Origin of the sequence: Rickettsia massiliae MTU5 (assembly GCF_000016625.1) — a bacterium.
GTDB lineage: Bacteria > Pseudomonadota > Alphaproteobacteria > Rickettsiales > Rickettsiaceae > Rickettsia > Rickettsia rickettsii.
This window is the reverse complement of the sequence record NC_009900.1, coordinates 1,200,481-1,258,151: the sequence shown is the minus strand read 5'-3', so window position 1 is coordinate 1,258,151 and position 57,671 is coordinate 1,200,481. Positions and strand designations below refer to the sequence as shown.

The window sequence follows — 57,671 nt, the reverse complement described above, 5'->3', positions numbered from 1 at the left end:
GATAAATCATATTAAAACCGCAGATATAAGATTAATCCGAAGTTGGCTTGCAAAACGTCACTGTGATAATTTTACCACTTCTTCAATTTCACGTGGTTTATCTGCAGTAAAAAATTTTTATAGGTTTTTAGAGAAAACAACACAATTAAATAGTCATATAATTTTTTCTATAAAATCTCCTAAAAAGACTAAATTGTTACCAAAAGCTTTATCGGAAGATGATGTAGTAATATCACTTGAACATATTGAAGAATACGGGAATGTTAAGTGGGTAGAACTTAGAAATAAAGCCCTACTTGTTCTTATATATGCTTCAGGTCTACGTATATCGGAAGCATTATCAATTACGAAACTTCATCTACAAAATCTAGAATTTATAAGAATAATAGGTAAAGGTAGTAAAGAAAGAATAATTCCGTGGTTACCGATTGCTAAAAATTTAATTACCCAATATTTAGAAATATTGCCGTATAAGTTAGGTGATAATGAACCCATATTTAGAGGAAAGCAGGGTAAGAAATTGCAGCCACCGGTATTTAATCGTGAATTAATTAAATTAAAGCATTTTTATGGTTTACCGCAGCATTTAACTGCTCATTCATTTAGACATAGTTTTGCTTCACATTTGCTTGAGCATGGTGCAGATTTACGCTCTATTCAAGAGCTATTAGGTCATAAAAGTCTATCTACTACACAAAACTATACTAAAACAAGTATAAAGCATTTAGAAGCTGTATATACTACCGCATATCCAATTAAAAAATAAAATATATTAATATTCATAATCTTCTTGCGTTAATTTTAAGTGATATATTATATTATTTTAAAAACCTTATTAACTAATATATTAAAGCTAATATTGAGATATTAATATGCTAGAAACACCTAAATTACCTATGGGATATAAACCTTCTAACGATGAAGAATATATGTGTCCTAATCACCTAGAATATTTTAGACAAAAACTTTTAAGATGGAAAGAGGATTTATTAAAGGAATCTCAAGAGACTTTAAATCATTTAAAGGAAGAAAATTTAAAAGAATCCGATCTTAACGATTGTGCTACTCATGAAACAGAAAGAGCTTTTGAGCTTCGTAGTAGAAATAGATATTGTAAATTAATGAGTAAAATAGAAGAAGCATTATCACGTATTAAAAATGGGGAATACGGTTACTGTGAAGAAACAGGCGAGCCAATAGGTATAAAAAGATTAGAAGCACGACCTATTGCTGCATTATGTATTGAAGCTCAAGAGCGTCATGAAAATTATGAGAGAAGTCATTTGGATGAGTCTGGGAATTAAGTAGTTAGGTAATTTATGTGCGTGGATCGCAGGAATCCAAAAACATTTAATGTCACCCCGTGGCTTGACCACGGGGTCTAGAAAAACAAATATTATATTAATAATTTTAGTATTTTTAACTAGATTCCGCGATCAAGTCACGGAATGACAATAATTCATTTTTGCAGGAATGACACTTGAACATCTAAAACCTAAAGAAGTTAGAGCATTTACTGTTTCAAATAAAGGTAATCCCATAACATTTGAATATGAGCCGGAAATAAATGAGATAAAAGCTTCTGCATAACCGGCAATTTTACATCCACCGGCTTTATCTATGCCCTCATCCAAAGAACAATAAAAATTAATCTCTTCATCACTTAATTTTTTGAACTTAACAATAGTCTGAACTATTTTTTGTCTAACTGTAAGCTGATCATTCTCTTTTTTGATAATACATAAACCTGTATAGACACGATGACGACGCCCGGATAACATCTTAATACAATTCTTGACTTCTTCATAAGTAGTAGCTTTCGGCAATATTCTTCTACCTACTGCCGCTACGGTATCGGCAGCTATAATTATAGCTGATTCCTCTATTTGAGATGCAATTTTTATAGCTTTTTCGTAAGCAAGTCTTATGGCTAAGGGAGCAGGTAATTCACGCAAATTAGGTGTTTCGTCTATATCTGCTGGAATAACTTGTGAAGGGATAATTTTGATTCTGTTTAGTAACTCAATTCTTGCAGGAGAGCTTGATACTAATATAATCGGTAGGTTTTTTTTGTTCTGCTTCATACTTATAAAGACTAGTGACGATGAATCACACGCCCCTTAGTTAAATCATAAGGAGTCATTTCTACCATAACTTTATCTCCTAGTAATATTCTGATACGATTTTTACGCATCCTACCGGCAGTATGAGCAATAATTACATGATCATTCTCAAGCTTTACTCTGAAAGTAGCATTAGGTAAAAGTTCAAGTACTGTACCTGTAAACTGAATGAGGTCGTCTTTTGACATTATAATTTATGTTTTTATGGTCGGGGCGGAGAGATTCGAACTCCCGACCCTCTGGTCCCAAACCAGATGCGCTACCAGGCTGCGCTACGCCCCGATAATTAATTATGTCTATACTATATACTCTATTATTCTTAGCAAATCAATTTGTTTATGTAAAAATTTATAGATTTTACCTAGAAAAAGTGGTGTTGTTAGGTTCTAAGCGTCATTGTATTCAGTCCTGTGGCTTTGTTGTATGGCCCTTATGTTTATACCCGCGGAAGCAGGAATCCAGTAATCTTTAATGTCATCCCGCAACTTGATTGCGGGATCTCAGGACACAGTCTGTTATACAAGATCGGGGTCAAGTCACGGTATGACAGCAAAAAAGACTGGATTCCTGCTTCCGCAGGAATGACATAAGAGATACAAAAATTAATAAAGTTTTGCGGTTTTCACTAAGAAGCTAAAATAGATAGGTTTTACCCTTGTGTTGCTTAAGTTTTATATACGATTTACCGAATTTCTATAAAAAGTACATAAAGTTTAATTTATTTTGAACAAGAAAAAGTAATCATACTTTTTCTATATAGAAAATACCTTATTTATAAGTATTTTTATAGATATTTTAGTATTTAATTAATGTTTTTCAAATCATAAGTTAGAAAAATTAAGCCCAAATTTAGGAGATATTATGTCAAGTCAACGATAAAAAATTTAATAAAAAAGGCATGTTTGCATCAACTGCGGCATTGATGCTTGCTAGCACTAGTGCCCTTGGTACTGCTAACCGAATCGTAACAGTAGGGGGTGGCTCAGTAGCTGATGGTAGTGCTTTTGGCAGAGGAGCATATGTACCAGGTTCATTTGTAACCTTTGGCGAAGTAAATAATTTTACTTCAGATGTGTCAGCAATTCCTGCCATATATTTAGATACCTTTAATAATGCAACAATGACTGTGCCAAATAACATAACTCTTGGACCGGTTATACCTGTTGATCTTACTAAAGAAAATGTCAGGCTCGTTGTAGATGTCCCTAACGCTATAAACATCACTTTAACAGGTACGCCAGTTACAAATGCACAAGCACTTGCAGCGGTTTCTCCTTTTGCTCCAGGACCAGGAGAAGCACCAGGGAATACTTACTATTTTAACAGCTTTAATTTTAACGATTTAGCTAGTACTTTGATTTTTCAGGCTACATCACTTTTGCCTCCTACTGGTGATAATAGAATCGCCTTTATCTCTCAGGTCCAGGTAGTATAGTAACTTCTGTTCAAGGCCAGGCAGATCTTACATTACAGATTGACACTGACTTTTAATTTAAACATCCAAGTTGGATTAAGGCAAAAACTTTTCATATTGCAAATAATCAGCTACTTAATTTTGCTACTGATACTTCACCAGCCGTAGGTCTTTTACGTTAATGAAGTTATGGATATACAACCTATAGAAAATAGTATCAAGTTCGGCGGCCAAAATGCTACTTATGACGTAAGTAATGAATCGCCAAATGCTGCAGAATTTGTGGCTAGTTTCAACCTAGTTCCAGCAAATGATGTAGATGGTCAATTAAGAGTACACGTGGTTTCCGGTAGCCGAGAAATTGCACTTAATGCAGGTAGCGGTAATGGAACAGGAGGGACAATAAGGCTTAACAAATTTTTTACCGATGGGATAGGAGCTCCTCTAAATCAAAATCCAGCTACAATTACAGGAACCATCTTTGCCCAAACTATTCAGATAGGGAACCAGTATCAGCCTATTAATATAGGAGTAGACACGCCGTATGGTTTGGATACCGGCGCGGGCGGATTAGTACGATTTCAGCAAGATGTAATTTCTGATATAGATTTTAACGGTACGGCTGCACAAATAACAATCGCTGATGGTAAGAATGTTGGTGGGGCTACCGGTGGTAATATAGATAATAAATTAGGAGGAAGTGCGAATATATTAAATTTTGTCGGTAAAATAGTACGGTTATCGGTAATGTAGGAGCTACAAATCCGGTTAATATATTAAATGTTCAGGGCAATAATGCTGGTACAATAAACCTTGCTGCGGGCGGTAATTTAGCGGCAGTAACCAGTAGCGGAGGTGTTAAAGGCATTGTTAATGTTTTAGGAGCCGGTACGTTTGGACCTGTAACAGGTATTGCAGTTTTGAATCTTAACAGAGCAGGAAATGTTGTGATAGTCGGAGCATCTAGTGCAACTACTCTTACCATAAATAATGCAGGTGTGGTAGCTACAGCTGCGGGTGGTTTTACCAGTAATGCTGCGGTCGGAGCAGGCCAACTTACAACAAATACTACGGGTAATGTTACTGTCGGAACAGGAACATATGCAGGAAATATTACCGGTAATGCAACTTTTGGCGGGGCCGGAACTATTAACACAACAGTTATTACAGGATAGACTGATTTTAAAGGGTCTGCAGGTACGGTTAACGTTAATGATACCGGTACTTTAGTAGCAGTGACAAGTAGTGCAGCAACTAACACGGTAATTTAGTATTTTTAGGAGGCGGTAACGTTACCGGAGTCATAAATAATATTGGAACAATTACTGTTAATGTAGCAGGTAATAAAACGGTTATCTTTCAAAAAAGTGTATCCGCTACTTCTTTAACACTTGGTAACAATGCTGTGGCGAATTTACAAGACTCGCTTACAACAAGCGGTAGCGTGGATTTTACCAATGGCGGTGTTTTAGAGTTTTCGGGAGCAAATCCTGCAGGTGATTTACTTAAACAGCCAAATCAAAAACGGGAACACAGGAACATTACCGGCACTACTTTAACGGCTACTGATTCAAGTATAGGTACGGTAAACACAATTAATATCGGGCAGGGAAATGCAGCTGCAGCATTTACGATAGATGTATCTAACAAGGCTTTAACTCTAGGAAGTGCTATTAATTTGAATAATACTAAAGCCGTATTTGGTTTAACTACTAGCAAAAATCGACAAGTTACCTTTATGAATAGTGTCGATGGTTTTGCCGGTGGAGGCGGTAGCGTCAATTTAAGTAGTACTTCTAGTACTTATACCTAATAACAATGTGTTAACTTTGCAGGGTAATTTGGGTAATGAAACTCTTAGCACAAAGGCAAAGCCCCTTACTGTTATAAATGTTAGTGGTAATGTCGGCGTTGTTGGTACTAATGCTACGTTAGGTACAAATGAACTTGATATGAGTAATACTGCAGTGCTTAATATTGCTGTTGGCGGGGTTTTTGCCTATGCATCACTTACCTCGGCTAAGATTGCCAAAATTAATATCGGTGAGGTTAATGCTGGACCAGCCGTTTATGCCCTTGATGCATTAAACGGTGATTTTCCATTAGATGCACCAGGTGTTACATTCGTGAATACCGCATCTGTTTTAAAGTTAATGACTACCGTAGCTAGCGGCAAGAACAGTACTATAGAGTTAACAGGTAATATAGAGCCAGTTGTTCCAAATACCGGTGTAGTGGAGATAAATGCAAGAAATGCTAATACCAAGTTAACAATAGATGGTACGGCTAATAAGTATGCTATCGGAACAAAAGCAAATCCGGTGAGTAAAGTACAACTTACAGGGCACAGAACACTGGGTAATAACTGCTCTTAATACCCCAAATATCGACGTATCCGTTGCAAAAGTTGCTATATGATAGTTGGATCAAATGTTTTTTTCTCCACTCCTTCCGGTCCTATTAATAGCGAGCTTGGGGCTGTAAAGATTGACGGTAATATGAATTTCCAAAATAATGCCGGTACCGCAATATTTGCTAGTGATATAGCAAATAATATAACATCAGCTATTACCGGTAATATAACAAGTACCGGAGGTACTAACGGTACTATAGATACAGTTGACGGTAACAGAAACTCAACGAATACAATTACGAACCTTGCAATGTTAAAAGTGGGTGCTGACAACAGTACTGTTACGATTGATGCCGGCGGTAATATGTCAATTGCTGAAATCCAAGGAACCGGCACGGGTAATATAGTGTTTACTCAAGCAACTAATTTAACCGGTGGTATTAACATCACAGGCGGTAAAGCTGTGGATTTAATGTTTACCGGTCCAAGCAGCGTTAGTGGAGCTATAGGTAGCAGTACTTCAAAAGTTGGTGATATAACTATTAGCGGTGATGTATTAAATTGTACCGGAGGTATTAATGCAGGATATGTAATATTTAAGGGAACAACTAATAGTTTAGATATTTCTGAAGGATCAAGCTTTCCTCCTTTTGCTTTAGCTATAAATCCTGAGGATAGCATGGTAATTTTTGATGAATCTACTGCTATTACTTATTCCGGTAGTATAATAGGTACTAAAGGAATGGTCGATATAGTTCAAATAGACGGGGGTGATGTTACAATTCAAGGTACCGTGAAAAACAGGCTCGATTTCATTTACTACTGCTCAGTCTGCAACTTTAAGCCTTAATAATACAAGTATAATAAATGAATCAATTACGACCACAGGTAATAAAATCCATACTCTTGCAATATCAAATGATTTAACAACTGGATCTAGCGGTAGTGGTTCGGTAGGTTCAGACTCAAATCACCTTAAAACCGTTCAGTTCAACGGTGTAGACAGTAAAATCACAATCGATAGCGAAGATTTTTACTCGAGTATAACAACCAAGACTAATAATCAAGGTACGGCAATATTTAACGATTTAACGCTAATAATGGTTTTACCGATTATTTAGGCGGTGAGAATTTAAACCTTAAACTAGTTCAGTAGTAATAAAGGCATGGTAAAAAGGGATACCTATGCTAAAGATATTACTATTGATGCCGGTAAATCAGCGGTATTTACCGGTTATAACAGTAGAAGTTTAGACATTCCGTCAGCCACGGTCGGCGGTGTTAAAGTGCCAAGAGCAACAACAAAATTTAATTACAAAACAAAAATCGTTTCAGAGAACTTCAAAAAAGGGAGCAGCAGCAACTCTTCAGCGGAATACACTAATGCTGCACTTGTACAAGCACCGATTAACGGCGGTAGTCATAAATTCGATGATGATGTATGGTTACAAAAAGCGGTAACAGGTACTAATGCTATTACTTTTGCACCGAAGAAAACCGCTTTTATTGCATAGGATTTAGGAGCAAATACTATAGTTGCCGATCAAGCAACAATGATGTTTACCTGTGATAATACTAGCGTAAATGTCAGGGGCAATATCTCAGGAAGTAATATAACTTTCGATCTTGGTAATAATAAAGTTACTTATACAGGCTCTGCTACTCCTACCGGTGAGCTTATTATAAATGTCTTCTATGATACTATAAATGCAGGGCAAACAGGCAACGCTAATAGCGGTAATATAGTACTCGCAAGCGGTAGTACCTTTGATTTATCAAATGTTTCTTCAATTATAAGTATTTTTAACTGCACAAAATAATCCGTCTGCTATTGGGTAGGGTAGTGCTTATCCTATCATCACCACGGTAGGAGGTAATATCATAGTCGGTAATGCTTGCAAGCTTACCGTTTAATGTAACCGCTAATGAAGGTAGTTTTGTCAGATGGCAAATTACAGGTAATTCCTTTGTACTTTTACCGATAGAACCAACAGGAGATGTAACAATAGATAATATCATCAAAATTTTAATAAATACCCCTGTAGGGCAAAGACGAGAAGTAGTTGAACATCTATTACCTATAATTCAAAGACCTTCAAATGAAATACATAGAATAACTACTCCGCTTATTACCCCAATAGGGTCCTTCCGTCGGTCCGAGTGTTGGAGGTTTTAGCCCTCTATAGCCGCCACCAACTAGCGGTAGTGTAGTTAACAGTAGTTAACAATATATATTTTTGTTCCGCCTATCACTCCGGGCGGCTACGACGTAACACCTAGCAATTCGGCAGGATATAATACTCCGACTACTCCGGTTACAGGCACAGGCGGATTTAGTCCTAACGGTCCTGCTAATGTCGGAGGCAATCCTGATGGTCCGAATGCTTCGGTCGTAACGACTCCAACCTCAAACGTAGGCGCTAACCAGTTATCAACCGGAGGAGGCGGTAGTTTTGGAGGTACTACGGGCTATAACAGTCCGTCAACAGGTGGCTCAAGCTACAATAGTCCAGTTTCCGGTTCGGATGTATGTATACAGTCCATCAACGGCTTCTAGTGGTCAGAGTGGTGCCGGTGGCTCAAGTTATAATAGTCCTGCTGCAACCGATATTGCTCCTGCTAATAGCGGTAACTCTTCAGCACAAGGGAGCAGTTTTAGTTTGGGAGGTACAACTAAAGGCGGTGTAACCAACAGCGGAAGTAGTCCATACGGTAATAGCGGTAATCCTAAAGCAACAGGTGTTTCTTCCGCTCTAATAATAGTAACGGCATGGGAAGTAGTTCCGGTAGCGATATGTCTGCTATAGGTAGTAGCCGAGATAATTCTGCAGGTACAAGTAGCGGTGGAAGCTCAGGTAGCGGAATAAGTCGTGCTAAAGCGAACGACGGCTTTAATGCTGCACAAGATAATACTAGTATCGGTAATCAAAAAGCTACGAATCCTGCAGCAGAAGATACTACATCACGTAAGAGAGGTGCAGCTGTCGGAGGCGGTGATTGTGAACTTGATGAAAGTAAAGCTAATAATTCCATTTACGGGGTATGGGCTAGCCTATATTACGGTAAGGCAGTACAAAAAAGCCTTTAACGGACTTAACTTAGCGGTTATAAAGCTAAATCTACCGGTGGCTCAATCGGGGTTGATACCGTTATAAACGATATATAGTTCTCTTGGTGCTGCTTATACTAGAGTCGATACGAAGTTACGTTACCAAAATGCTAAAGCCGGCCTAAGGTCGGAACTAATATGGGCTCTCTATATACGGTTTATATAACTTTATAAATAACCTATTTATAGAAGACGTAACCACCTATGCACGAAGTGATATTAAAACTAATGAACTACGTAATATTATAGGCGGTTGTGAAACAGCGCACGGTAAGTATCATTCAACTTCTTATAGCGGTCAAGTAGTTGGGGGTTATAAATTATCTATGGAAAGAAACTTCATTTGCACCGATGGCAGGAATCAGGCTTACTAAGGATTAAAGATTCTGGTTATCAGGAATACGGTACTTCTTTCCAAAACCTAACTATTCAGAAACGTCAATATAACAAGGTTGAAGGTATACTCAGCGGTGAAATTAAGACAACCTCCTATAAGGATGAATTCATAATTAGACCGCAAATTCATGTCTTTATTACTTAACGCGAGTTTTGTATTAATAAAGGCGTTTTATAGCTGATAATCACTAGGTTACGAGTGTATTAATAATACTGTTTTTGTTATAAAATTAGTGAGAAAACACACGTTTTGAATTAAGGTAGTGTCTTTACAGTATTAGAAAAAAGTTTATAGGTTATTGAAAAATAATATAAAGAGCAATAACCTATGAGCATAGATTTTATAGAAATATTTTGCTACGTCGATTTGCAAGAATTAGATAAGCATACAAATTCAATGACTCAAAATAACAACAAATCTGGTCCAAAAAGTAGACTGCATAGAAGTGAGGTAATAACGATTATAATAGGTTACTGACAGTCATCTTATGATTGTTTTAAAAACTATTTTATCTGAAACAGATATGAATTCATCATCAAAGAGATTTTCAGTTAGTAAGCTTATAGCCAATTTATAAAAATAATAGGTCCACATTTACCACTATTAGTATTAATATTAAATTCTATTTTGGATCAGTGTGACGGACTATCTTTTGTAGATTCAAGTAGTATAGAGGTATGCAAGAAATATCGTATTTCAATGAATAAAGTGTTTGCTGGTATAAGCAGCACGTGGTGCAACAACAAAAGGTTGGTTCTATGGACTCAAACTACATTTAATAATTAATAGAGCTGGTGGTATAAGTTAAAGCATCTTTTAGTCCTGGTAATAAGGATGATAGAAAACAGCTAGAATTGATGATAAAAAATCTTTTTGGTAAAATATTTGGAGATCGTGATTATATTTCACAAAAATTATTTCAACAACTTTTAGAGCAAGGAGTTTTTATAGTAACTAGAGTAAAGAAAAATATGAAAAATAAGCTTATGTCTATGTTGGATAAAATATTATTGCTTAAAAGATCATTGCTAGAATCTATTTTTAGCAAAATTAAACTATTGAGTAAGTTTGAGCATTCAAGGCATAGATCAGTTACAAATGCCTTTGTTCATATGGTTGCAGCACTGATAAAAATTATCAAATGTCTGATAATAAACCTTCTATTACATCTCTCTTGATAGTCTAAATTCTATGCTCTGTTAATTCGAAACTCGCGTTAATTACGACTTTAAAGGTAAAACACCGGCAATCGTTGCAGATCTTAACGGTCTTAATAAGCCTCTACCGGTACCAGCACCTAAACCTACTAAAATGCTATATGATTTAGGGGCAGGTGCAGTAAAGTAATTAAGAAGGGTAGAATGGAGTACGGAGTGCAGCATTACAGTCTGAACTTAGCTAAAAAATACCATGTCCAGTCCGGTTAAAGCAAACTTCTAAAAACCTGCATCAATTAAGAATAAGGATTATTAATATCTGTAATTATTTTTCGGGAACTGCGATAGTTTTTATGGTAATTGCATGTAGTTTTTTATTTAATATTTCAGACAGGGCGTTTTTTACTAATTTATGTTGATTAATTAAAGAAAGTCCATTAAATTGAACGTCTGATATTTCTAAGGCATAATGGTCTTGATCTCCTACTAAATCAGTAATTTTCATTGTACTGTTCGGAAATGATTCTTTAAGTATTTTTTCTAACTCTTCTATAGATATTGCCATTATTTTATCAGTATTAATTTAAGTATTAATTAAAGTTTTTTTGCTTAAAGTAAAGCTTTATATGAATTTTTATTATAGAATTTTAAACATTCATTGATAAAATCGACTCTTATGCATATAATAATTAATATTATTATGTCATTTATTAATTATTATGAAAAAAGAAACTGAAGAATTAAAATTATTTATCTTAGAATGTTTAAGTGAGAAAAAAGCAGAAGATATTGAGGTAATTGATTTAACAGGAAAACATAAATTAGCCGATTATATTATATTTGCTAGCGGTCGTTCGACTAAAAATGTTAGAGCAATTGCTGAATATGTAGCTTTAGAATTAAAAAATAATGCTGGTATAAATAGTAATATTGAGGGACTTGGTAAATCAGAATGGGTACTAATAGATGCAGGTACTATTTTAATTAATATTTTTTATCCTGAAGTACGGGAGCATTTTAAGTTAGAAGAAATTTGGAAAAGATGAACGATCATATTCTTATTAACGTTATAATTTTACTCGGTACTGCGGTTTTTATTGTGGCTATACTTAAGCGTCTTAGATTAAGTCCGGTACTTGGTTACTTAATTGCCGGAGCTGCAATAGGTGATCACGGTTTAAAAATCGTAACATATGACCAAACTAAGTTATTAGGTGAACTTGGTGTAGTATTTCTATTATTTGCGATAGGACTTGAGTTATCCTTTGAGCGATTAAAAGCTATGAGACGATATGTATTTGGTCTCGGTAGTTTGCAAGTTTTAACAACCGCTATAGTAATTGCCGGTGCAATGGTGCTTATAGACGGCAATAGTAGTGCGGCTATTATTACCGGTGGTGGTCTGGCCCTTTCATCTACGGCACTTGTTATGCAGGTTATTGAGGAAAATCGTAGTCAATCAACGCAAATAGGAAGAGTTTCTTTAGCTATTCTGTTACTACAAGATTTGGCCGTAGTGCCATTGCTTGTAATAGTTCCGTTACTTGCCGGTAACAATAAAGCCTCGCTTGCAGCGGCTCTTGGTATTGCACTCTTAAAAGCCGTAACGGCCTTACTGACAATATTTATTGTCGGTCGTGTTTTTCTTCGTCCTGTATTTTCATTCATTTCATCAGAAAGTAATAATGCAAGCGAGTTACCTATTTCGATGACTTTGTTAATAGTACTTTCTGCTGCTTGGGCTACCGAAACATTTGGTTTATCTTTAGCTCTAGGAGCATTTGTTGCCGGAGTATTAGTTGCGGAAACTGAATTTAGATTGCAGGCAGAGGAAAGTATTTATCCTTTCAAAAGTTTATTTTTAGGATTGTTTTTCATGACCGTGGGTATGAATATCGATGCCCTAGAAATGTATGAAAAAATATCTCATATTCTTACTTTATCGATTGCTTTAATAGGTATAAAAACCTTAATCATAACGGCTTTTTGTATTTTATTCGGTTTTAATAAAGGAGTGGCTTTTTATTCAGGCTTATTATTATCGCAAGGCGGAGAGTTTGGTTTTATATTATTCAGTTTAGGTAAAGATAGCGGAGTATTAGAAGAAAGTACTGCCGATATATTATTACTCGTAGTTACTTTTACTATGGCACTTACTCCATTACTCGCAGCTTTAGGGCAAAAGATTGCCGAGAAAGTTGATAAAGGACTTGGTAAAACTCCGACTCAAATGATTGAGCTTGGGGCAAGAGATTTAACAAACCATATTATTATTGCCGGACTCGGTAATACCGGTAAAATGGTAGCAAGAGTTTTGGAAGCGGAAGGTATAAGTTACGTAATACTTGATTTAGATGATGATAGAGTAAAAGAAGAGCTATCAAACGGTTTGCCGGTTTTTAAAGGTGATGTATCGCAAGCCGATACTCTAAAGGCATTAGGTACAGAAAGAGCATTCGCTATAATACTTACTATGAATAATCAAGTAACTATCAAGAAATCGCTTAAAACAATTAGTGGTAATTATCAGGATATACCGGTTGTCGTTAAGTTAAAAAATTTAAAAAATGCTAGAGAGTTTTATGATTTAGGTGCCACAACTATTATTCCGGAAAGTTATGAGACTGGATTACAAATAGGTGGAACAGTCCTAAAAAATATAGGTATTAGCGAGCAGGAAATTAATAGAATAAAAGTACAATTTAGGCTTGGTAATTATATAATAGCAAAAAAAGAGGATGCTTTATCTGAAGCGGAATATAATGATTAAAATTCAAATTCTTATTACTTTAATTATTGTAATATTATCAACAACAATTAATGCCGATAATAAAAAATTGCCTATTCCGAGATTTGTTTCAATAAAATCTAATGAAGTAAATGCAAGGAGCGGACCAACTACTAAATCTGCCGTAGAATGGGTTTTTGTTAAAAAAGGCGAACCGGTAGAAATAATTGCAGAGTACAAGCAATGGCGACAAGTACGTGACATTAACGGCGAAGGTGGTTGGATACATTCAAGCGTTTTATCAGGTAAAAGATCAGTAGTTATTACTTCTGATAAGGAAATAGAACTTACCAAATCCGCAGACCCTAAAAGCCGAGTTATAGCAAAATTAATGCCAAAAGTTCGTTGTAGTTTAAAAAAATGTAAAGAACAATTCTGCCAAATTACATGTAAGGATTACACAGGTTGGATTTCCAAGAAAGTAATTTGGGGAGTGTATGATGATAATGATAGGTATTACTAGGCTTCTTGCATAACCTCCTTCTAAAGGTAATTTGTAAGTCAATCCGGTACTCGCATCCTCACGTACTTTTATGTACGCTGCAGTGCTGTGTTTCGTGTTTCCTTCAAGTTCCTCTTTATAAGATAGGTTATGCAAGAAGCCTAGTACCGATAATAAATTGTAAAAGTAATTTACTACCTGAAGTTAATTTACTATATATAAAAATTTACCAAAGATATAATTATTTATGCAAAGATATTTAGACGGTACAAATGATATCGCATTTAAAAAATTATTTAGCGATAAAGTAAAATTAATAAATTTATTGAACTCTCTTCTTAGATTATCGAAAGGGGATAGAATCATAGATTTAAGCTATATAACTACTGAACAGTTGCCTTTATTTCTTGAAGGGCGAAGAAGTTTGTTCGATCTAAAAGTTAAAGATGAAACCGGTAGATGGTATATAATCGAGATGCAGCGTAAAATGGAGAAAGATTATCTTAATAGAACGCAGCTTTACGGTTGTTATACCTACGTTAGTCAAATTAAGAAGGGTATGAAACATAAGGATTTATTGCCGGTAGTAATAATTTCTATCATAAGAGCAAAAGCTTTGCCTGATGAATTACCGTATATTAGCTATCATCATATAAAAGAAAGCAATATCCATAAACAATATTTGTTTTCATTAACTTATGTATTTATTGAACTAGGGAAGTTTAAAAAAAATGATCTTAAAGATGATACCGATGAATGGTTGTATTTATTAAAATATGCTTCGCAAGAACAAGAACCGCCAAAAGAGATTAAAAATGAAATTGTGTTATCGGCATATGCAAGTTTAGAGCAATATAAATGGACAGAACAGGAGCATGATGATTATTTTAGAGCTGAAATGGCTATACAACAAGAAATAGACAAGTTTGAAGAAAAGTTTAATGCCGGGATGGAGAAGGGTATAGAGAAAGAGAAAATTGAAACTGCCAAAGAAATGTTAATAGAGAACGGACCTATAGAGCAAATAGCACGATATACTAAGCTTACAATAGAAGAAATAAAAAAGCTAAAAGCAGAAAAATATAAAGTATAGATATTTAAATGAAAACCACCTTACCCGAACGTTCTCTTAAAATTAGAGCAAGGCTTAATTTTATAGTGCAACAGATTTTAGATATTGCACAGGAAAAATCTCTATGATTATCTTGTACGGCTCTTTTGCTAGAGGTGATTGGGTACGTGATCTAACCTCACGGCTATCATAGCGATACTGATATTTTGATAATTCTGAAAAAAGGTAAATATAAAGGATACACTGCTTTAAGATTAAAAGATAATATATATATAATATAAGATTAGAAAAAACAGGAATAATAAACCCTAAGCAAATTATTCCGTATGATTCAAGAATATCGATAATTCTAGAGTCAATAGAGGAAATAAATAGGCAGTTAGAAAAGGACGTTATTTTTATACCGATATAAAAAAAGAAGGTATTCTTTTATATGATAGCAGTGAATTTATACTTAGCGAGGCTAAAGATTTACCTTGGAGCGAGATGAAAGACATCGCTAAAGATTATTATGAATATTGGTTTGGTAGAGGTAAAGGTTTTTTAAAAGGGGCAACTACTTATTTAAACGATTTGGAGTATGCTTGCTTTATCAGCCTTTGCCCTTCTCATCAAGCTACAGAAAGTCTTTACAGTACTATTTTTTATTAGTTTTCTCAAACTACAAACCTAAATTACATAATGTACAAGAACTAGGTAGCATGGCAGGAAATTATGATAATGAATTATGGAGTGTATTTCTTCAATTAACCGAAGAACAAAAAAAGTGTTTTGAGCTTCTTGAAAAAGCTTATGTTGATGCAAGATATGATAAAAACTATAAAATTACTAAAGAATAGCTGCTTTGTCTTATTGAAAGAAGAGAAAAATTAAAAGAAATCACCGAAAGAATCTGCACAGCAAGAATTAATCAGTAAGGATTGAGTGTCATTCCTAACTCAGCATTGCCTGCGTGGATACCGGAGTCGTCATTGCGAGCGGGCATTGTTACGTGGACACCTAATCGTCATTGCGAGCGACTGCAAGGAGCGTGGCAATCTAGCAAAAATAATAAAAATCTAAATATTAGCATTTTTAACTGGATTGCTTCGTCAATACTTCGTATTTCCTCGCAATGATGGGGGCTTTTAAAGATATCTCTAGTTATTGAGCAATGCCCATCAAGGTTTTAGTTTAAAGATTGATAAAGTTAATTAAATATAGTATATTCGATGAACTGCAAAAGTTGGCTGAGTCGTTCTACAAGAGCTTCGGTTCTCACGTATTACGTTATACGCAGCTCATCTTGCCTTGTGAACTCCTCGTTCTTTTTGAATTTGATCTTCGTATACTAGGCTTTTAGTTTAAAGATATATATAAAAAATTATGAGTAAGAAGCTTTATATTAAGACCTACGGATGTCAGATGAATGTTTATGACTCCGTTAAGATGCAGGATTTGCTTTATCCCTTTGGCTATGAACCTACTGAAAATATTGAAGAAGCAGCTGTTATTATTCTAAATACTTGTCATATCAGAGAGAAAGCAGCCGAGAAAACTTATTCTGAACTTGGTCGTATTAAGAAACTACAAGATACCAGAACAAAACAAGGTTTAAGTTCTGCAATAATAGTTGTAGCCGGTTGTGTTGCACAGGCGGAAGGGGAGGAGATTTTTACAAGAACTCCTTATGTTGATATTGTTGTCGGTCCGCAATCTTATTATAACCTACCGGAATTAATCTCAAAAGTCGTTAGACACGAAAAGCACTTAATCGATCTTGATTTTGTTGAAGAAGCAAAATTTGATCAGCTACCTGAGCAATTATATCCGCAAGGAACAAGTGCCTTTATATCGGTACAGGAAGGGTGCGATAAATTTTGTACTTTCTGCGTAGTACCTTATACTAGAGGTGCTGAATTTTCAAGAAATGTAGAGCAGGTTTACAGAGAAGCACTAAAAGTAGTTAGTAGCGGTGCTAAAGAAATTATGTTACTTGGACAAAATGTCAATGCATATCACGGTAAAGGTCCTGCAGATAAAATATTTAGTCTAGCCGATTTACTCAAACATCTAGCACAAATTCCCAATTTAGAGAGATTACGTTATATCACCTCACACCCGATAGATATGAATGATGATCTAATAAAACTGCACGGCACCGAACCTAAATTAATGCCGTTTCTACATCTACCGGTGCAGTCAGGTTCAAATAAAATATTAAAAGCCATGAACCGCAAACATGATCGGGAATATTATTTTGATATAATTAATCGCTTAAGAGAAGCAAGGCCCGCTATAGTTTTATCCTCTGATTTTATTGTCGGGTTTCCCGGTGAAACAGATGAAGATTTTGAGGATACGTTAGATTTGGTCCGCAGAGTAAAATATGGTCAGTGCTATTCGTTTAAATATAGCCCACGTCCCGGCACACCTGGTGCAACTAAAACCGACCAAATACCTGAACATATAAAATCAGAGAGATTAACTATATTACAACAAGAACTCATGGCTCAGCAACTAGCTTTTAATGAAAGTTGTGTTGGTAGTACTATGAAAGTTCTATTTGATCGCAATGGTAAATGCGATGATCAGATAATAGGTAAAACTCCATACATGCAGTCCGTATATATCCAAAACCCTAATAAATCTTTACTTGGTAAAATCGTTGATATAAAAATTACTAAGGCTTCACTTAATAGTTTAACCGGCGAAATATTAGTAAGTCATGTATAAATCTCTTCTTTTTTGTTTAAAAATTTTTGCCTTCCTTATTTTAGTAGGTTGCGGGATTACTGCTTATATAATATACCACTATTCACGTGATTTGCCTGATTACTCACAGCTTGCACGTTATTATCCACCGTCGGTAACGCGTATTTATTCCCGTGACGGCAAATTAATGGAGGAGTACGCTTTTGAACGTCGTGTATTTGTACCGATTAATAGCGTACCGAGTTCGCTAATAGAAAGTTTTATTGCAGCTGAGGATAAGAATTTCTATAACCATCCAGGCGTTGATTTGCTTGGAATAGTTAGAGCGGCATTTTTAAACATATCTAATTATTTACATCATAGGCGTATGGAAGGAGCGTCTACCATTACTCAGCAAGTGGTTAAAAATTTTCTGCTAACTAACGAAGTTTCTCTTGAACGTAAGATTAAAGAAGCGATTCTTTCTTATATGATTTCAAGAGTATTTACTAAGGATCAAATTTTAGAATTATATCTTAATCAAACATTTTTTGGTCGTGGTGCATACGGTGTTGCGGCAGCTGCACAAAATTATTTTAATAAATCCGTAGAGGAACTTACTATTGCAGAATCAGCTTTTATTGCGGCACTGCCTAAAGCTCCTTCCGAACTTAATCCTGAGAGAAACTATGCTAGAGTAAAAGCTCGTCGTGATTACGTAATAGCACGTATGTTTGAAGATGGTTATATAACAAGAGACGCTGCGAAAGAAGCTATGAATAGCCCGATAGTTTTACGTAAACGAGCTAAAGAAGAAACTGTTACGGCAGATTATTATGCTGCACAGGTCAGAGAAGAAGTAATTAGGATGTTAAATAGTAAGGAAGAATTTTATACCGGAGGTCTTACTATCATTACTTCTTTAGATGCAAAGATGCAGCAATTAGCTGAAAACTCTCTAAGAAAAGGTCTAAGGGAGTTTGATAGAAAGCGTGGTTTTAGAAAACCTATAGCTAATATTTCTCTTGATAATTGGCAAGGAGAGCTAAAAAAACTACCGACTCCTCCATCGCTTTTAGAGTATAAATTGGCTGTAGTTCTAGATGTAGCCGATAATCATGTAGAGATTGGACTTATAGACGGCAGCAAATCTAAGATGCCTATTGCTGAAATGAAATGGGCAAGAAGTAATCTTAAATCAGTTAAGACCTTGCTTAAAAAAGGTGATGTGATAGTGGTTGAGGGTATCAAAGAGGGGTATGCTCTTCGTCAGATTCCTGAAGTAAACGGTGCTATTATGGTTATGAACCCAAATACCGGACAGGTACTTGCAAGCGTCGGCGGTTATGATTTTTCCACAAGTAAATTTGATAGAGTAACTCAAGCACTTCGTCAACCCGGTTCTTTGAGTAAAACCTTTGTTTATTTAGCAGCTCTTGAAAATGGTGTTAAGCCGAATCAGATTTTTAACGATGGACCTATTGAGATTTCGCAAGGTCCAGGGATGCCTAGTTGGCGTCCTAAAAATTATGAGGGTAAGTTTTTAGGTGAAATCACTATGCGTACTGGTCTTGAAAAATCTCGTAATCTTATAACCGTAAGAGTTGCAACTGCCGTAGGACTTACAAAAATCGTTGATATAATTAAGCGTTTCGGTATTAATAATGAACCAAAAAAAGTTTACTCTATGGTACTTGGTTCAATTGAAACCACACTTAGCAGAATGACTAATGCTTATGCAATTATTGCTAACGGTGGTAAAAAAGTTGAGCCTCATTTTGTAGAATTAATTAAAGATCGTAACGGTAAAATTATTTATAGGCGCGATGATAGAGAATGTCTTGCTTGTAATGTTTCGGATAGTAATTTAGATACCGCAATATTAGAAATACCGAAAGAATATATCTATAGAGTTACAGATGAAGCTAGTGATTATCAAATTACTTCGTTTTTAACCGGAGCAATAGATAGAGGTACCGGTTATGCTGCGAAGAAGTTAGGAAAAATTATCGGCGGAAAAACCGGTACTAGTAACGATAGTAAAGATACATGGTTTGTAGGTTTTACACCCAAAATAGTAGTCGGCAGTTATGTGGGCTATGATATACCGAAAGAGCTTGGAAAAAGAGCAACAGGTTCAAACGTAGTATTACCGATTTTTATTGATTTTATGAGTAATGCTTATAAGGATGAGCCATCGCTGCCTTTCAAAGTTCCAGATTCAATTAAGCTAATCGCCGTAGATAGAGCAACTGGTAAAATTACACCAAGCGGTACTGTTATAGAAGCATTTAAAGCAAATAATGTTCAGATGCTTGAGAATGAAGATATGATTGATAATCAAGATAATAATGATATTTTTGATTATGTACCGAGTAAGGAAGATCAATCGCAGGAAATTTACTAAACTGTATAATTAGTTTAAGCCGATGTCATTCCCTGTTCTCGATGTCATGCCCGTGGAAGCGGGAATCCAGGGTAAAGCGAGATAAATCGAACTTTTAATTTTTAAAATTTGCTGTATTTCTGCTTTTTTCCTGGATTCCCGCTTCCATGGGCATAACATCGGTATCATGCAACAAAACCACCTATTTTTATTTTAACCTATGAAAAAAATTATTTTATATCTCACTGCCCTAATATCACTTACTATACCTTTTATAACTCAAGCGGATTGTTTTTTAGTTAAATGAAAATGATAAAATTATAAAACAAGAAGGTAATTGCAAGTCTCGTTATGCTCCATGCTCAACATTTAAAATTGCTATAAGTTTAATGGGTTATGATGATGGGTTTTAATTGATGAAACTCATCCAAAATTACCTTTTAAAGAATGATATGCTGACTATCTTGAAGTTTGGAAACAATCCCAAACACCTGAAAGATTGGATGAAGAATAGCTGTGTTTGGTATTCTCAGATTATTACTAATAAAGAATTAGGTCTTGAAAAATTTCGTGATTATGTAACAAAATTTGATTATGGTAATCGTGATATTTCAGGAGATAAAGGAAAGAATAACGGTTACTAATGCATGGTTTTCTAGTTCTTTAGAAATTGCACCGTAAGAACAATTAGCTTTTCTTCAGAAACTAGCAGAGAATAAATTGCCTGTAAGTGTTAAAGCCCAAGAAATAAAAATATTTTGTTTATTGAAGATTTTGTAGATTGTTGGAAGCGTTACGGTAAAACAGGCAGCGGTAATAAACTTAGCCAAGATAGAACTGTAAAGTTAAAGGATCGTAAAATCGGATGGTTTATAGGTTGGCTACAAAAAAATGACAGAACAGTTTTCTTTGTACATTTCATTGAAGATAATAAAAATTATGATTCTTATGCAGGGCGACGTTCTAAAGAAGCAGCGAAAGAAAAGCTAAAAGAATTGAAATAAATCTCAATTTTTATTTTCGAGGCCACAACCAACAGTGAATTTGCTATTGGTTGTTGATTAAAAAGCAATACTCTAGGTTCTCTATACTAAAGTACCTTCTTCTTCACTCCGGTCATATCTACCATAGCATGATCATTATCAAGTAGAGTGTTATTTTCAGTAGTAACATCTTCCTTAATTTCAGCAGCAAGTTTTTCAGCTTCAATTTCATCAATATATTGTTTTAATTTAGCTTTTTTTTGCGTTTTTATTTCTAACATACCAAGTTACCCCTACACCTATTATAACAGCTATGGAGGCGCAACTACAGCTGTGCCAATATGCTTATATATTGAGCAACCACCAAGGAATTATCGTTATCACTCTCATCAAACATATTTTCTTGAGAGTTGTAAGTTGTATTGAAAGCAGTATTAGTAAGGTTTGCTACGGTGTTATTAATCGGATTAGCTGCTATTTCAGATAAGTCTTGTGTTATGAGTTCTAATAAGTTTTCTATTGTGCTAGTACCTTGAGTAGTGCTAGATATCGGGTTAGATATTAAATTCTTTATTTCTGAAGAAGTTCCATTCAAATTATTTCCTTTAAGTACCTCAAATATTTCGTATCCTTTACTATAACCTATAGTAATAGGGTTATTAGTTGCTGCAGTATTAAGTATATACTCAATAGTAGGGTTTTAAATTTTAGTATAATTTTGTGGATCAGAATAATAACGAAAATTTTCTTGACATATTTTCATCAATGCTTCCTCATACATAAAAGTATTATCACCTTGTTTTTTAAATATATAATCTCGTATATCGTCTCCATTATCATTAACTGCAGTAATAATAGCCTCGTCTCTAGTTAACGCTTTTTTTATTTTGAAAACCCTTTAAATATTAGGTTCATGATATCGCTATTTAATAATTCAATTCCTTTGCTACACTCCATCGCTGCCATATTGTTTTTAGGACAATGCGATACAATTAAATTTTTTGTAGTAGGATCTATATAATAATTTTCTCCGTTATATCCTATTTGAAGCATATTATATTCTTGATCTCCAATATTGTTGCTCTTGCTGTAGTAATTCTTGCCACAGTGGTTAAAAATGAAGTTAATTGATGTATCATTTTGCTATTCCTTTGGATTTTTAAAATTGAAGGGCATAATCAGCAGTATTTATTTGATAGTCAAGAAATTATTAACAAAAATTAATAATTAATATATAATCATTTATAATCATTGCAATTAGGTGCAATTATATAAATTTCAATATCGCTTGCAGTATCTAAAGAAATGTTATAAACTCAAAAAGTTCATAGAAATTTAAGGGGAAAAGCTTTAGAACAAATTTTAGCAAGATAGCTATGCTTTATATTTTAAAACACAAAATTATCATTGGAATGTAGAAGGAGCAGAGTGTAGAAGTTTACATTTATTATTTGAGGGGCAGTATGAAGATTTAGCTGAAAGAATAAGAAGTTTAAATGCTAAAGTTCCCGCATTATCAGATTTAATAAAACTTGCATCTATAGATGAGGCAAATCCAAACGCAACAGCAAATGAAATGCTTAAAAGTTTAACAAAAGATCAAGATATTATTAGAGATACATTATATAAGGGACTCAAAGTAGCACAAGCAGAGGGCGATGAGGGTACACAGCCGATATGATTGATTATTGGACGAATTAAGGTGCATGAAAAGAATAGATGGATGTTAAAGAGTAGTATACTCTAGTGTCATTTCCATTTTCGTCATTGCAAGCGACTGAAAGGAGCGTGTGGCAATCTCATGAGATAGTGTATGATTCCTGAGATTGCTGCGTCGATGCTGTGCATCGCCTCGCAATGACGTTAATGCTCATAACAAACAAACTAACAAAATAAAAATAAAATGGAACAATATGATGTAGCTGTTATAGGCGGTGGTCCAGGTGGATATGTTGCAGCAATTAGAGCAGCACAATTAAAGAAAAAAGTTGTATTAATAGAAAAAGAGCATTTGGGTGGGGTATGTCTTAATTGGGGGTGTATACCGACTAAATCCCTGCTTAAATCTGCTGAGGTTTTTGAATATATAAAACATGCTAAAGATTATGGAATTGATGTTAAAGGTGCTGAAATCAACATTAAGAAAATAGTCGAACGCTCAAGAGAGATTTCAAATAAGCTTGCAGGCGGTGTTAAGTTACTACTGAAAAAAAATAAAGTTACCGTGATAGACGGAGTAGCAAGTCTTGCAGGAAATAAGGTAATAAATATAAATGATAAACCTACAGTAAAAGCAGGAAATATTATTATAGCTACCGGAGCAAGATCTAGGGTTTTAAAAGGCTTTAAGCCTGACGGTAAACAAATTTGGACTTCTAAAGAAGCTATGATACCGCAGCATGTGCCGAAATCTATGATTATTGTCGGCTCAGGTGCAATCGGTATAGAATTCGCTTCGTTTTATAATAGTATTGGTGTGGATGTTACCGTAATTGAGGCACATAATAGAATATTGCCTGCTGAAGATACGGAAATTACCGGAATCGCTCATAAGAACTTTGAGAAGAAAGGTATAAAAATTATTACAAATGCTAAGTTAATTAAGCAAACAAAATCAAAAGATAAGATAGAAGTTGAGTTAGAGTTAGCAGATAAAACACAAAAATTACAAGCTGAAATTTTACTTATGGCAGTAGGTATTACAGCTAATACGGAAAATTTAGGTCTTGAGAAAACAAAAATTAAAGTAGAAAACGGCTATATAACTACTGACGGGTTAATGCAAACTGCGGCATCAGGAATTTATGCTATAGGCGATGTAGCAGGAGTGCCTTGTTTAGCTCATAAAGCAAGCCATGAAGGTATTATTGCAGCGGAAAGCATAGCAGGCTTAAAACCGCATGCTATTAATAAACATAATATTCCTAGTTGCACTTATTCTTCGCCGCAAATAGCAAGCGTCGGTTTGACTGAAGAAGTAGCAAAAACCTTAGGTTATGAGCTTAAAATAGGCAGATTTCCTTTTATAGCTAACGGTAAGGCTTTAGTAAGCGGTGATAGCGATGGCTTAATTAAAACTATATTTGATGCTAAGACGGGTGAGTTGCTTGGAGCTCATATGATAGGCTCGGAAGTTACAGAATTAATACAAGGATATGTGGTTTCAAAAAATTTAGAAGGAACGGAGTTGGATTTAATTAACACTATCTTCCCGCATCCGACTTTATCGGAAATGATGCATGAATCAGTATTCTCTGCTTATGATAGGGCAATACATATATAATATTCGATCAACTTCAAAAATTGGCTACGTCGTCTTATAAGAGCTGTGGTGCTCACATATTAAGTATACGCTCCGCTCCTCGTCTTATAGACTCCTTGCTCTTGTTGAAGTTGATCTCCGTATATACGTTTCATTTTACTTCGGAGATATAAATTAAGAAAATGAACAAAGGTAATTTAATTGAGAATTATGCAGTAGCGTTATTTAATAACGCTATGGTTGATAATATACAAGATAAGATCTTTGAAGAAATTACTTCTATAAACCGTATAATTACCGATAATTTTGATATTAGAGAGTTCCTATTTTCTCCTATAGTAAATAAGAACGACAAAATTAACGCAGTCAATTTGTTAGCAAAAAATATCAAAATTAGCACAATAGTACAAAATTTTTTATTGTTATTGGTAAAAAATTCTCGTACTGCTAGTTTATCTAATATAGTAGATGCTTATAATACTTTACTATATGAAAGTAAAAATATAAAGATAGTTCAGGTTATTTCTGCAAATAAGTTACAACCTAAAGAGCAGGAGTGGATTAAATCTCTTATAGAAAAAGAATTAAATCAAAAAACAGAAATATTATTTGATATAGATAGTACTATTATTGGCGGTATTGTAATTAAATATGATAGTATGTTGCAAGATTACTCAATAAAAGGTAGTTTAGAGAAAATAACGAAAGCTTTAAAGACAGTTAATGTTGCTGCATAGAGATTTATATAGTCATTGTGAGGAAATTACGAAGTAATTGACGAAGCAATCTCAGGATATTTTATGAGATTGCCACGTCGCTTCGCTCCTCGCAATGACGACTCGGTATCCACACGGGCAATGCTCGTTCGCAATGACAAGAAAATTAGGAGACATAAACCACATGAAACTAAAGCCTATTGAAGTAGCTGAAATATTACAAAAGGAAATAGCTAATATTAATTGCTTAAGTGAGCTTGAGGAAGTAGGGCAGGTAATAACCGTCGGTGACGGTATAGCCCAAATTTACGGTCTTGCTAATGTAAAATCTGGTGAAGTAGTAGAATTTAAATCCGGTGTTAAGGGCCTTGTTTTAAACTTGGAAAACGATAGTGTTGGTGCTGTAATTATGGGGGATGATAACCAAGTACAGCAAGGTGATAATGTCAAAAGAACTAAAGAAGTTTTGGAAGTACCGGTAGGAAAAGCTTTGCTTGGTCGTGTTGTTGATGCTCTAGGTAATCCTATTGACGGCAAAGGCGATATTGCAAGTAAAGAGTACAGACATATCGAGATGAAGGCTCCGGGGATAATAGAAAGAACGAGTGTGAGCGAACCCGTACAAACCGGAATAAAGGCTATAGATTCGTTAATCCCAATAGGTAGAGGACAAAGAGAGTTAATAATCGGTGACAGGCAAACCGGAAAAACGGCTATAGCCGTTGATACTATTATTAATCAAAAACAAGCTCATTCACTTACTAATGAAAGTGATAAAATTTATTGTATTTATGTAGCTATTGGGCAGAAAAGATCAAGTGTTGCACAAATAGTAAAAAAACTAGAAGATGCCGGAGCCATGGACTATACACTCATTGTTTCGGCTACTGCTTCGGAAGCTGCAGCTCTTCAATTCATTGCTCCTTATTCTGCTTGTAGTATGGGCGAATATTTTCGTGATAACGGTATGCACGCACTTATTATTTATGATGATTTAAGTAAGCATGCCGTTGCATATAGACAAATCTCATTATTACTTAGAAGACCTCCCGGGCGAGAAGCCTATCCCGGCGACGTGTTCTACCTGCATTCAAGGTTGCTTGAGCGTGCTGCTAAAATGTCAGAGGCAAAAGGCAGCGGTTCACTTACTGCTCTTCCTATAATCGAAACGCAGGCAGGTGACGTATCCGCATATATCCCAACAAATGTTATTTCGATTACCGACGGTCAAATTTTCTTAGAAAGTGAGCTATTTTATAAAGGCGTAAGACCTGCCGTTAATGTCGGTATTTCGGTAAGCCGTGTTGGTTCTGCAGCACAAATAAAGGCTATGAAGCAGGTAGCAGGTTCGGTAAAGCTAGAACTTGCTCAATTTAGAGAGCTTGAGTCTTTCTCGCAATTTGGATCAGATTTAGACCCTGCCACTAAAGCACAAATCGATCACGGTAAAAGATTAGTTGAGATATTAAAACAAGCTCAATATCATCCTTTTCCGGTAGAAGAACAAATAGTAAGTATTTATGTCGGAACTAAGAAATATTTAAATGATGTCCCGATTCAGAAAGTAAAAGAATTTGAAGATAAAATGCTTACGGAGATAAGGTTAAATAAAAAAGATATTTTGGAATCAATAAAAAACGAGCAACGTATAACCGAAGAAACCGAGCAGAAACTGAAAGCATTTTTAGAAAACTTCGTTAAGAAATTTGTTAAATAAGATGATGTTGTTTTTGTGTGGATACTAAATCGTCATTGCGCGCGACTGAAAGGAGCGTGGCAATCTCAGGATATTTGACGAGATTGCAACAAAGCTTCGTTCCTCGCAATGACATAAAAATACTAAATAAATATGTCAAATTTAAAGCAGTTAAGCACTAGAATTAAAAGCGTTAAATCTACACAAAAGATTACTAAAGCAATGCAACTAGTATCAGCTTCTAAAATGGCAAAAATAAAGAGTCAAATAGCCAATTCAAATTTTTATATTGAGGCTATTAGTAAAATGATGTCTGCTATATTATCAATTGATATGTATGAGTTATCTATAGAAGAGCAGAGATTTTTTAATACCGTGCCGAATAAAGCAAATTTATTGATAGTTATGACATCACAGCGTGGTTTATGCGGAACGTTTAATTACAATATAATTAAGCAAGTTAAGAATGATATTAAAGAGTTAGAAAATAAAGGCGAACAAATAAAACTTATCATTATTGGAAAAAAAGGTTACGAAGCACTAAAAAGGCAATATGTAAGTTATATTGATAGTTATTTTGAGTTACCCAAAATTCATGATGAAAATCTGGTGCTACAAGTAAAACAAAAAATTATGTCGGCAGTAGAAAATCTAGAAGTTAGTAATTGTGTTATATATTTTAATAAATTTAAGAACGCAATGACTCAAATTATGACTAGACAACAGATTTTACCGGTAGCAAAATCTCAGGATGATTCTATGATAGATAATCCTATAGTTAATTTAGTCGGATTCGGATACAAGGAACGAGGAGCGAAGCCTATAAATAATAGGAGAGCGACGAGTGACATAGTAGGCGAGTCCAAATCAATTGACTATAATTATGAATATGAGGGAGAGAATCTCATTTCTAATCTAATTAATTTATATGTGAATTCCCAAATAAATTATGCTTTACTACAAAGTAGAGCAAGTGAGGAGGGAGCTAGAATGACCGCTATGGAAAATGCAACGAATAATGCTAATGATTTAATAAGCAAGTTAGTTTTAAAGCTAAATAGATCAAGACAGGCTATTATTACTACGGAATTAATAGAGATTATAGCCGGTTCGGAAGCGGTTTAGATATACTCGTTTAATTTGCAAAATTGGCGTCGTTGTTTCATATTTTTTGACCGCAGCGTACATACTAGTACGTGAGGATCAAAAAATATGAAACGCCTTGCTCTTTTCCACATTAAACTGTGTCTATCTGCTCTTCATTTTATTTGTAGTATATTTTTTAACAAAAGAAAAAATCATGGCAAAAAATATTGGAAAAATTACTCAGATTATTTCAGCGGTGGTGGATGTAAAATTTACGAATAACGGTGAGTTACCGGAAATTTTAAATGCTCTAGAGTGCTATAATGATAAACAAAGGATAGTACTGGAAGTAGCACAACATATAGGTGATGATACGGTGCGTTGTATTGCTATGGATTCTACGGAAGGGTTAGTGCGGGGCGTAGAAGTAATAGATACAGGCAGTCCTATTCGTATTCCTGTAGGTACTGAGACGCTTGGGCGTATTATGAATGTTGTAGGTGAGCCGATTGACGGTAAAGGAGACATTAAAAGCTCAAATATTTCTTCTATATATAAGCCTGCTCCTGATTTTACCAATCAGTCAACCGAGCGTAATATATTAGTAACCGGTATTAAAGTTATTGATTTACTTGCTCCTTATACTAAAGGCGGTAAAATAGGACTATTCGGTGGTGCAGGAGTCGGTAAAACCGTGCTTATAATGGAGCTTATTAATAACGTAGCTAAAGCACACGGCGGTTATACGGTATTTGCAGGAGTCGGTGAGAGAACTAGAGAAGGTAATGATCTTTACCATGAAATGATTGACTCGGGTGTTATTAACCTTGCAGAGCCTGAAAAGTCAAAAGTAGCGTTAGTTTATGGACAAATGAACGAGCCGCCGGGAGCAAGGGCAAGAGTTGCGTTAAGCGGTCTGACCATTGCGGAGAGTTTTAGAGATATGAATGAAGGGCAAGATGTTTTGTTTTTTGTAGATAATATTTTCCGGTTTACTCAAGCAGGTTCTGAAGTATCGGCGTTACTCGGTAGGATTCCGTCAGCGGTAGGGTATCAGCCTACTCTTGCAACCGATATGGGCGAACTACAAGAGCGTATCACCTCTACTAAGTACGGCTCAATAACTTCCGTGCAGGCTATATATGTACCGGCGGATGATTTAACTGATCCTGCTCCTGCTACTTCTTTTGCACATTTAGATGCTACAACGGTACTTAGCCGTCAGATAGCCGAGCTTGGGATTTACCCGGCAGTTGACCCGTTAGATAGTAACTCGCAGGTACTTGATCCGATGATTGTCGGTGAAGAACATTATAGTGTAGCAAGACAAGTGCAGCAGGTTTTACAAACTTATAAATCGTTGCAGGATATTATCGCTATTTTAGGTATGGATGAGCTATCCGAAGAAGATAAACTAACCGTGGTACGTGCTAGAAAAATACAGCGTTTCTTATCGCAGCCTTTCCATGTCGCTGAAGTATTTACCGGAGCTGAAGGCAAATTTGTTAATCTAGCCGATACTATCGCAGGCTTTAAAGGACTTGTAGAGGGTAAATACGATGATTTACCGGAAGCTGCTTTTTATATGGTCGGAACTATAGACGAGGCTATAGAGAAGGCGCAGACGTTGAAGTGACGTTGATGTCATTCCCGCCTACGCGGGAATGACGTAGTAATTTTACTATATTATTCTATGAACGCAACAATTCTAGTCAAAATAATTACTCCTTTAAGTATTGCATTTGAAAAGCAAGCTAAAATGGTAACAATGCCGGGTGAGGAGGGTATGTTTGGAGTGCTGCCGAGTCACGTTCTGATGATTGTTAGTTTAAAAGCCGGTTTAGTGCAGGTTTATATAGATGATATGCATGAATCCGAAAACACTTATCTTATTTCCGGTGGTGTAACCAAAGTAACGGCAAATTATATTAATATAGCTACGGAAACGGCTATTAACGTTACGAATTTAAGTGAAGCGGAAATAGCAACTAAGCTTCTCGATCTTTAAAAACGTTTATCAGATCAACATTAATTTGTTTGAAAAATCTACGTTTTGGGATAAGGTTATTTTAATGTCATTGCAAGGCTTTTTTCCGTCATTGCGAAGAGCGAAGCGACGCAGCAATCTTGTCAATCTTCCTGAGATTGCCACGCAGTCTACGGCTGCTCGCAATGACGATGTTCATTCCACATAATCAAGTGAGAAACAAATGTCAAAAGTACATAATTCAGAATATATACAAGAGTTATCAGTCGATAATACTTCATACAAAATTTACGATATAAATAAAGCAGCAAGTGATATCGATCTTCCCTTAAAAAAGCTTCCATATAGTTTAAGAGTATTATTTGAGAATGTATTACGTTCTAATGGTTCAAAGCAAAGCTTACTTGTATTTAAAGAATGGCTAAAAACTAAAAAATCTGATGCGGAAATAGATTTTATGCCGGCAAGAGTTTTGATGCAGGACTTTACTGGTGTGCCTGCTATTGTAGATTTGGCGGCTATGCGTGATGCGATGAAGAAAATAGGAGGCGATCCGTTAAAAATTAACCCGCTTATTCCTGTTGATTTGGTAATAGACCATTCCGTAAGCGTTGATTCTTATGCAGCTAAGGATTCATTCGATAAAAATGTTCAAATGGAAATGAAACGTAATATAGAGCGTTATGCATTTCTTAAATGGGGGCAGCAAGCATTTAATAATTTTAAAGTAGTGCCGCCGGGTACGGGTATTTGTCATCAGGTAAATTTAGAATATTTAGCAAAAGTCGTGTGGCATAAAGACGGCACCCTTTATCCTGATAGTTTAGTTGGAACGGATAGCCATACAACTATGGTAAACGGTTTATCGGTGCTTGGTTGGGGAGTCGGCGGCATAGAGGCAGAAGCTGCCATGCTAGGTCAACCTCTTACTATGATCCTGCCGGAGGTAATTGGGGTAAAACTAACAGGAAAATTAACAGGTATAGCTACCGCAACTGATTTAGTTTTAACCGTTACCAAGATGTTGCGGAAAAAGAAAGTAGTAGGTAAATTTGTCGAGTTTTTCGGTGAGGGGCTTAAAAACCTAACGATTGCCGATCGTGCTACTATTTCTAATATGTCGCCTGAATACGGTGCTACTTGCGGCTTTTTCCCGATTGATCAAGAAACTATAAAATATCTAGAGCTAACAGGTAGAGAAAAAACGCAAATCAGATTGGTAGAGAAATACGCAACCGAGCAGAATCTTTGGTATGATTTTGAACATGCGGCAGAATATACCGAGGTTTTAGAGCTAGATTTATCTACGGTACATAGTTCACTTGCCGGTCCAAAACGTCCGCAAGATCGAGTAAACTTAAACGATGTAGCAAGTAATTTTAAATATGAATTACCGAATTTTGCTTTAGAAAATAAAGACATTGATAAAAAATATGCCGTAGCAAATCAGAATTACGAAATCGGTAACGGCGATGTGGTAATTGCAGCAATTACTAGCTGTACTAATACTTCTAATCCTTCGGTTATGATTGGTGCAGCACTTCTTGCTAAAAAAGCACTGGAACACGGGTTAAAGGTAAAACCTTGGGTTAAAACTTCTCTTGCTCCTGGTTCAAAAGTCGTAACGGAATATTTGAAGCTTAGCGGTCTTGATAAATATTTAGATGAATTAGGGTTTAATCTAGTAGGTTACGGCTGCACTACTTGCATCGGTAATTCCGGACCTCTAAATCCGGAAATAGAGGAAACTATTAACAAAAACGGGCTAGTTGTTGCTTCTGTTTTATCTGGTAATAGGAATTTTGAAGGGCGAATTAATCCGCTTACTAAAGTAAGTTATCTCGGTTCGCCTATTTTAGTCGTAGCATATGCACTTAGCGGCACTCTTAATATAGATCTAACAAATATGCCCATAGGAGAAAATATTTATTTAAAAGATATTTGGCCAAGCAAAGAAGAGATAGATGAAGTTATTGCAAATTCCATTAATTCCTCTATGTTTATAGAAAAATATTCTGATATATTTAGCGGAACGAAAGAGTGGAAAGATTTACAGGTTACTAATAGTTCTACTTATAACTGGAATAAGAATAGTACCTATATTAATAATCCGCCTTATTTTGAGGATATAGGCAGCAAGAATAATATACAAGATATAAAATCTGCAAAAATTCTAGCAATTCTCGGTGATTCTATTACTACCGATCATATTTCGCCGGCAGGTAGTATTAGTAAAACCAGCCCTGCTGCTAAATATTTAACGGACCATCATATAGAGCCTCTAGATTTCAACTCTTACGGATCACGTAGAGGAAATCATGAAGTAATGATGCGTGGCACATTTGCTAATATTCGTATAAAAAATGAGATGTGTAAAGGTGTAGAAGGCGGGTTTACCATAAACCAGTTAAGCGGCACGCAGCAAACTATCTACGATGCAGCTATGGACTACAAAGCTCATGATGTACCGGTAGTGATTTTTGCAGGTAAAGAATATGGCAGCGGCTCATCTAGAGACTGGGCAGCAAAAGGACCTGGGTTGCTTGGTGTAAAGGCAGTGATTGCCGAGAGCTTTGAGCGAATACATCGCTCAAATTTAGTAGGTATGGGTATTTTACCGTTAACTTTTACCGGTAATAATACAAGATTAGATTTAAAGTTAGACGGTTCAGAAACTATTGACATTACAGGCTTAAGCGAGAATATAAGCTCTTATAATCCTGTTAAATGCGTGATAAAAAAACAAACCGGTGAAATAAGAACAATCGATTTAATATTGCAAATATTTACGGATAATGAGATAAATTATATAAAGCACGGTAGTATTATGCATTTTGTGGTAGAGAGTTTGAAGGGGTAGTTTGCTGGTATCGTCATTGTGAGGAAATTGCGTAGCAATTGTACGTACGCAATCTTAGGAGTTTGTTATTATTTCATGAGATTGCCACGCAGCTTACCGCTGCTCGCAATGACAACTCAGATAGCCATGCAACAACGCCACACGGGAACGACATAAAGAGGTAAAAATATGGACAAGCATCTTAAAGAATATACCGAGAGCGGTAAGAAAAATTTAATTGTGGTATATATATTATATTTATGCGGGATAGTAGCTCCGATATTGCCGTTAATCGGGGTATTTTTTGCATATCTTAACAAAGATAAAGGCGATAACTTTGCAATTAGTCATTACGTGTTTTTATTTCGTACTTTTTGCCTTGGGGTTCTTGGGTGGATTGTATGTTTTATATTTACGTTTATCATGATTGGAGTAGTACTATACTTTATACTCGCTGTTTGGTATATACTGCGTGTTGCCATCGGTTTTAAATATATGATAGAAGACAAAGCATACCCAAACCCTATGACTTATTGGATAAAATGAAAATGATAAAGCTGAACGTAGACGGCTCTGAAATAGAAGTATCAGAAGGTAGCACCGTTTATCAAGCCTGTACACAAGCAGGAAAAGAAATCCCTCATTTTTGTTATCATGAGCGTCTAAAAATCGCTGGTAATTGCCGTATGTGCTTGGTTGAAATGGAAAAATCACCAAAGCCTATAGCTTCTTGTGCTATGCCGGTAAGTAACGGTATGGTTATTCATACCGATACGCCTATGGTAAAAAAAGCACGTGAAGGGGTGATGGAGTTTTTACTGATTAACCATCCTTTAGATTGTCCTATTTGTGATCAGGGCGGAGAGTGTGATTTACAGGATCAGGCTTTCAGATACGGCAAAGGTACTAATAGATTCCACGAAAATAAGAGATCTATTAAAGATAAATATATGGGACCACTGATTAAAACAGCGATGACTAGATGCATACAATGCACAAGATGTATTAGATTTGTGAGCGATATAGCGGGAATAGAGGAAATGGGAGCTATTCACCGTGGAGAACACATGGAAGTAACTTCATATTTAGAGCAAACTTTAGATTCCGAAATTTCCGGTAATATGATCGATATTTGTCCCGTCGGTGCTTTGAACTCTAAGCCTTATGCTTTTAAAGCTCGTAAATGGGAGCTAAAACATACCGCTAGCATTGGAGTGCATGATGCCGAAGGTTCTAATATTCGTATTGATAGTAGAGGCGATGAGGTAATGAGGATATTACCTCGTGTTAATGAAGAAATAAATGAAGAGTGGCTTTCGGATAAGAATCGTTTTAGTTATGACGGTTTAAAATATCAGCGCTTGGATCGTCCTTATATCAGAAAAAACGGTAAGTTAGTAGAAGCTAGCTGGAGTGAAGCTTTAAAGACAGTAGCGAATAAAATAAAATCAGTAAAACCAGAAAAGATTGCTGCTATTGCTGGTTCTCTCTCTTCTGTCGAAGCAATGTTTATGTTAAAAACATTATTGCAAAAGCTTGGTTCTAATAATTACAGCGTTAATCAGTTTGACTATAAATTAGATACCACGCAACGAGGCAATTATTTATTTAATACTACTATTGCAGAGATAGAAAAGGCTGATTTATGTTTGCTAATCGGAGCAAATCCAAGGCAAATAGCTCCAGTATTAAATAGTAGAATAGGTATGCGAGTACGTGCCGACTCACTAAAAGTAGCAAGAATAGGTGGAGGGCATAATCAAACCTATAAAATTCAGGATTTAGGAGGTGATATTAAGATTATTGAGGAGCTAGCCATTGGTACTCATGAGTTTACGAAAGCCTTAAAAGCAGCAAAATATCTGATAATTATAGTAGGTGACGGTGTATATGCAAGAGATGACGGATATGCTATATTATCGCTTATTCATAGGATAGTGATTGAATATAATATTATGCGTGATGATTGGAAAGGCTTTAATATATTGCATAATCACGCTTCTATAGTTGGTGGTCTTGATATTGGTTTTAATACTCCTATTAAGCTCGAAGAGTTGGAACTCGCTTATTTACTTGGAGCGGATGCCGTCCCATTTGATAAGCTGAAATCGACTTTTATAATATATCAAGGACATCACGGGGACGTAGGTGCTAGCAGTGCTGACGTAATTTTACCTGCGGCTGCTTATACCGAGCAGAGCGGAATTTACGTAAATTTAGAAGGTAGACCGCAAATAGCAGAAAAAGCAGTATCGCCTGTAGGGGTAGCTAAAGAAGATATAGAAATTATTACAGAACTTGCTGGTTATCTAAAAATAATAGATATCGGAATGGATAATTTGCAAGAAGTAAGAGTAAGGCTTGCTAAAGAATATAAGGTATTTGCTAGTATTGATAGGATTATAAAAAATAAATTTAGTAAGTTTAGTTCTAAAGATAAGTTATCAAAAGAGCCTATAACTGCAGAACCTATTAATTATTATATGACTGACGTGATTAGTAAAAATTCGGTCACTATGGCTAAGTGCGTTGAGGCTAAGGAAGCAAGAGACGGGGAGGCAGCATGATGAAAAGTATGCTATTCTCACCCCGTATATCATTCCCGCAAAAGCGGGAATCCAGTTCTTTTTTTTGTAAATTATTTTCTGGATTCTCACTTTTGCGGGAATGATATAATAAGAGTACAATCATGCTAGAATTCTTTTTTGAATATATTTTTCCGTTAATTATCATCGCTCTAAAGGTAGTTGCAATTACTATCCCTTTAATATTGTGCGTTGCGTATTTAACATATGCAGAGCGTCGTGTTATTGGATTAATGCAGCTTCGACGAGGACCTAACGTTGTCGGTCCGTTTGGATTACTTCAGCCTATTGCTGATGCGGTTAAGCTCTTATTCAAAGAGCCGATCATTCCAACCAATTCCGATAAAATATTATTTATTTTAGCACCGATGATAACTTTTATATTAAGTTTAATCGGCTGGGCAGTTATACCCTTTGCACAGGGCGTAGTTCTGGCAGATATTAATGTAGGTGTTTTATATATTCTTGCTATTTCCTCTTTAAGTGTTTACGGCATTATTATTGCCGGCTGGGCTAGTAACTCAAAATATGCTTTTTTAGGAGCTATACGTTCCTCTGCCCAAATGATTTCTTATGAAGTGTCGATGGGGCTGGTTATTATTACCGTGCTACTTACTACCGGTACTCTCAATTTAAGTGAGATCATTGAAGCACAAAGAACAATGCCGTGGTGGATTGATTTAATACTACTACCTATGGGTGTCGTGTTTTTTATCTCGGTGCTTGCCGAAACAAATAGATTACCTTTTGATTTACCTGAAGCAGAATCGGAGTTAGTCGCTGGCTATAATGTTGAATATTCCTCTATGGGATTTGCTTTATTTTTTCTAGGTGAATATGCTAATATGATATTAGTTAGTGCAATGACTACGACTTTCTTTTTAGGAGGTTACTTGCCGCCCTTTAATATATCGTGGTTAGATTGTATTCCGGGGTTCTTTTGGTTTGTATTTAAGGTCGGATTCTTATTGTTTTGTTTTTTATGGATTAGAGCGACCTTACCAAGATATCGCTATGATCAATTAATGCGACTTGGCTGGAAAGTATTTTTACCGCTAACTTTATTTTGGGTGGTGTTAGTATCAAGTGTGCTTGTTTATACAGATAATTTACCGAGTATTTAGGTGTTATTGTCATTGTTGCTTGATCGGTTTACCCGTCATTGCGAGGAAATTACAAAGTAATTGACGAAGTAATCTCAGGATATTTGACGAGATTGCCACGCAGCCTACGGTTGCTCGCAATGATGACTCGGTATCCATGCGGGCAATACCCCGCAGAGAAATACATCGATCTTTAATATATAATTTTTATGATAAACTATTTAAAATCGTTTTTTCTATATGAGATAGTAAGGGGGATGGCTTTGACTTTAAAGTATTTCTTTAAGCCCAAAGTTACCATAAATTATCCTTATGAAAAAAGCCCTGTTAGTCCAAGATTTAAGGGTGAACATGCCCTGCGTCGCTATGAAAACGGTGAAGAACGCTGCATTGCGTGCAAACTCTGTGAGGCGATTTGTCCGGCACAAGCGATAGTAATTGAAGCGGACGAACGCGAAGATGGCAGCAGGCGTACTACTCGTTATGATATAGATATGACAAAATGCATTTATTGCGGATTATGTCAGGCAGCTTGCCCTGTAGATGCAATAGTTGAAGGTCCTAATTTTGAGTTTGCAAGTCTAACTCATACCGCACTTATTTACGATAAAGAAAGATTACTGCAAAATGGCGATAGATGGGAACAGGCACTCGCTAGTAAACTACACAAAGATTACGAGTATAGGTAATATACTCGTTTAATTACTCTTCATTTATTCGGAATATATACGTATATTATGCTATTGTGATGCTGTTAATAGGTTCATTTCAAAAAAGTTAAATTAAAAAAATATATCATGAAAATTCGAACCTTGTATTCGAGATTTCATAAACCTTTGTAATTTAATTATTGCTTTTTTTTGACTTTTATTCTCTTAATTGTAAATAATTATAAAAACTAAAAAATTATGTTTATAAAACAGATTTATAGTATGGTAGTTTGTTTTGTTACTACTATAGTTTTATTGATAACGCTCTCTATTACATTTAATGCATTCATTACATTATTCCTACCGGAATAAAAGAGGAACTCATAACATATAGTACTAATGAGCAATATTTAAAGCTAAAATCATATGATAAGGATTTATATGAACAATTAAAAGGGTTGCCTCCAAAAGAGCTAGAAGACAAGAGAATTAGTTATAAGAATGAATATATAGAAGTTACTAAAACACATGCTGTAAGTACAATAATTAATTGTTCAATTTGGATTATAGTTAGCCTTTTTTTATTGTACATTTGGGAGATTTATAAAAATACGCAAAACAATAATAATTAATCAAGCTGTAATATCTGTGCAGATTTTATAGAGCTTTCTAGATGAGAGGATAGAAGAACAATACCGCCGCTATTTGCTTTCATGACAATTAGATTATTTAGTAAATCCCTATTTTCGTTGCTTAAGTTAGTTTCAACTTCATCAAGTAGCCATAAGTCAGATTGGCAAGCAATAAGCCTTGCTATGGCTATGATTTTCTGCATTCCGCTAGACAAACTATAGCATTTTTCATCTAATAAGTTGTGTAATTTGAAGTAATGAATAGCAGCATATAGGGTTTCAGCGGAATTATAAATTTCCGACCAAAATTTTAGATTCTCAAAAACAGTCATTTCTGATTTTAGACCTAAATTATGACCGATATAAGTGCAGTAAAGTTTAGCGACATTGTTAATATTACAGTTTCTATAGTAGATATTACCGCTACTCGGTTGCATAATGCCGGCTATCATTCGTAGCAACGAGCTTTTCCCACAACCGTTGGCTCCTTTTATATATGTGATAGAAGAAGGAAGAAAAGTAATATTTAGATCAAATAAGTTTTTAAATTGTAATTGATGAAGTGATAGCATGTCCTTGTCATACCGTGGCTTGACCACGGTATCCATAAAAGCAATTCAAAATACTAATAATTTTACTAAATATTGTGGTCAAGCCACGGTATGACATCTGTTGCTTTTTAATAAATTTAATTTTCATGATGCTCTTCTGGTGTGGTCCCAGTTAATTCTGTATTATCTTGTTGATTATTATGACCAATTCCAAGTTTCTCACGAGCATCTCTTAAAGCTTCTTTATGATCTGATGCATCAGGATTTACCACATGCCTTATATCTTCTATGCCTGTTACCTTATTAGCTTCTTGACCTAGTTTTTTAGTTGCGTTGTCTAAATTCATGGTTTATTTTTTAGCTTCTTTTGCTATTTTTCATATAAATCTCACTTTTAAGTTCTATAATTAGAGTAGCATTTATATTTTTTGTAAGCAATTAAAATTTTACCAGCAAATTTTCCACCGATAAGCTAAATACATTTAAAATAGAACTCGGCATTAGACCAAAGTAAATAATTAATAATATTAAAGGAGCTATTGAGATTATTTCGTATTTATATAAATCTCTGAAATGCATAATTTCTTTATTGGTAATTTCACCGAGCATTACTTCTTTGTATAATTTCAGCATATAAACCGCCCCGAAGATTATGCCGAGAGCTGCTATAAAGGTTGCTACTACATTCACCTTATAAATCCCAAGCAGGCTTAAAAATTCTCCAATAAATCCACTAGTTCCGGGTAACCCGACAGAGCCAAGCATTGCAATCATAAAAAATGCGGCAAGCACCGGCATTTTACTTACTACACCACCATATTTAGCTATTTCTTTTGTATGCAATCTTTCGTACAAAGTACCGACTATTAAGAATAGACATGAAGAAATCACGCCGTGGCTAAGCATCTGAAATATTGCTCCGCTAACTCCGGCTTCAGTAAAGCTAAAAATACCTATCGTAACATATCCCATATGTGCAATAGATGAATATGCTATCATCTTTTTCATATCTTTTTGAGCAAGAGCAACAAGTGATGCATATATTATAGCAATAACGCTAAGGTAAATTACGTAAATTGCAAATTCTTGTGATACACTCGGACATAGAGGTAGTAATACTCTTAAAAAACCGTAACCGCCGAGTTTTAGCAAAATACCGGCAAGAATAACCGAGCCGCTGGTTGGAGCTTGTACGTGTGCATCGGGTAGCCAAGTATGAAAAGGAATCATAGGGATTTTAACGGCAAAAGCAATAAAGATAGCCCACCATAAAATTTGCTGAGCAAATAATGGAATATTATCGGTAAGCTGAAAGATATAAGTTAAATCAAAGCTATGCATTTTGCTATAAATATAAATTAATGAAAGTAGGAAAAATACAGAACCAAAGAACGTATATAAGAAGAATTTAAGAGCCGCATATATTCTATTCTCGCCACCCCATACGCCGATAATAATATACATCGGCACTAATATTGCTTCAAAAAACAGATAAAACAATAGTAAATTTACCGAGGTAAATGCCCCTATACAAAAAGATTCCATTAATAAAAAACATACCAAATATTCTTTAATATATTTTTTAACGGTAAATAAGCTTCCAATTATACAAATAAGAGTAAGAAAAGAAGTTAGAACCACAAAAAATATTGATATACCGTCAACGCCTACATGGAATTCAAGCCCGATCTTATCAAGCCAAGCGTAGCGTTCAATAAATTGATAAGCGGGGTTTGAGGAGTCAAACTCTATTAAAATATAGATAGTTGAGATGAATGTTAAAACAGAACTAAGCACTGCAACATACATTACATATATCGGTTTATCTGCTTTTTTACTTTGACTAATAAACAGCAAAATATATAGCACGCTTATTAGCGGCAGAAAAATACTGATAGATATAATAGGTAATTCTAACATTCTTTAAGACTTTATGAGTTTTTTCCGTCATGGCGAGGCAAATTATGAAGTAATTGACGAAGCAATCTCAGGAATTTGTTATTATTTCATGAGATTGCCACGCTCTCTACGTTCGCTCGCAATGACGGTTTTAGTTTTTAACGCAAATAACATCAGTACATTATGTTTTTCCAAACAAAATAACTAATTGTTACAACAATAAATGATACTATATACAAAGCATAATTAAAAACATATCCTGTTTGTATTTTGCCGGTAAGAACGCTAAAGCAATTAACGACTCGTGAAAAACCGTTTGGTCCAAAACGATCGATTATTTGCTGATCGCCAAGATAACATAAAGAAGCTAAACAGTTAATAGGTTTCACAATTAAGCAATTATATATTTCATCGAAGTAATATTGATTGCGTAATATGTTGGAAATTAATACAAGGGGTGTCATCCCGCGGCTTGACCGCAGGATCCAGGCGTTTTTAATATTTTTACTGGATTTCCGCTTTTGCGGGAATGACATAACAGTACTTGACTTATATAAGTAAATCCCAGTAACAATCCCCACTATACCGACTGCCATAGGTAGTAGCTTAATATATAAAGGCGGGTGGCTAATTAGTAATTTATAAATATGTAAATTAAATAGGCTTGCATGGAAATAACCGTTTGGTTTGTCCATAGCAAGTAAATAATAGCCGATCATACCGCTAAAAAAGCTCCCGGCGACAAGTAATATAAGTGGATTATTCATTACTTTAGCCGGTTCGTGAGCATGCTCAAAAACATCTTGTTCTAGCTTAGTTTTGCCATGAAATACCAACATAATAATCTTCATTGAATAAATAGCGGTAAGTATTGCTGCTGCTATTCCAAAAATAAACATAAACGAGCCGCTACTATAAGTCGCTTCTAAAATCGAGTCTTTAGAATAAAATCCTGCCAAAGGATAAATCCCTGTTAGTGCAAGTGAGCCGATTAAGAAGTTGCCATAAGTTACCGGCATTTTATTTCTTAAATCACCCATTTTAAAAATATCCTGCTCGTGAACAGTATGTATTACGCTGCCGGCTGATAAGAATAATAAGGCCTTAAAAAAGGCATGAGTTACTAAGTGAAATATTCCGCTATTATAGGCAGATACTCCGCACGCCATGAACATATAACCAAGTTGACTGCAAGTTGAGTAAGCAATAATCTTCTTGATATCGCTGTGCATAATAGCAATGCTTGCAGCAAAAAGACAAGTAACACCGCCGATAATCGTAATAAATTGTAGAATTAAAGGGCTATATTCAAATAAATACGAGCAGCGTGCTACTAAGAATACTCCTGCCGTTACCATAGTTGCTGCATGAATAAGTGCAGATACCGGAGTCGGTCCTTCCATCGCATCAGGAAGCCATACATGTAAACCGACCTGTGCAGATTTACCCATACAACCGATGAATAATAATAAACAAATAATGTCTAGAATGGAAAAATGTAAAAATATTTTTGTATTAGATAATAATTCTGCAGATGACAATACATCTTTGTAATTTGCCGAGCCACAATAAACAATAATCGTCATTACGCCTAAGATAAAAGCAAAATCGCTGGCTCTATTTATTATAAAAGCTTTAATCGCTGCTTTATTGGCTGATTCTTTTGAATACCAAAAACCTATTAGTAAATATGAGCAAACGCCAACGCCCTCCCAACCGAAAAATAACTGTAAGAAATTATCGCTAGATACTAGCATTAACATAAAAAAAGTGAATAAAGAAAGAAAAGACAAGAAGCGTATAATCCCCTTATCTTCGGCCATATAGCCAAGCGAATAGATATGCACGACGCTTGACACCCATGTTACGGCTATAAACATTATGCTAGTTAGCTGATCGATATAAATCGACCAATTTACTTTAAAATTTCCAACTTCAATCCATGGTAATAATTTAATATGGATTATATTCCCGTCTAAGCCCGCATCGCAAAATATTATTAATGAGAATAAGGCAGATAAAGATAAAAAGCCGGTTGCAATTACTTGCGCTAATTTTTTGTCTATTACCCTTACGAATAACCCGTTTATTATGCTAGATGCAAGCGGTAACATGATGATCATTATGGAAATATTTTGATACATCATTATCCCCGCATCTGATTAATGTCGGTAATTTCAATTGAGCCTTTATTACGGAAATATATTAGTAATATTGCAAGCCCGATTGAGGTTTCGGCAGCTGCTACGGTTAAGATTATAATACTAAAAATTTGTCCCGATAATTCTTGCATATATACGGAAAATGCAACAAAATTTATGTTAACTGCAAGCAGCATTAACTCAATAGACATTAATATATTGATAATATTTTTGCGATGCATAAATAATCCAAACATTCCGATAGTAAAAACTAAGCTGCTTAAGATTAAATAATGATTAAGCGAAATATATTCATTCATATTTAATATTCTCAACACCTTTATTTAGAATAGGCTTTGTCATTAATACGGTATTTTCTTTATTGTGACGTAGTTGTTTTGATATATCTTGACGTTTTACTCCCTCACGCTTCTTTAGTGTTAACGTAATACATGCAATCATAGCGACAAATAATATAAGGCCCGCCATTTGAAACGGTAGCATAAAGTCTGTGTAGAGTACGCCTCCTATTGCTTTAGTATTTGAGATATTATTTGTTATGGCAAACGATACATTGGAGTTGAAATTAATATTTTTAGTACCAAGTAAAATAATTATTACTAAATCGGCAAACATAATCAAAGCTATTAAAATACTTAAAGCTAGATTTTCTTTTAGCTGCGTTATTGTCTTATTAAAATGCATATCTAGCATCATTATCACAAATAAGAATAATACTGCTACAGCTCCAACATAAATCACTATCAGCATCATAGCTAAAAATTCTGCTCCAAGCAAAATCATAAGCCCTGCACCGTTGATAAATGCAAAAATTAACCATAATACCGAATATACGGAATTTTTGCTTAAGACAACGCATAAGCTACTGATAGTTATTAATGTTGCAAATAAATAAAAAAATATAGGCATGGTGTTTATATAGGTTGTGTCTTATCTCTATTTTATCCTCGTAAAACTCGTTTTACCACATTAGGTTCTTTCTCAATAATCTTAAGAAGTAATTTTGCAGCTCCGGTAGGTAATCTTCTGCCTTGTTCCCAGTTTCTTAAAGTTGCAACACTCACTCCAAATGTTGTAGCAAATTGTTGTTGTGTTAATTTTAACTTATCTCTTGCTTCATGTACGTCTATATTAGATAATTTTATATTATGTTTATTTGCTTTTAATTTTTCTTTAGTGTATAAAACAGCCTCTTGCATTCCAATTAATATACTTTTGTCGGTTTGATTAATATTTTTATTATTCATTTTTGCCTCTTCCGACATATAATTTTACCAATTCTTCAGTTAGTTTTTTTAATTCATTACAACTATTATGATTAATATTTTCCATCTTACTTTTTATAAAACCTGTTATTAAAAATACCGGCATATTTTCATTGTAGTAAAAATAAATTATTCTTATACTGCCACTTTGACCTTTATTATTACTACTTAAAGCAAATCGTAACTTTCTTATACCTCCAGTGCCTTTTATTATATCACCTTGGTCAGGATTAGCAGCAATGTAATGTATTATTTTAAAGCATTCTTTTTCATTTAAATTATTCTTAGCGAATTTTTGAAACTCTGGAAGCTCAACAACTGAAATCAGTTTTTTACTCATAATAATTATACGCCATTGGCGTAGGAGAGTCAATAAATAATTTTTCTTTAGTATCATGGATACCGTGGCAAGACCACGGTATGACAGAGTGCAAATTGGCTACACCAACAAAGCATTAGAAGAAAATTTCTTGATCATCGGAATAAATAAGCTTTCTAGTTCTTTGCGTATTTCTTCCTTGTTTTCTACTTTTTGACCTTCTTTACTTAAAGTTAGCTCGCCTTTTTCTACATGACCAAGTACAGCCTCAATGATTGCTTTTTTATCATGTTTACCATCCATATATCTAAGTGCAAACTTCTCAAAGAAATTAACGCCGATCGGTTCATGTTTTAAATTTGTAACCCACATAGAAGGTGTATGGGTTGCTTGATGTATCACCATTTTTGTTGTTTTAGGCTTATCAAGCTCAGGGTTATTTCGATACTTCTGATGTGTAATACTAATATAACCTTGTAGTACTAGCTTCATTGCATTATTTAAAAGCTCAGCTTTGATTTCGTTTAATTTAGTATTATGTAGCTTTTTATTAGCTTCAGTGGTTATTTTCTCAAAGCTTAACGGATTATTTAGATTTTCGCTGAAAGTGTATAAAATAGCTTTCATATAAGGCGAACTAGTTGTTAAGTTAGAGTCTTTATTGCCGTTTAAGAAGAATTTTAAATTTTCGGAAGCATTATTAAGATCTACTTCTTTGAGTGGTTTTTCAGGCACTATATTAAAGATTATATTAAATTTCGTTATATCATCATTGTTAATATTTCTATTAATTTTCACATCACTATGACATAGTAAAGTGGTTCTAAAACGACGATTCGTAATGAAATCCATATATTGTTCGGTTCTAACTATATCGTTTACCGCTTTTAACTGCTCTACTACTTTCGGTGGCATATTACCGAGATACATAGTCGAAAGATTACAATCGGCTAAATATTGTAAATTGTGCTTTCTTGCTTCATTCATAAATTCATGGAAGTAGAATTGAGCATTTTCTTCTTCTAGATGATCATGACGTAAATAATGATCGGTTTGTTTAGCAAGTAGCCCTGCTTCGGTTTTTAATGCTTCTGCATAAGGAGTTTTAGAGTTTTCTAAGCTATCCTTAACAAATTCTAGTAACAACCTAGATTGAGCTATTCTATCCCGTACATTTGCAAATGAGCTAGAATGATACATCATCATATCTCTAATAGTACGGACCATGTTCCAGCCAGGGAGGGTATTATAGCTAATATATGCTATTCCGTTTGGACTAAGATTTTTATTACAAACTTCAAAAATTTTATCTCTAACGGTTTTTGGTACCCAAGAAATTACGCCATGGCAAATTATATAATCAAACTTACCGAAAGAATCGTCAATATCGGTTATCGAACAATGATGGAACTCTATATTTTTTAATCCTAGTGCTTTAACATTTTTATTTGCTTCGTCAATTTGTACCTTAGACAAATCAACCCCAACAAAATGAGCTTTTGGATAAAGAACTGCATGTGGTATTACATTACCGCCTGCTGCACAACCAAGCTCTAATATTTTTGCATTCTCGACTTTAGGAGCATTTACACCGAAAAGAGTTGCAAGTGTACTTAAGTGATAAGGATTTGTAAGAGCATATGGGTAGCTTTCATACGGTACTTCATCATAAGTGTTATGATCTGAAACCGCACCTTTAACAACGGATTGTACGGAATGTGTTTTTTTTGCCATCTTATCATGACCGTTAGGGGTAGAAGAAGAGTTAGTAGCTTTTGGAGACATATTTTTTCCTTATATAGTTGAATTATTCGTGTCATCCCGCGGCTTGACCGCGGGATGACATTGTAGCTTTCATATAAATATTTCACAGAATTATTAAAATGGCAATCTATAAGTAAATCCTACGCCAAATTCTCCAACGGCTATAGTTTTTTTGATAGGATTTGCTGACACGAATTGCCCCGTTTTCATATCAAGCGTATCATAATTAATTCTTACTCTATATGCTGTTTGTAATTTTGCAGTTGCATCAATACTTAAATTTGAAGTTACATCTTGTGAAATTCCAAGACCTGCTTGCCAAGCAACACAATTTTTATGAGTTTTTCTTACTTTAAAATAATCGCTATTTATAACACTCCACCTAGAAGAGGTAGGCTGAACTTTTACTTGTGCTATTCCACCTCCAAGTATTACAAAAGGTGTGAAAGTTTTTATTTTTTCTAAATCATAAATAAGATTTAGCATATATATATTTGATAATACGGTAGTATTACCTGGGGTTTTAGGAATAGTGAGACTATTACTTAAATTTTGCTGAGGTAATACGTAATGCAGACGATATTTAGGTTGATAAGTTGCTGAGAATTCAATAGCTATCTGTGGATATATTATATAGCCTATTTTCCCACTATACATACTTGATTTTTTTAAAATTATTTCGGTATTTGAGTGTTTATGTCGGAATTTACTAATGACCAGTTCAACTATTCCGCCTTCTGCTCCTATATAGAACCCTGTTTCTTTTGCGAAAGCAATGTTATTAAAAATGATGATAGTAATAAAAAATAATTTTAGTAATTTAGTCATTATAATTGCTTAAAAAATAAAAAAATATTATATACCCCCTTTATTAATGGTCAATCATATTGTTCCTAATTATGGAAGCAATTATACCAAATAGTAATAAAGTAATAGTTACAGTGAGCGTAACATATGTCGGAATCGTTATATAATGATGAATAAATATTTTAAAGCCGATAAATATTAAAATTAAAGCCAAAGAATATTTTATATAACTGAAACGTTCTACAATTTCTGCTAAACAAAAGAATAACGCTCTAAGCCCTAAAATAGCAAAAATATTTGAAGTATAAATTATATAAACATCATTAGTAATTGCGAATATTGCCGGTATACTATCTATAGCAAAGACTAAATCTATTGCTTCTATCAGTACTAGAGATATAAAAAGGGGGGTGCAATATAGTTTGTTATTACGTTTAACAACAAATTTATCCCCTTCAAGGTTAGGGGTAATATTTAGATTTTTTATTATTGACTGGTAAATATAAGAATTCTGTATATCAAAAGTTTTATGTGATACATAGAAAGTTTTTATACCTGTAGCAATAAGTATTACGGCAAAAATATATAATAACCAGGCAAATTTATTTATAAGAATAATACCGCCGTAAATCATTACGGCTCTGAATATTATTACGCCTATTATACCGAAAAATAAAACACGATGTTGATATTGCCCGGGAATTTTAAAAAATTGGAACATAATAGAGATAACAAAAATATTATCAAGTGACATAGCTTTCTCAATGAGAAAGCAAGTATAATATTCACGAGCATGATCTGCCCCCGTATTATAGTAAACATAGATACCGAATAAACAAGCTATTACAAGATAGAAAAGACTAAAAAGTACGCTTTCTTTAAAGCTCATTATGGTATTTTTTTTGTGTATTATTCCCAAATCGAGAATCAGTAAAGCAGCGATTACCGTATAAAAAATAATCCAACTCATTTATTTATCTCTTCATTTTATATTGCATGTGGAAATATAGTCCTCCACCAAACATAACTCTTAGCTGGAATCTTATAGTATTTTCTCCTTGTTTTAAATAACGCTTTATATCAATCGGTAAATTTTTAGCTTGTAATGCTTGACCTTGGTCATGTCCATTGTTACAGTACCTTTTCTCATCTAGAGAATCAACGTTAGTCGGGAGGCTAAGTAACTTTGTGCCGTTGACATATATTAATGTGCAATCATCATACCATAAATCTTTTACTTCAAAATACTCAATATCATCCATTATTGCATCTAAAGTTACTTTGAATTCTACAGTATGCAGTATTGTATTGTCCGGTTTATTTGCTGCCTCTATAAATGCTCCATCCTTTGGAAATGCCATAATGCTCCCCTGTGGTACCGGTTTTTTGTTTAAGATATAGTCACCTATTTTAGTTACCGGATTATAAGGGGTCTCAGGTAATTGGTTTGATGGAAAGTCGTTATAACCAACTTTTATAGGTAATCCTTTAGATTCTCTACAGCCGACATTTTGGCCTAAAGGTTCAAACTCGACAACCTTTCTATCAAAATATGATAAACAATGGCGTTCTAAAGGTTTATTAGGATCAATAGGTATCCAATTCGTCGGGCATTTTCCTTTTGCAAGTTCTCCTATATCGCTTTCAGGCCATTCTGCATTACCATGATTGTTACCGGAAGGAGCTTTCTCTGTGCTAGGAATTTTAGCACAAGTAGGTACTAATATAGGAGCACAAAGATTTAGCTCTTGCCAAGTTTTATCTCTTACATCTTCAGTCTCAGCTTTATATGTCGGCTCAGGAGGAGTATTGTTATCTCCTTTTGTATATGTCACTGTATAATATTTTGAAGGATCTACCGGTACTAATATTGGTCCTATGTTAGGTTTCGGCTCGATTCTATCTGTATAATCCCTACTTAAAACACATATTGGAGTATTAGCCTTATCGTTATTGGTATAGCATTTACTCGGAATCTTATTTATATTGCAAGTATAAATTGTAATACCTCTTCCTGGACCTGACACTGTTTCTTCTAGAGTACAGCGCGTTAGATCTGTATCTTTTTTACATAAGCCAAGATTTGGATATTTAACGTTATATTTATTTTTAAAATCTTTACAATTTATAGTATCGTTGTTGTTGAGTTTAGCAAGTACACAATTTGTCGAGTCATTATTGTAACCAGGAATAGGTGATCCATCAGGTAAAGTAGGACGCAGCATAGGGTTACAATGTTGGAAATTTTTCGGCATCAAGCAGGCATGCGTTCCACCTTGGATATATTTACCGTTTATATATTCTAAATATTTTAAATATACCGCACTTGAGTCAGGATTGCCATTACTATCATAAGGTTCTTTATCGTCTTTATATTTACCGTGAATAGTCAACTGATTTAGAGCATTCTCTCCTGAAAACGGCATAGCAATATATTTATCTTCCTTTGGATCTTTTGGTGGATCTTTAGGTATAAACGCAACGGAAGAACTATACTTATAACCGGCAAGCATTACTATGCTTTCTGTGTCAGTGGGGTTGGGAGGTGGAGGTCCGGCGTATGCTAACGGCGTTACAAGAGTGCTTGTTTCATCTATGATATTGTCGCCTTCTCTTACTTGTACTGACGCAATGAATTGCGGTTTATAATAAGCATCGTTGGGATTGCTATTATTAGTACAGGTAATTCCGGCATATTGCTTTGCACATTCATAAGCAGCTAAGCTGTAAGAATGATTTACTCTCGGTACGCAATCTATTAAATTACCAGACTCAAATAAGCAAATATTATTAGGATTTTGCTTATCGTCTTCGGTATTACTAATAGAGACATAAAGCTTTCTATCTTTACCGTTATTGTCTTTTAAGGTGACATCTGTCTTTATAGGCATTAAGCTAGCTGTATCTTGCTTTTGTACCTCAGGAAATTTTACGCTTACATCCTTAAATTCGCCGATATTAACTCCCCACACTTTTTGACAGGTAGTTGAATTAGAACTTGGACAGTCCGGTATATCGCTTATGTAGTAATCGCTGGGTGTTTCTACATTTCCAATTTTCTGCGAATATACTATTCTAAATCCCTCATTACAACCGTTAGCTGTAACACTACATGGCGTAGAAATTTCTGTATTAATACATGGAGTGTCGCCTGAAGTATTCTTACACGATTTAATTAAATCTTTAAAAGCCGTATTAGTATGAGTAATTTTTGCTGAAGAAAAATCTATATTACGTGGTTCTACACAAGTTTTGAGGTCAGAGGGAGAACTCGTGCAAAGCGGAACAAGATTGCTAAAGCTAACACGTATGGTATTATTAACAATATTGTTTTTAACATTAATATTAGATGGCACTACACAAGCCGGGCTAGTAGAAGATTGGTCAAACTTGCCGCTTGCATCTTTTATGCTACATACATTATTAGCACTCGCATTAATGCTAATATAATCTAAATTTGGACAATATGGTGGTGGAAAAGGCCCTAAAGGTAATTGTACACAACCAAAAGAATAGCTATCTACAGAGCCGTTTAATGACCCAAGTGCTTCAATAATTTTTATTATTAAATCAGGAAAAAATTTAAAAATCTCTCCTATTGCATTAAGTATTGATTGAAGTACTTTTATAAATTCTGAATCTTGATTTATCATACCAAGAAGCTGCCCTAATAAACTTGGTAAACTTACTCCTTTTATCGTTTCAACTAAAAATTTTAATATTTTTGCAATAGGGCTAAGTTCGTTAGTGTGATGAAGAGGTTGACGATTAGGATTCCAGTCCATCGGATCAAGATGTACACCGGAATCTGAAACAAGGTTAACAAGTCCAGGATCGCTATAAGCACAAAGTTTAGGAGATTTTAAAGTAATTATTTGTCCGTCTACACCGATTATCTTATTATCAGTTTCTGTATAACCGACTTTATTGAGATGTACTCCATCGGTATAACCTGGATCCGCAGGGGAAGGTGGGGCATTTATCCCGGGAGGTGGAGGCATATCCGGTACGGCAACTCTAGCACAGACTCTAGTTAGAGGTAGACCGTAACCTGTAGGCCATAATACACATTCTCCATCCCAATTTAAAGTAGAGTTTTGGTGCCAACAAGCTACGGCATTACAGCTTTGAACTCTAATACGAATTTTTGGAGTAAAGTAACTACTATCAGGGGCTTCTTCTGCACATCTATTAAGTAAAAAACCGATAAATGTACCTGGGTAATCAAATTTTAATAAACAAGTATCATTATCGCGACCGTCGCTTTTATTCCAAGGAGGACATAATGTGCCTGGTTTAAAAGGCCCTCTTGGCTTTGCATTGATGCCTCCATCCTTATTCCAAATTTCCGTTCTCTCACTTTGACCGCAATTACATGGATCGCTAAGACAATCGGCTATATCACCCCAAATAGATGCATATACATTAAATGAGAAAAATGAAAATAAGAAAAATAGTAAATATTTTTTTAACACTTTGAGTATTCTTTATGCTCGTTGTTTTTATAGTTCATAATAAATTATTGTCATCCCACGAGCTTGTAGCGGGATCAGGATCCAGTCCTTTTTAATGTTTTTGGGATCCCATAATAAATCACGGGATGACAGAGTGAAATATTAGTCCGTATTTAACTCATTATATAGGTAATTAACCCAATTATCCGGAGGACCTTGGTGTTGTTCAAGTATTTTTTTATAAATATCCATTTCCTCCTGTCTGCTTGATAAAATACGGACAACTCCTATTAAAGCGGCAATACTTAATTCAGAAGCTATCGATTCATTATCCTTACTAATTAAGAACATTCTTGCAGAAAGTATTAGCTGTGATAATTTTCGTATTTCCGGCTCGCTTAAACCTAAAATTTTATCTAAATCTTCTATTTTAACGTCAGACGGTAGAATAATTTTAGTATTAATTAAATCAAGCCAAGGTTTTATAGTATATTTTGGATATGACTTAAGATAAATAAAATTGAAATTACTGACGAAAATACCATTATTTTGAGACAAATTATTATAGATTAAATTTATATTATCATAATAAACCTCAGGTCTGTAAAGTTTATCAAAATTATCGGCAGCAAATATTTTAGGTTTTGTGCCAACTAGACTTAAATGATAAGTAAAAGCATAAATTACTGCTGCACTAATACTTTGGTGTTTCTTTAAATTATTATTAAATTGTTCTAAAAATTTTCTCTCCGTTGGGTAAAATTGTTTAGAAAACGGCTCATCAGAAAGTTTATATAAATTAAACCCTATAACTTTCCCTTCTTCAATGTTAAGAGACGATCCGTCAAATAATCCGGAATATAATTGTTCTTTGGTAAAAACTTTAAGTTTATCAAGTATTTGTATTCCTCCTTCCTCCTTAAAATCTTCTAATTGTAAAATATCGGAAAAAATACGTTTTTCTTTTTCAATTGATAAAATTTTATTTTTTAATTTCTCTAGAAATGATATCTCTATTTCGCTAAGAGGTGAGATATAATGACCACTGATTAATTTTAAAAATTCTAAAATGAATGCTTGTGATTTTTCTGTATCATCTACTAAAAATGGATTGATAATTTGTTTGTCCGGTTCTAACCATTTGCCTTCTATTGCCTCGATAAAAATTTTAGAATCATTATTATTAGAGATATAAATTATTGTTGGATCATATTTAGTCGATTCTGATATTAAAAAGTTCAATAATACGGTTTTGCCGGTTTTTTCCGTACCAAAGATGCAAGTATTACCTTTATTCGTTTTATCATGAAAATTCATGAAATATGGAGTACCTTTCTCGGTTCGTAGTAAAGTTATAGCCTTACCCCAAGGATTATATTGATTACCGAGTGTAGTATTATGAAGAGCAGTAAGAGAAGCAATATGCTCTACGGATAATGGCGACATTCTACGTATAAAGGCAAAGTTAGCAGGTAATTGCGACCAAAATATTTGCTCAATATTAAGATCTTCTTTTACATGAATAATACCAAGTTTAAAAAGTTCGGTTGATGCTTTAGCTACAGCTGCATCTAGTTTATTTTCATCTTCTTCTATAACGGCAATTGAAATTTGCTGATTACAAAATTGAAAATCTAAATTAGCTGCATCAAGCTTATTAATCCCTTTGTGATTAAGTAAAGTTGAGTCGTTAGTAATTTTGAGAATATAATCTTGACCACGCAATTTGGATATTACTTGTTTTTTGCTAACAAAGTAAAATATTTCAGTTATTATTAATTCAATCGGTAACTGTAAAAATTTATCCAGTGTATTAGAAGGAGTTTCGTGATATTCTTTTATAGATAGTAAAGAAGCGAATTTATTATTTTTCTCATGATCCGTAACTACCATTTTATCGCTGCTAATTGTATAAATACTTCTACCTAGTGCATCGGATAAATCTATTATAGGTACCAAACAATCATTATTATTAAGGTTAGCTATTCGATTATATAAAAATAAAGGATTAGAAAAAACATTATCATTTTCAAATATTATACCGAGTTTTTCAGCACCGAATTCGTTTAAATCGTTTAAAATATTATTAGTGATATTGTCTAATTTTTGAAAAGCTGAATCTAAGTAGTTATTTTCAAAATCAGTAATTAATTTATTAGATAAAGAATTTATTAAAGAGTTAAAATTTTTGATGTTAACTTTAGCAGAATCATGTACTATAGATATATATAAAGTATTAACGAATTTATCATTCCAATGGTTTTTTCTTTGCCATAGGGTATGAATATTTGCCGGTAATAATTTTTTGTAAGGAGTTGAATCGTCTAAGTTTTGTTTTTCTCGTATTGTATGTAGCCAAAAAGCAAAATCATAATCGTTTATATTTTTTTTAATAGAAGCTCTAACTATTTCACGTAAATTTTGTATGTTATCGCTTATTTTCTCTGAGTTAATGCCGTGTATTTTGATAATTTGTAGTAATTTACCGTCTTTGGTAAGTAAAGTATTTTCATTATAATGACATGCTATAGGTATAAAATTAGGAGCATTGTAATTATATATATCTTTGTCAAATTTTCGTAAATCACTAAACACAAATAACCTGAATTTAAATTATCGTTTTGTATACTCGTTCAACTTGACAAATTGGCTACGTCGTCTTTGTAAGTCCTCGGATGCTCATATATTAAGTATACGCTCTGCCCTTCGGCTTACAGATTCCTTGCTCTTTTCCAAGTTGAACTTCGTATAACAACTCTTCATTTCACAGGAGTATATACTAATGAACTTTGCCTGCGTGGATGCTAGAGTCGTCATTGCGAGCAGCCTCTACTCGATGTCATTCCCGCGAAAGCGGGAATGACATAAGAGCCATGCAACAAAGCCAATTTAACAACAACTAGAAACTTTACCTTATTATTTATATTTAATAAACAATTATTCACTATAGGCAGTGATTTTTTGTAATCCTCCCATGTAATTTATCAAGACATCCGGTATAGTTATTGATCCATCTTCATTTTGATAATTTTCAAGTATTGCAACCATAGTTCTTCCGATAGGTAATCCTGAAGCATTTAAAGTATGAACTAAGGTAGTTTCGTTACTGCCGAATTCTTTATATCTTGCTTTCATTCTACGTGCTTGAAAATCTCCACAATTAGAACAGCTAGCAATTTCGCGATATTGCTTTTGTCCCGGAAGCCATACTTCTATATCATAGGTTTTTTTTGCTGCAAATCCCATATCTCCGGTGCAAAGTAACATAACACGATAAGGAAGATTCAGTTTTTGTAAAATAGTCTCTGATGCATTAGTTATATATTCATGCTCATTTTTTGATTCTTCAGGGGTAGTAATAGATACTAGCTCAACTTTACCGAACTGATGTAATCTAATCATACCTCTTGTATCTCTACCGCTACTACCTGCTTCTGATCTAAAGCACGGGGTGTAAGCAACATAACGCATCGGTAATTTTTCTCTTGGTATAATAGTATCGGCGACTATATTTACTAAAGGTACTTCTGCGGTTGGAATTAGTCTGTAACCATTTGTTGTTGCAAAAGACTCTTCGGCAAATTTAGGTAGTTGTCCTGCATTATACATAGCATTATCTCGAACTAATACCGGAGGTGATATCTCAAAGAAATCCAACTCTTTAGTATGAACATCAATCATAAAATTAATTAAAGCACGTTCTAGCTTTGCTAAATCACCTTTTAACGTTACAAATCTAGTTCCAGAAATTTTAGCAGTTTGTTCAAAATCCATTAAATTTAATTTTATACCTAGTTCAAAATGCTGTTTATTCAAAGCATTTGGATTGGTCTCTCCGTAAGTACGAACTAATTTATTCATACTTTCATCCATTCCGTAAGGTACTTCTTCGTCCGGAATATTAGGAAACATATTTAATAGTTCATTTAATTCGTTATTATTATTTAGATCCTGTTCAAGTGCTTCCAACTTCTCATTTATATGTTTGACATCTCTTTGTAACCCTTCAAACTCTTCGCCGCTTTTAGAGGCCATATTACCTAAAATCTTTGATTTTACCTTACGTGCATGCTGAAATTCTTGAATTAAACTCATAATTTTTCTTTTCTCTCTGTCGAGCATAGCAATTTTACTAGACATAGGTTCAATAAATCTTTGGCTAAGCTTTTCATCGAACAATTTTTGATTTTCTCTAATCCATTTGATATTTAACATTTAGTGTCCTCGGTTTTTCTATAAAATTACATATCATTATTGAAGTTTCATATAATAAAAGTAGCGGTATTGCAAGAGCAAACTGGCTTAAAATGTCAGGAGGCGTTAATATTCCTGCAATAATAAAGTTAATTACCACGGCAATGCGTCTTTTTTGCTTAAGTGTTTGTACCTTAACTATTTTTAGTATATTTAATATAATGATCACAACTGGTAGCTGAAAAGCAATTCCAAAAGCAATAATTAAATGAATAACTAAATTTAGATACTCACTAATTCTTGCTTCCAAAACTATCGGTACTATCATATCACGTTTTTCAAAACTAAGAAAAAAATTCCAAGCTTTCGGCATTACAAAGTAAAACACAAAAATACTACCGCACCAAAATAAAATAGGTGACATAAAAAAAATAAAAGCGATAATTTTTTTTTCATGGCGGTGTAACCCGGGACTGATAAATAAATAACACTCCAAAGCAATTATAGGTATAATAATAGTAAAAGCAGTAAAAGCTGCAAGTTTAATATAGGTAAAAAATGCTTCTGTAAGTCCTGTATAAATTATATTTCGTACCGTATCACCGCTTAGCTTAGCAAGCGGTTTTAATAAAACACTATAAATATTGTCGCTAAAATAATAGCAAATAGCAAATATAATTATAGAAGCAGTAAATATTCTAAGAAGCCTTATTTTTAATTCTAATAAATGTTCTTGAAAACTATATAGTTTCATAAAAATTCTGACTCTTCATTTCGCAGCAATATATATTATATATCAATATTATAAACGTTTTTTAATATATTGTCATATCTTTTTAGAAATATTCACAAAGCCTAGTTTCTTTCTATATATTTTATAAAATATCGGGATAAATAACATGCTAAACAGAGTATTACCTAAAAAGAATACAGGCCAAGTAAGATATTTTGCACAAATACCGCCAAGGCTAGCTAGAATAATACGGCTAAGAGAGCTAAAAGATGCAATAATAGAATATTGTGTGGCAACAAATTCACTATTGCAAAGGCTAGCAAAATAGATAGAGATAATAGTTCCTGCAAAGCCTGCACAAAAATTTTGTACTGTAACAGTTAGTATAAATGGCTTTATATCATAGCCGATAGTAGCAAGAATCATAAACATAAGAGGTGACAATAATTGAATAACTCCACCAATTAAGACACTATGAAATATACCCATTTTTGCAGCTAAAACGCCGCCTAAAGCTCCTCCGACGATCATGATTAGTAACCCGTAAGCTTTGTAAATAACGGCAATTTCATGAGTAGTAAAACTTAAATCTAGAAATAAAGGCGAACTCATAGCCATAGGTATAGAATCCGCAGCTTTATATAAAAAGATAAACAATATAATTAGCAGTAAATATTGCTGTTCATTTTTTAAGGAGATAATACTTTTTTTTATAACTTCAAAATATTGTTGTAATCCTATTAAATTATTAGTTGTATGGTGTATTTCTTTTGATTGTGGTTCTTTGATACATAAAATTACTATAGGTCCAATTAGAGTAATGAATAGAGCAAATTTATATACTGTATTCCAGCCGAAAATAATTGATAAATATAAAGTACCGACGCTGCCAAGTAACATACCTAAACGAAACCCTATGCTACTAAAGGTAAAAGCCATTGAAAGCTCTTCTTTAGATGTAGGTCTCTCAATTCTATATGCATCAAGTACAATATCTTGTGTAGAACTGCAGAATGAAATAATAAATAAGATAATTGCAGTAATATATAAGTTATTACAAGGGCTTATGTTTAAGAACCCCGTCATCGCTAGGATTAAAAATATTTGTGATACCAATGCCCAGCCACGCCTGTGACCGAATTTAGAACATAAAAAAGGTATAGAGTATTTATCTATAAAAGGTGACCATATGACCTTTAAGCAATACGGAAAGGCAGCTAGTGATATCGAACCTATTATATCAGTGGTGTATTTTGCTTCGGATAATTGATATGGAACTGTAAAAAAAATTAAATTGAACGTAAGACCGGAAATTAAGCCTAAAAGTAAAATACCGATTAAATATGTATGGTTATTTATGTCATTCTTGCGTGAATTGATCTTCAACGTCATTGTGAGGAAAAACTGTAAGTTTCGACGAAGCAATCCAGTAAAAAATTCTGATTTACAGAATATTCTATTATTATTGCTGGATTGCCACGCTCCTTGCAGTTGTGGCTTTGTTGCATGGCTTACTTCCGCCTCTGTCATCCCGCAAGTTTGTAGCAGGACCCAGTTAAAAATACTAATATTGTTAGTATTTTTAGTTGTTTTCTGGATACCGTGGTCAAGCCACGGTATGACACTGAACACGTTTTTTGAGTCATGCAACAACGCTTTCAGTTGCTTGCAATGACGATTAGGTACACACGCAATAATGCCTCGCAGGCATGACATAAAGGAATGATTAAAAATTTTGTACACGAAATCTAATAGCTTTAAATAGTTACTTAATATTTCATTTTTAGGGAGTAAGGAGCGACTTTGGAAAATATTTTACCGACTACCGGTATTTTAGTTACAATAGTGCTGATTAAGAAAAAGGAAGGAATAACATTTCCTTTAACCATAATTAATTGCTGCTTGGTATCAATATTACCTGTCATAGTAAAATCAAAGAACGGTCCATGTGCTTCCGTATCAAAAATTGTAATTATATTTCCTCTATAATTAAATTTACCGCTCATATCTTCAAATAAAATATTTTTATTATTAGTTATTGAACTAAGAAAACCCGGCAACGAAACAAAG

At 34.4% G+C, this 57,671-nt stretch carries 56 protein-coding genes, 1 tRNA gene and 7 pseudogenes (2 of these 64 only partly in view); 38 read left to right on the top strand and 26 right to left on the bottom strand.

Annotated features, from left to right (window positions below; translation table 11 throughout):
- Positions 1-766, top strand: partial view of a tyrosine recombinase XerC gene (locus RMA_RS06850; protein ID WP_012153203.1) — the 3' portion only. It extends 152 nt beyond the left edge of the window; only the last 766 of its 918 coding nucleotides appear in the window; its start codon lies off the left edge, out of view; the stop codon is at positions 764-766.
- Between the two features lie 106 nt (positions 767-872).
- Complete coding sequence (dksA, locus tag RMA_RS06845) at positions 873-1,304, top strand: RNA polymerase-binding protein DksA (RefSeq protein ID WP_041404890.1); 432 nt, start codon at positions 873-875, stop codon at positions 1,302-1,304.
- Positions 1,305-1,436: 132 nt separating this feature from the next.
- On the opposite strand, the gene RMA_RS06840 is transcribed toward dksA, so the two are convergent.
- From RMA_RS06840 to RMA_RS06830, 3 genes are all read right to left on the bottom strand, one after another.
- Complete coding sequence (locus tag RMA_RS06840; protein ID WP_041404889.1) at positions 1,437-2,084, bottom strand: Maf family protein; 648 nt, start codon at positions 2,082-2,084, stop codon at positions 1,437-1,439.
- An 11-nt stretch (positions 2,085-2,095) separates the two neighbouring features.
- Positions 2,096-2,311 (bottom strand): translation initiation factor IF-1, encoded by a 216-nt coding sequence (gene infA / locus RMA_RS06835; RefSeq protein ID WP_014366118.1) that lies wholly within the window; start codon positions 2,309-2,311, stop codon positions 2,096-2,098.
- A gap of 17 nt (positions 2,312-2,328) precedes the next feature.
- Positions 2,329-2,405, bottom strand: a tRNA-Pro gene (locus RMA_RS06830).
- A 640-nt stretch (positions 2,406-3,045) separates the two neighbouring features.
- Between RMA_RS06830 and RMA_RS12140 the strand changes: the two are divergent.
- A pseudogene (locus tag RMA_RS12140) lies at positions 3,046-3,290 on the top strand (cell surface protein).
- A gap of 436 nt (positions 3,291-3,726) precedes the next feature.
- Positions 3,727-4,290, top strand: a complete 564-nt coding sequence (locus tag RMA_RS11455) for a hypothetical protein (RefSeq protein WP_238375466.1) — start codon at positions 3,727-3,729, stop codon at positions 4,288-4,290.
- 31 nt (positions 4,291-4,321) lie between these two features.
- Here the strand turns inward: RMA_RS11455 and RMA_RS06805 are convergent, their stop codons facing one another.
- On the bottom strand, positions 4,322-4,798 hold the full coding sequence (locus RMA_RS06805) for a hypothetical protein (protein ID WP_041404887.1): 477 nt from the start codon (positions 4,796-4,798) through the stop codon (positions 4,322-4,324).
- A gap of 144 nt (positions 4,799-4,942) precedes the next feature.
- Here RMA_RS06805 and RMA_RS11450 point away from each other — a divergent pair, with 144 nt between their 5' ends.
- From RMA_RS11450 to RMA_RS11810, 12 genes and pseudogenes are all read left to right on the top strand, one after another.
- Positions 4,943-5,350, top strand: coding sequence for a hypothetical protein (locus tag RMA_RS11450; RefSeq protein ID WP_238375465.1), 408 nt, complete (start codon positions 4,943-4,945; stop codon positions 5,348-5,350).
- A 7-nt stretch (positions 5,351-5,357) separates the two neighbouring features.
- Positions 5,358-5,912, top strand: a complete 555-nt coding sequence (locus tag RMA_RS08960) for a hypothetical protein (RefSeq protein ID WP_238375464.1) — start codon at positions 5,358-5,360, stop codon at positions 5,910-5,912.
- A gap of 39 nt (positions 5,913-5,951) precedes the next feature.
- Positions 5,952-6,740 (top strand): hypothetical protein, encoded by a 789-nt coding sequence (locus RMA_RS11445; protein ID WP_238375463.1) that lies wholly within the window; start codon positions 5,952-5,954, stop codon positions 6,738-6,740.
- Between the two features lie 316 nt (positions 6,741-7,056).
- The gene (locus RMA_RS06780; RefSeq protein WP_238375462.1) at positions 7,057-7,404 is read left to right on the top strand and encodes a hypothetical protein; all 348 of its coding nucleotides are present in this window, start codon (positions 7,057-7,059) and stop codon (positions 7,402-7,404) included.
- Positions 7,405-7,443: 39 nt separating this feature from the next.
- On the top strand, positions 7,444-7,710 hold the full coding sequence (locus RMA_RS11440; RefSeq protein ID WP_238375461.1) for a hypothetical protein: 267 nt from the start codon (positions 7,444-7,446) through the stop codon (positions 7,708-7,710).
- 71 nt (positions 7,711-7,781) lie between these two features.
- Positions 7,782-8,066, top strand: coding sequence for a hypothetical protein (locus RMA_RS11435; protein ID WP_238375460.1), 285 nt, complete (start codon positions 7,782-7,784; stop codon positions 8,064-8,066).
- Between the two features lie 349 nt (positions 8,067-8,415).
- Complete coding sequence (locus RMA_RS11430; protein ID WP_238375459.1) at positions 8,416-8,697, top strand: hypothetical protein; 282 nt, start codon at positions 8,416-8,418, stop codon at positions 8,695-8,697.
- Positions 8,661-8,978, top strand: coding sequence for a hypothetical protein (locus RMA_RS11425; protein ID WP_081427906.1), 318 nt, complete (start codon positions 8,661-8,663; stop codon positions 8,976-8,978). The genes RMA_RS11430 and RMA_RS11425 overlap by 37 nt, the downstream gene beginning before the upstream one ends.
- Positions 8,979-9,148: 170 nt before the next feature.
- A complete protein-coding gene (locus RMA_RS11420; protein WP_337998663.1) occupies positions 9,149-9,373 on the top strand; it encodes a hypothetical protein in 225 nt (74 codons plus the stop codon).
- 650 nt (positions 9,374-10,023) lie between these two features.
- Positions 10,024-10,113 (top strand): annotated as a pseudogene (locus tag RMA_RS12340) (transposase); the annotation flags it as partial.
- Positions 10,114-10,135: 22 nt separating this feature from the next.
- Positions 10,136-10,204 (top strand): annotated as a pseudogene (locus RMA_RS12335) (transposase); the annotation flags it as partial.
- Positions 10,205-10,217: 13 nt separating this feature from the next.
- Positions 10,218-10,574 (top strand): annotated as a pseudogene (locus RMA_RS11810) (transposase); the annotation flags it as partial.
- Between the two features lie 42 nt (positions 10,575-10,616).
- Here RMA_RS11810 and RMA_RS10105 read toward each other — a convergent pair.
- Both RMA_RS10105 and RMA_RS06755 read right to left on the bottom strand, forming a co-directional pair.
- Positions 10,617-10,778: a hypothetical protein gene (locus RMA_RS10105; protein WP_187145889.1), complete on the bottom strand. Its 162-nt coding sequence runs from the start codon at positions 10,776-10,778 to the stop codon at positions 10,617-10,619.
- Positions 10,779-10,878: 100 nt separating this feature from the next.
- On the bottom strand, positions 10,879-11,118 hold the full coding sequence (locus RMA_RS06755) for a BolA/IbaG family iron-sulfur metabolism protein (RefSeq protein WP_014409104.1): 240 nt from the start codon (positions 11,116-11,118) through the stop codon (positions 10,879-10,881).
- A gap of 154 nt (positions 11,119-11,272) precedes the next feature.
- Here RMA_RS06755 and rsfS point away from each other — a divergent pair, with 154 nt between their 5' ends.
- The 9 genes and pseudogenes from rsfS (at position 11,273) to RMA_RS06700 (ending at position 20,918) form a co-directional block, all read left to right on the top strand.
- Positions 11,273-11,599, top strand: a complete 327-nt coding sequence (gene rsfS / locus RMA_RS06750; protein ID WP_014365362.1) for a ribosome silencing factor — start codon at positions 11,273-11,275, stop codon at positions 11,597-11,599.
- Positions 11,596-13,323 (top strand): monovalent cation:proton antiporter-2 (CPA2) family protein, encoded by a 1,728-nt coding sequence (locus tag RMA_RS06745; RefSeq protein ID WP_014365363.1) that lies wholly within the window; start codon positions 11,596-11,598, stop codon positions 13,321-13,323. Before rsfS ends, RMA_RS06745 begins: the two co-directional genes overlap by 4 nt.
- Positions 13,292-13,804, top strand: coding sequence for an SH3 domain-containing protein (locus RMA_RS06740; protein ID WP_012153196.1), 513 nt, complete (start codon positions 13,292-13,294; stop codon positions 13,802-13,804). Before RMA_RS06745 ends, RMA_RS06740 begins: the two co-directional genes overlap by 32 nt.
- 226 nt (positions 13,805-14,030) lie before the next feature.
- Positions 14,031-14,876 carry an Rpn family recombination-promoting nuclease/putative transposase gene (locus RMA_RS08930; RefSeq protein WP_012153195.1) on the top strand — a complete coding sequence of 282 codons (846 nt, stop codon included), beginning with the start codon at positions 14,031-14,033 and terminating at the stop codon, positions 14,874-14,876.
- Between the two features lie 8 nt (positions 14,877-14,884).
- Positions 14,885-15,772, top strand: a pseudogene (locus tag RMA_RS12330) (HEPN domain-containing protein).
- A gap of 448 nt (positions 15,773-16,220) precedes the next feature.
- The gene (gene miaB / locus RMA_RS06715) at positions 16,221-17,570 is read left to right on the top strand and encodes a tRNA (N6-isopentenyl adenosine(37)-C2)-methylthiotransferase MiaB (RefSeq protein ID WP_041404886.1); all 1,350 of its coding nucleotides are present in this window, start codon (positions 16,221-16,223) and stop codon (positions 17,568-17,570) included.
- The gene (locus tag RMA_RS06710) at positions 17,563-19,935 is read left to right on the top strand and encodes a penicillin-binding protein 1A (protein ID WP_012153193.1); all 2,373 of its coding nucleotides are present in this window, start codon (positions 17,563-17,565) and stop codon (positions 19,933-19,935) included. The genes miaB and RMA_RS06710 overlap by 8 nt, the downstream gene beginning before the upstream one ends.
- A gap of 368 nt (positions 19,936-20,303) precedes the next feature.
- Positions 20,304-20,558: pseudogene (locus tag RMA_RS08920) on the top strand (penicillin-binding transpeptidase domain-containing protein).
- A 114-nt stretch (positions 20,559-20,672) separates the two neighbouring features.
- Positions 20,673-20,918 (top strand): penicillin-binding transpeptidase domain-containing protein, encoded by a 246-nt coding sequence (locus tag RMA_RS06700; RefSeq protein ID WP_238375457.1) that lies wholly within the window; start codon positions 20,673-20,675, stop codon positions 20,916-20,918.
- Between the two features lie 86 nt (positions 20,919-21,004).
- On the opposite strand, the gene RMA_RS10090 is transcribed toward RMA_RS06700, so the two are convergent.
- The 3 genes from RMA_RS10090 to RMA_RS09595 form a co-directional block, all read right to left on the bottom strand.
- A complete protein-coding gene (locus RMA_RS10090; protein ID WP_187145888.1) occupies positions 21,005-21,178 on the bottom strand; it encodes a hypothetical protein in 174 nt (57 codons plus the stop codon).
- A 44-nt stretch (positions 21,179-21,222) separates the two neighbouring features.
- On the bottom strand, positions 21,223-21,492 hold the full coding sequence (locus tag RMA_RS07670; protein WP_049749377.1) for a hypothetical protein: 270 nt from the start codon (positions 21,490-21,492) through the stop codon (positions 21,223-21,225).
- Positions 21,493-21,779: 287 nt separating this feature from the next.
- Positions 21,780-21,950, bottom strand: a complete 171-nt coding sequence (locus RMA_RS09595) for a hypothetical protein (RefSeq protein WP_238375456.1) — start codon at positions 21,948-21,950, stop codon at positions 21,780-21,782.
- A 306-nt stretch (positions 21,951-22,256) separates the two neighbouring features.
- On the opposite strand from RMA_RS09595, the pseudogene RMA_RS06685 reads away from it, so the two are divergent.
- The 13 genes and pseudogenes from RMA_RS06685 (at position 22,257) to nuoI (ending at position 36,860) form a co-directional block, all read left to right on the top strand.
- Positions 22,257-22,644: pseudogene (locus RMA_RS06685) on the top strand (Dps family protein).
- A gap of 156 nt (positions 22,645-22,800) precedes the next feature.
- Positions 22,801-24,180 carry a dihydrolipoyl dehydrogenase gene (gene lpdA / locus RMA_RS06680; protein ID WP_012153192.1) on the top strand — a complete coding sequence of 460 codons (1,380 nt, stop codon included), beginning with the start codon at positions 22,801-22,803 and terminating at the stop codon, positions 24,178-24,180.
- Between the two features lie 161 nt (positions 24,181-24,341).
- Positions 24,342-24,896 carry an ATP synthase F1 subunit delta gene (gene atpH, locus RMA_RS06675; protein WP_041404884.1) on the top strand — a complete coding sequence of 185 codons (555 nt, stop codon included), beginning with the start codon at positions 24,342-24,344 and terminating at the stop codon, positions 24,894-24,896.
- A gap of 163 nt (positions 24,897-25,059) precedes the next feature.
- Positions 25,060-26,592: a F0F1 ATP synthase subunit alpha gene (gene atpA, locus RMA_RS06670; RefSeq protein WP_041404883.1), complete on the top strand. Its 1,533-nt coding sequence runs from the start codon at positions 25,060-25,062 to the stop codon at positions 26,590-26,592.
- A 132-nt stretch (positions 26,593-26,724) separates the two neighbouring features.
- A complete protein-coding gene (atpG, locus tag RMA_RS06665; RefSeq protein ID WP_041404882.1) occupies positions 26,725-27,696 on the top strand; it encodes an ATP synthase F1 subunit gamma in 972 nt (323 codons plus the stop codon).
- 175 nt (positions 27,697-27,871) lie between these two features.
- A complete protein-coding gene (gene atpD, locus RMA_RS06660) occupies positions 27,872-29,293 on the top strand; it encodes a F0F1 ATP synthase subunit beta (RefSeq protein ID WP_014365373.1) in 1,422 nt (473 codons plus the stop codon).
- Positions 29,294-29,350: 57 nt separating this feature from the next.
- Complete coding sequence (locus RMA_RS06655; protein ID WP_014365374.1) at positions 29,351-29,665, top strand: F0F1 ATP synthase subunit epsilon; 315 nt, start codon at positions 29,351-29,353, stop codon at positions 29,663-29,665.
- A gap of 25 nt (positions 29,666-29,690) precedes the next feature.
- Positions 29,691-29,852: a hypothetical protein gene (locus RMA_RS10085; protein ID WP_187145887.1), complete on the top strand. Its 162-nt coding sequence runs from the start codon at positions 29,691-29,693 to the stop codon at positions 29,850-29,852.
- A gap of 15 nt (positions 29,853-29,867) precedes the next feature.
- Positions 29,868-32,504 carry an aconitate hydratase AcnA gene (gene acnA / locus RMA_RS06650; RefSeq protein ID WP_012153186.1) on the top strand — a complete coding sequence of 879 codons (2,637 nt, stop codon included), beginning with the start codon at positions 29,868-29,870 and terminating at the stop codon, positions 32,502-32,504.
- 168 nt (positions 32,505-32,672) lie between these two features.
- The gene (locus RMA_RS06645; protein ID WP_012153185.1) at positions 32,673-33,029 is read left to right on the top strand and encodes a DUF4870 family protein; all 357 of its coding nucleotides are present in this window, start codon (positions 32,673-32,675) and stop codon (positions 33,027-33,029) included.
- Positions 33,030-33,031: 2 nt separating this feature from the next.
- The gene (gene nuoG, locus RMA_RS06640; RefSeq protein WP_041405053.1) at positions 33,032-35,050 is read left to right on the top strand and encodes an NADH-quinone oxidoreductase subunit NuoG; all 2,019 of its coding nucleotides are present in this window, start codon (positions 33,032-33,034) and stop codon (positions 35,048-35,050) included.
- A 122-nt stretch (positions 35,051-35,172) separates the two neighbouring features.
- Positions 35,173-36,192, top strand: coding sequence for an NADH-quinone oxidoreductase subunit NuoH (gene nuoH, locus RMA_RS06635; protein WP_041404881.1), 1,020 nt, complete (start codon positions 35,173-35,175; stop codon positions 36,190-36,192).
- Between the two features lie 188 nt (positions 36,193-36,380).
- Positions 36,381-36,860, top strand: a complete 480-nt coding sequence (nuoI, locus tag RMA_RS06630; RefSeq protein ID WP_014365379.1) for an NADH-quinone oxidoreductase subunit NuoI — start codon at positions 36,381-36,383, stop codon at positions 36,858-36,860.
- A gap of 589 nt (positions 36,861-37,449) precedes the next feature.
- Here the strand turns inward: nuoI and ccmA are convergent.
- From ccmA to RMA_RS06545, 17 genes are all read right to left on the bottom strand, one after another.
- Positions 37,450-38,025, bottom strand: a complete 576-nt coding sequence (gene ccmA / locus RMA_RS06625) for a heme ABC exporter ATP-binding protein CcmA (RefSeq protein WP_041404880.1) — start codon at positions 38,023-38,025, stop codon at positions 37,450-37,452.
- Positions 38,026-38,141: 116 nt separating this feature from the next.
- Positions 38,142-38,351, bottom strand: a complete 210-nt coding sequence (locus RMA_RS06620) for a hypothetical protein (RefSeq protein WP_041404879.1) — start codon at positions 38,349-38,351, stop codon at positions 38,142-38,144.
- Between the two features lie 91 nt (positions 38,352-38,442).
- On the bottom strand, positions 38,443-39,924 hold the full coding sequence (locus tag RMA_RS06615; RefSeq protein WP_012153180.1) for an NADH-quinone oxidoreductase subunit M: 1,482 nt from the start codon (positions 39,922-39,924) through the stop codon (positions 38,443-38,445).
- 152 nt (positions 39,925-40,076) lie between these two features.
- On the bottom strand, positions 40,077-42,050 hold the full coding sequence (nuoL, locus tag RMA_RS06610) for an NADH-quinone oxidoreductase subunit L (RefSeq protein WP_041404878.1): 1,974 nt from the start codon (positions 42,048-42,050) through the stop codon (positions 40,077-40,079).
- Entirely contained in the window at positions 42,050-42,364 is a 315-nt protein-coding gene (gene nuoK, locus RMA_RS06605; RefSeq protein WP_010421133.1) for an NADH-quinone oxidoreductase subunit NuoK, read from the bottom strand. Before nuoK ends, nuoL begins: the two co-directional genes overlap by 1 nt.
- Complete coding sequence (locus RMA_RS06600) at positions 42,357-42,974, bottom strand: NADH-quinone oxidoreductase subunit J (RefSeq protein ID WP_014365385.1); 618 nt, start codon at positions 42,972-42,974, stop codon at positions 42,357-42,359. The genes nuoK and RMA_RS06600 overlap by 8 nt, the downstream gene beginning before the upstream one ends.
- 32 nt (positions 42,975-43,006) lie before the next feature.
- Positions 43,007-43,312, bottom strand: a complete 306-nt coding sequence (locus RMA_RS06595; protein WP_238375455.1) for a helix-turn-helix domain-containing protein — start codon at positions 43,310-43,312, stop codon at positions 43,007-43,009.
- Positions 43,305-43,727, bottom strand: coding sequence for a type II toxin-antitoxin system RelE/ParE family toxin (locus RMA_RS09590; protein WP_148194427.1), 423 nt, complete (start codon positions 43,725-43,727; stop codon positions 43,305-43,307). The genes RMA_RS06595 and RMA_RS09590 overlap by 8 nt, the downstream gene beginning before the upstream one ends.
- Before the next feature lie 42 nt (positions 43,728-43,769).
- Complete coding sequence (locus RMA_RS06585; RefSeq protein WP_012153176.1) at positions 43,770-45,434, bottom strand: methyltransferase regulatory domain-containing protein; 1,665 nt, start codon at positions 45,432-45,434, stop codon at positions 43,770-43,772.
- Positions 45,435-45,527: 93 nt separating this feature from the next.
- A complete protein-coding gene (locus RMA_RS06580) occupies positions 45,528-46,241 on the bottom strand; it encodes an outer membrane protein (protein ID WP_041404876.1) in 714 nt (237 codons plus the stop codon).
- A gap of 43 nt (positions 46,242-46,284) precedes the next feature.
- Positions 46,285-47,190 carry a TerC/Alx family metal homeostasis membrane protein gene (locus RMA_RS06575; protein ID WP_012153174.1) on the bottom strand — a complete coding sequence of 302 codons (906 nt, stop codon included), beginning with the start codon at positions 47,188-47,190 and terminating at the stop codon, positions 46,285-46,287.
- A gap of 4 nt (positions 47,191-47,194) precedes the next feature.
- Positions 47,195-50,695, bottom strand: a complete 3,501-nt coding sequence (locus RMA_RS06570) for a hypothetical protein (protein WP_041404875.1) — start codon at positions 50,693-50,695, stop codon at positions 47,195-47,197.
- A 141-nt stretch (positions 50,696-50,836) separates the two neighbouring features.
- Positions 50,837-53,269: a VirB4 family type IV secretion/conjugal transfer ATPase gene (locus RMA_RS06565; protein ID WP_012153172.1), complete on the bottom strand. Its 2,433-nt coding sequence runs from the start codon at positions 53,267-53,269 to the stop codon at positions 50,837-50,839.
- 342 nt (positions 53,270-53,611) lie between these two features.
- Positions 53,612-54,889: a serine--tRNA ligase gene (gene serS, locus RMA_RS06560; RefSeq protein WP_012153171.1), complete on the bottom strand. Its 1,278-nt coding sequence runs from the start codon at positions 54,887-54,889 to the stop codon at positions 53,612-53,614.
- Positions 54,867-55,622: a twin-arginine translocase subunit TatC gene (tatC, locus tag RMA_RS06555; protein ID WP_041404874.1), complete on the bottom strand. Its 756-nt coding sequence runs from the start codon at positions 55,620-55,622 to the stop codon at positions 54,867-54,869. Before tatC ends, serS begins: the two co-directional genes overlap by 23 nt.
- A gap of 72 nt (positions 55,623-55,694) precedes the next feature.
- Positions 55,695-57,344 carry an MFS transporter gene (locus tag RMA_RS06550; RefSeq protein ID WP_187145886.1) on the bottom strand — a complete coding sequence of 550 codons (1,650 nt, stop codon included), beginning with the start codon at positions 57,342-57,344 and terminating at the stop codon, positions 55,695-55,697.
- 26 nt (positions 57,345-57,370) lie between these two features.
- On the bottom strand, positions 57,371-57,671 hold the final stretch of the coding sequence (locus RMA_RS06545) for an AsmA-like C-terminal region-containing protein (protein ID WP_041404872.1). Its footprint extends 2,210 nt past the window's final position; 301 of the gene's 2,511 nt are visible here — the last part of the coding sequence; its start codon lies off the right edge, out of view; it ends in the stop codon at positions 57,371-57,373.

Coding starts and splice junctions, on each gene's coding strand:
- RMA_RS10090 (WP_187145888.1), bottom strand. CDS start 21,178: ATGTTAGAAATAAAAACGCAAAAAAAAGCTAAATTAAAACAATATATT.
- RMA_RS06710 (WP_012153193.1), top strand. CDS start 17,563: ATGTATAAATCTCTTCTTTTTTGTTTAAAAATTTTTGCCTTCCTTATT.
- RMA_RS06740 (WP_012153196.1), top strand. CDS start 13,292: ATGCTTTATCTGAAGCGGAATATAATGATTAAAATTCAAATTCTTATT.
- RMA_RS06840 (WP_041404889.1), bottom strand. CDS start 2,084: ATGAAGCAGAACAAAAAAAACCTACCGATTATATTAGTATCAAGCTCT.
- RMA_RS06780 (WP_238375462.1), top strand. CDS start 7,057: ATGGTAAAAAGGGATACCTATGCTAAAGATATTACTATTGATGCCGGT.
- nuoI (WP_014365379.1), top strand. CDS start 36,381: ATGATAAACTATTTAAAATCGTTTTTTCTATATGAGATAGTAAGGGGG.
- tatC (WP_041404874.1), bottom strand. CDS start 55,622: ATGAAACTATATAGTTTTCAAGAACATTTATTAGAATTAAAAATAAGG.
- RMA_RS06595 (WP_238375455.1), bottom strand. CDS start 43,312: ATGAATAATAAAAATATTAATCAAACCGACAAAAGTATATTAATTGGA.
- serS (WP_012153171.1), bottom strand. CDS start 54,889: ATGTTAAATATCAAATGGATTAGAGAAAATCAAAAATTGTTCGATGAA.
- RMA_RS06600 (WP_014365385.1), bottom strand. CDS start 42,974: ATGCCTATATTTTTTTATTTATTTGCAACATTAATAACTATCAGTAGC.
- dksA (WP_041404890.1), top strand. CDS start 873: ATGCTAGAAACACCTAAATTACCTATGGGATATAAACCTTCTAACGAT.
- lpdA (WP_012153192.1), top strand. CDS start 22,801: ATGGAACAATATGATGTAGCTGTTATAGGCGGTGGTCCAGGTGGATAT.
- atpG (WP_041404882.1), top strand. CDS start 26,725: ATGTCAAATTTAAAGCAGTTAAGCACTAGAATTAAAAGCGTTAAATCT.
- atpD (WP_014365373.1), top strand. CDS start 27,872: ATGGCAAAAAATATTGGAAAAATTACTCAGATTATTTCAGCGGTGGTG.
- RMA_RS06655 (WP_014365374.1), top strand. CDS start 29,351: ATGAACGCAACAATTCTAGTCAAAATAATTACTCCTTTAAGTATTGCA.
- rsfS (WP_014365362.1), top strand. CDS start 11,273: ATGAAAAAAGAAACTGAAGAATTAAAATTATTTATCTTAGAATGTTTA.
- nuoH (WP_041404881.1), top strand. CDS start 35,173: ATGCTAGAATTCTTTTTTGAATATATTTTTCCGTTAATTATCATCGCT.
- RMA_RS06615 (WP_012153180.1), bottom strand. CDS start 39,924: ATGTTAGAATTACCTATTATATCTATCAGTATTTTTCTGCCGCTAATA.
- RMA_RS11425 (WP_081427906.1), top strand. CDS start 8,661: ATGGGAAGTAGTTCCGGTAGCGATATGTCTGCTATAGGTAGTAGCCGA.
- RMA_RS06575 (WP_012153174.1), bottom strand. CDS start 47,190: ATGAGTTGGATTATTTTTTATACGGTAATCGCTGCTTTACTGATTCTC.
- nuoG (WP_041405053.1), top strand. CDS start 33,032: ATGATAAAGCTGAACGTAGACGGCTCTGAAATAGAAGTATCAGAAGGT.
- nuoK (WP_010421133.1), bottom strand. CDS start 42,364: ATGAATGAATATATTTCGCTTAATCATTATTTAATCTTAAGCAGCTTA.
- RMA_RS08930 (WP_012153195.1), top strand. CDS start 14,031: ATGCAAAGATATTTAGACGGTACAAATGATATCGCATTTAAAAAATTA.
- RMA_RS06620 (WP_041404879.1), bottom strand. CDS start 38,351: ATGAATTTAGACAACGCAACTAAAAAACTAGGTCAAGAAGCTAATAAG.
- atpA (WP_041404883.1), top strand. CDS start 25,060: ATGAAACTAAAGCCTATTGAAGTAGCTGAAATATTACAAAAGGAAATA.
- RMA_RS09595 (WP_238375456.1), bottom strand. CDS start 21,950: ATGCTTCAAATAGGATATAACGGAGAAAATTATTATATAGATCCTACT.
- infA (WP_014366118.1), bottom strand. CDS start 2,311: ATGTCAAAAGACGACCTCATTCAGTTTACAGGTACAGTACTTGAACTT.
- RMA_RS06645 (WP_012153185.1), top strand. CDS start 32,673: ATGGACAAGCATCTTAAAGAATATACCGAGAGCGGTAAGAAAAATTTA.
- RMA_RS11435 (WP_238375460.1), top strand. CDS start 7,782: ATGCTTGCAAGCTTACCGTTTAATGTAACCGCTAATGAAGGTAGTTTT.
- RMA_RS06745 (WP_014365363.1), top strand. CDS start 11,596: ATGAACGATCATATTCTTATTAACGTTATAATTTTACTCGGTACTGCG.
- RMA_RS06580 (WP_041404876.1), bottom strand. CDS start 46,241: ATGACTAAATTACTAAAATTATTTTTTATTACTATCATCATTTTTAAT.
- RMA_RS11430 (WP_238375459.1), top strand. CDS start 8,416: ATGTATGTATACAGTCCATCAACGGCTTCTAGTGGTCAGAGTGGTGCC.
- miaB (WP_041404886.1), top strand. CDS start 16,221: ATGAGTAAGAAGCTTTATATTAAGACCTACGGATGTCAGATGAATGTT.
- RMA_RS11455 (WP_238375466.1), top strand. CDS start 3,727: ATGGATATACAACCTATAGAAAATAGTATCAAGTTCGGCGGCCAAAAT.
- ccmA (WP_041404880.1), bottom strand. CDS start 38,025: ATGCTATCACTTCATCAATTACAATTTAAAAACTTATTTGATCTAAAT.
- RMA_RS09590 (WP_148194427.1), bottom strand. CDS start 43,727: ATGATACTAAAGAAAAATTATTTATTGACTCTCCTACGCCAATGGCGT.
- atpH (WP_041404884.1), top strand. CDS start 24,342: ATGAACAAAGGTAATTTAATTGAGAATTATGCAGTAGCGTTATTTAAT.
- RMA_RS06585 (WP_012153176.1), bottom strand. CDS start 45,434: ATGTCTCCAAAAGCTACTAACTCTTCTTCTACCCCTAACGGTCATGAT.
- acnA (WP_012153186.1), top strand. CDS start 29,868: ATGTCAAAAGTACATAATTCAGAATATATACAAGAGTTATCAGTCGAT.
- RMA_RS11445 (WP_238375463.1), top strand. CDS start 5,952: ATGATAGTTGGATCAAATGTTTTTTTCTCCACTCCTTCCGGTCCTATT.
- RMA_RS10105 (WP_187145889.1), bottom strand. CDS start 10,778: ATGCTGCACTCCGTACTCCATTCTACCCTTCTTAATTACTTTACTGCA.
- nuoL (WP_041404878.1), bottom strand. CDS start 42,050: ATGATGTATCAAAATATTTCCATAATGATCATCATGTTACCGCTTGCA.
- RMA_RS11440 (WP_238375461.1), top strand. CDS start 7,444: ATGATGTTTACCTGTGATAATACTAGCGTAAATGTCAGGGGCAATATC.
- RMA_RS06755 (WP_014409104.1), bottom strand. CDS start 11,118: ATGGCAATATCTATAGAAGAGTTAGAAAAAATACTTAAAGAATCATTT.